Annotated in this window: 48 protein-coding genes; 23 read left to right on the forward strand and 25 right to left on the reverse strand. The window is 65.2% G+C overall.

The features are described from left to right. From C2U58_RS01720 to C2U58_RS19980, 3 genes are all read left to right on the forward strand, one after another. Positions 1-1,384: ATP-binding protein (locus tag C2U58_RS01720; RefSeq protein ID WP_102944317.1), on the forward strand; the 1,384-nt coding region annotated here is incomplete at its 5' end. 111 nt (positions 1,385-1,495) lie between these two features. Beyond that, entirely contained in the window at positions 1,496-2,866 is a 1,371-nt protein-coding gene (locus C2U58_RS01725) for an alpha/beta fold hydrolase (RefSeq protein ID WP_253256614.1), read from the forward strand. Between the two features lie 429 nt (positions 2,867-3,295). Beyond that, complete coding sequence (locus C2U58_RS19980) at positions 3,296-4,390, forward strand: hypothetical protein (protein WP_172448044.1); 1,095 nt, start codon at positions 3,296-3,298, stop codon at positions 4,388-4,390. A gap of 107 nt (positions 4,391-4,497) precedes the next feature. Here C2U58_RS19980 and C2U58_RS01735 read toward each other — a convergent pair. The 4 genes from C2U58_RS01735 to C2U58_RS01750 form a co-directional block, all read right to left on the reverse strand. Beyond that, the coding region (locus C2U58_RS01735; protein WP_216362369.1) for an autotransporter-associated beta strand repeat-containing protein at positions 4,498-8,271 on the reverse strand (3,774 nt) is incomplete at its 5' end. Between the two features lie 1,995 nt (positions 8,272-10,266). Further along, the gene (locus C2U58_RS01740; RefSeq protein WP_102944282.1) at positions 10,267-10,653 is read right to left on the reverse strand and encodes a type II toxin-antitoxin system VapC family toxin; all 387 of its coding nucleotides are present in this window, start codon (positions 10,651-10,653) and stop codon (positions 10,267-10,269) included. Further along, the gene (locus tag C2U58_RS01745) at positions 10,650-10,895 is read right to left on the reverse strand and encodes a type II toxin-antitoxin system prevent-host-death family antitoxin (RefSeq protein WP_102944283.1); all 246 of its coding nucleotides are present in this window, start codon (positions 10,893-10,895) and stop codon (positions 10,650-10,652) included. The genes C2U58_RS01740 and C2U58_RS01745 overlap by 4 nt, the downstream gene beginning before the upstream one ends. A gap of 85 nt (positions 10,896-10,980) precedes the next feature. Beyond that, entirely contained in the window at positions 10,981-11,622 is a 642-nt protein-coding gene (locus tag C2U58_RS01750) for an MOSC domain-containing protein (protein ID WP_102944284.1), read from the reverse strand. A 239-nt stretch (positions 11,623-11,861) separates the two neighbouring features. On the opposite strand from C2U58_RS01750, the gene C2U58_RS01755 reads away from it, so the two are divergent. Next, positions 11,862-12,806, forward strand: a complete 945-nt coding sequence (locus C2U58_RS01755) for a polysaccharide deacetylase family protein (RefSeq protein WP_253256615.1) — start codon at positions 11,862-11,864, stop codon at positions 12,804-12,806. 20 nt (positions 12,807-12,826) lie between these two features. Here the strand turns inward: C2U58_RS01755 and C2U58_RS01760 are convergent, their stop codons facing one another. Beyond that, positions 12,827-13,285, reverse strand: a complete 459-nt coding sequence (locus tag C2U58_RS01760; protein ID WP_102944285.1) for a DUF4265 domain-containing protein — start codon at positions 13,283-13,285, stop codon at positions 12,827-12,829. 263 nt (positions 13,286-13,548) lie between these two features. Between C2U58_RS01760 and C2U58_RS19770 the strand changes: the two genes are divergently transcribed. Continuing rightward, a complete protein-coding gene (locus tag C2U58_RS19770; protein ID WP_146033382.1) occupies positions 13,549-13,773 on the forward strand; it encodes a hypothetical protein in 225 nt (74 codons plus the stop codon). 537 nt (positions 13,774-14,310) lie between these two features. On the opposite strand, the gene C2U58_RS01765 is transcribed toward C2U58_RS19770, so the two are convergent. Then, positions 14,311-15,708 carry a serine hydrolase domain-containing protein gene (locus C2U58_RS01765; RefSeq protein ID WP_102944286.1) on the reverse strand — a complete coding sequence of 466 codons (1,398 nt, stop codon included), beginning with the start codon at positions 15,706-15,708 and terminating at the stop codon, positions 14,311-14,313. 387 nt (positions 15,709-16,095) lie between these two features. Here C2U58_RS01765 and C2U58_RS01770 point away from each other — a divergent pair, with 387 nt between their 5' ends. Both C2U58_RS01770 and C2U58_RS01775 read left to right on the forward strand, forming a co-directional pair. After that, a complete protein-coding gene (locus C2U58_RS01770; protein WP_172448045.1) occupies positions 16,096-19,137 on the forward strand; it encodes a sensor histidine kinase in 3,042 nt (1,013 codons plus the stop codon). A gap of 75 nt (positions 19,138-19,212) precedes the next feature. After that, positions 19,213-19,836, forward strand: a complete 624-nt coding sequence (locus C2U58_RS01775; RefSeq protein WP_102944288.1) for a response regulator transcription factor — start codon at positions 19,213-19,215, stop codon at positions 19,834-19,836. A gap of 3 nt (positions 19,837-19,839) precedes the next feature. On the opposite strand, the gene C2U58_RS01780 is transcribed toward C2U58_RS01775, so the two are convergent. Then, positions 19,840-20,373, reverse strand: a complete 534-nt coding sequence (locus C2U58_RS01780; RefSeq protein WP_102944289.1) for an HD domain-containing protein — start codon at positions 20,371-20,373, stop codon at positions 19,840-19,842. A 161-nt stretch (positions 20,374-20,534) separates the two neighbouring features. On the opposite strand from C2U58_RS01780, the gene C2U58_RS01785 reads away from it, so the two are divergent. Both C2U58_RS01785 and C2U58_RS01790 read left to right on the forward strand, forming a co-directional pair. Next, on the forward strand, positions 20,535-21,359 hold the full coding sequence (locus C2U58_RS01785) for an alpha/beta hydrolase (RefSeq protein WP_102944290.1): 825 nt from the start codon (positions 20,535-20,537) through the stop codon (positions 21,357-21,359). A 30-nt stretch (positions 21,360-21,389) separates the two neighbouring features. After that, a complete protein-coding gene (locus C2U58_RS01790) occupies positions 21,390-22,310 on the forward strand; it encodes an alpha/beta hydrolase (protein ID WP_102944291.1) in 921 nt (306 codons plus the stop codon). 27 nt (positions 22,311-22,337) lie between these two features. Here C2U58_RS01790 and C2U58_RS01795 read toward each other — a convergent pair whose 3' ends face one another. Then, positions 22,338-23,252, reverse strand: a complete 915-nt coding sequence (locus C2U58_RS01795) for a LysR family transcriptional regulator (protein ID WP_102944292.1) — start codon at positions 23,250-23,252, stop codon at positions 22,338-22,340. A 104-nt stretch (positions 23,253-23,356) separates the two neighbouring features. On the opposite strand from C2U58_RS01795, the gene C2U58_RS01800 reads away from it, so the two are divergent. Further along, the gene (locus C2U58_RS01800) at positions 23,357-24,106 is read left to right on the forward strand and encodes an SDR family oxidoreductase (protein ID WP_102944293.1); all 750 of its coding nucleotides are present in this window, start codon (positions 23,357-23,359) and stop codon (positions 24,104-24,106) included. A 26-nt stretch (positions 24,107-24,132) separates the two neighbouring features. After that, entirely contained in the window at positions 24,133-25,062 is a 930-nt protein-coding gene (locus C2U58_RS01805; RefSeq protein ID WP_102944294.1) for an alpha/beta hydrolase, read from the forward strand. 7 nt (positions 25,063-25,069) lie between these two features. On the opposite strand, the gene C2U58_RS01810 is transcribed toward C2U58_RS01805, so the two are convergent. Then, the gene (locus tag C2U58_RS01810; RefSeq protein ID WP_102944295.1) at positions 25,070-25,954 is read right to left on the reverse strand and encodes an AraC family transcriptional regulator; all 885 of its coding nucleotides are present in this window, start codon (positions 25,952-25,954) and stop codon (positions 25,070-25,072) included. Between the two features lie 83 nt (positions 25,955-26,037). On the opposite strand from C2U58_RS01810, the gene C2U58_RS01815 reads away from it, so the two are divergent. After that, positions 26,038-26,574: a carboxymuconolactone decarboxylase family protein gene (locus C2U58_RS01815; RefSeq protein WP_102944296.1), complete on the forward strand. Its 537-nt coding sequence runs from the start codon at positions 26,038-26,040 to the stop codon at positions 26,572-26,574. Positions 26,575-26,632: 58 nt separating this feature from the next. After that, positions 26,633-26,884, forward strand: a complete 252-nt coding sequence (locus tag C2U58_RS01820; RefSeq protein WP_102944297.1) for a hypothetical protein — start codon at positions 26,633-26,635, stop codon at positions 26,882-26,884. Here the strand turns inward: C2U58_RS01820 and C2U58_RS01825 are convergent. The 3 genes from C2U58_RS01825 to C2U58_RS01835 all read right to left on the reverse strand — a co-directional run bounded on the left by C2U58_RS01825 (position 26,879) and on the right by C2U58_RS01835 (position 29,064). Beyond that, a complete protein-coding gene (locus C2U58_RS01825; protein WP_102944298.1) occupies positions 26,879-27,433 on the reverse strand; it encodes a demethoxyubiquinone hydroxylase family protein in 555 nt (184 codons plus the stop codon). The genes C2U58_RS01820 and C2U58_RS01825 overlap by 6 nt on opposite strands. Positions 27,434-27,499: 66 nt before the next feature. Beyond that, positions 27,500-28,765, reverse strand: coding sequence for a HipA domain-containing protein (locus C2U58_RS01830; protein ID WP_172448046.1), 1,266 nt, complete (start codon positions 28,763-28,765; stop codon positions 27,500-27,502). A 14-nt stretch (positions 28,766-28,779) separates the two neighbouring features. Continuing rightward, positions 28,780-29,064 (reverse strand): helix-turn-helix transcriptional regulator, encoded by a 285-nt coding sequence (locus C2U58_RS01835; protein ID WP_172448047.1) that lies wholly within the window; start codon positions 29,062-29,064, stop codon positions 28,780-28,782. A gap of 458 nt (positions 29,065-29,522) precedes the next feature. Between C2U58_RS01835 and C2U58_RS01840 the strand changes: the two genes are divergently transcribed. Further along, on the forward strand, positions 29,523-30,095 hold the full coding sequence (locus C2U58_RS01840) for an Ax21 family protein (RefSeq protein WP_172448050.1): 573 nt from the start codon (positions 29,523-29,525) through the stop codon (positions 30,093-30,095). A 443-nt stretch (positions 30,096-30,538) separates the two neighbouring features. Here C2U58_RS01840 and C2U58_RS01845 read toward each other — a convergent pair whose 3' ends face one another. The 5 genes from C2U58_RS01845 to C2U58_RS01865 all read right to left on the reverse strand — a co-directional run bounded on the left by C2U58_RS01845 (position 30,539) and on the right by C2U58_RS01865 (position 33,664). After that, positions 30,539-31,564: an NAD(P)H-dependent glycerol-3-phosphate dehydrogenase gene (locus tag C2U58_RS01845; protein WP_102944302.1), complete on the reverse strand. Its 1,026-nt coding sequence runs from the start codon at positions 31,562-31,564 to the stop codon at positions 30,539-30,541. 20 nt (positions 31,565-31,584) lie between these two features. Then, on the reverse strand, positions 31,585-32,103 hold the full coding sequence (gene secB, locus C2U58_RS01850; RefSeq protein ID WP_070208285.1) for a protein-export chaperone SecB: 519 nt from the start codon (positions 32,101-32,103) through the stop codon (positions 31,585-31,587). A 105-nt stretch (positions 32,104-32,208) separates the two neighbouring features. Next, on the reverse strand, positions 32,209-32,646 hold the full coding sequence (locus C2U58_RS01855) for a rhodanese-like domain-containing protein (RefSeq protein WP_102944303.1): 438 nt from the start codon (positions 32,644-32,646) through the stop codon (positions 32,209-32,211). A 79-nt stretch (positions 32,647-32,725) separates the two neighbouring features. After that, complete coding sequence (locus C2U58_RS01860) at positions 32,726-33,163, reverse strand: hypothetical protein (RefSeq protein WP_102944304.1); 438 nt, start codon at positions 33,161-33,163, stop codon at positions 32,726-32,728. 30 nt (positions 33,164-33,193) lie between these two features. Then, positions 33,194-33,664, reverse strand: coding sequence for a YiiD C-terminal domain-containing protein (locus C2U58_RS01865; protein ID WP_102944305.1), 471 nt, complete (start codon positions 33,662-33,664; stop codon positions 33,194-33,196). 43 nt (positions 33,665-33,707) lie between these two features. Between C2U58_RS01865 and C2U58_RS01870 the strand changes: the two genes are divergently transcribed. The 3 genes from C2U58_RS01870 to C2U58_RS01880 all read left to right on the forward strand — a co-directional run bounded on the left by C2U58_RS01870 (position 33,708) and on the right by C2U58_RS01880 (position 36,881). Beyond that, entirely contained in the window at positions 33,708-34,484 is a 777-nt protein-coding gene (locus tag C2U58_RS01870; RefSeq protein WP_102944306.1) for a uroporphyrinogen-III synthase, read from the forward strand. A 108-nt stretch (positions 34,485-34,592) separates the two neighbouring features. After that, complete coding sequence (locus tag C2U58_RS01875) at positions 34,593-35,564, forward strand: uroporphyrinogen-III C-methyltransferase (protein ID WP_102944307.1); 972 nt, start codon at positions 34,593-34,595, stop codon at positions 35,562-35,564. Between the two features lie 3 nt (positions 35,565-35,567). Then, positions 35,568-36,881, forward strand: a complete 1,314-nt coding sequence (locus tag C2U58_RS01880) for a heme biosynthesis HemY N-terminal domain-containing protein (RefSeq protein ID WP_102944308.1) — start codon at positions 35,568-35,570, stop codon at positions 36,879-36,881. A gap of 89 nt (positions 36,882-36,970) precedes the next feature. On the opposite strand, the gene C2U58_RS01885 is transcribed toward C2U58_RS01880, so the two are convergent. Then, positions 36,971-38,266 (reverse strand): acetyl-CoA C-acetyltransferase, encoded by a 1,296-nt coding sequence (locus C2U58_RS01885; protein ID WP_102944309.1) that lies wholly within the window; start codon positions 38,264-38,266, stop codon positions 36,971-36,973. Between the two features lie 92 nt (positions 38,267-38,358). On the opposite strand from C2U58_RS01885, the gene C2U58_RS01890 reads away from it, so the two are divergent. Continuing rightward, entirely contained in the window at positions 38,359-39,246 is an 888-nt protein-coding gene (locus C2U58_RS01890; protein WP_102944310.1) for a hypothetical protein, read from the forward strand. An 84-nt stretch (positions 39,247-39,330) separates the two neighbouring features. Here C2U58_RS01890 and C2U58_RS01895 read toward each other — a convergent pair whose 3' ends face one another. The 4 genes from C2U58_RS01895 to C2U58_RS01910 form a co-directional block, all read right to left on the reverse strand. Then, positions 39,331-39,969, reverse strand: a complete 639-nt coding sequence (locus tag C2U58_RS01895; RefSeq protein WP_102944320.1) for a superoxide dismutase family protein — start codon at positions 39,967-39,969, stop codon at positions 39,331-39,333. Positions 39,970-40,022: 53 nt separating this feature from the next. Next, entirely contained in the window at positions 40,023-40,592 is a 570-nt protein-coding gene (locus tag C2U58_RS01900) for a superoxide dismutase family protein (protein WP_102944311.1), read from the reverse strand. A 93-nt stretch (positions 40,593-40,685) separates the two neighbouring features. Further along, positions 40,686-42,128 carry a nitrogen regulation protein NR(I) gene (gene ntrC, locus C2U58_RS01905; RefSeq protein ID WP_102944312.1) on the reverse strand — a complete coding sequence of 481 codons (1,443 nt, stop codon included), beginning with the start codon at positions 42,126-42,128 and terminating at the stop codon, positions 40,686-40,688. Next, complete coding sequence (locus C2U58_RS01910; RefSeq protein ID WP_102944313.1) at positions 42,118-43,179, reverse strand: ATP-binding protein; 1,062 nt, start codon at positions 43,177-43,179, stop codon at positions 42,118-42,120. The genes ntrC and C2U58_RS01910 overlap by 11 nt, the downstream gene beginning before the upstream one ends. Before the next feature lie 385 nt (positions 43,180-43,564). Between C2U58_RS01910 and C2U58_RS01915 the strand changes: the two genes are divergently transcribed. Continuing rightward, a complete protein-coding gene (locus C2U58_RS01915; RefSeq protein WP_065195982.1) occupies positions 43,565-45,391 on the forward strand; it encodes an ATP-binding protein in 1,827 nt (608 codons plus the stop codon). Between the two features lie 164 nt (positions 45,392-45,555). Here the strand turns inward: C2U58_RS01915 and chrA are convergent, their stop codons facing one another. From chrA to arsH, 3 genes are read right to left on the reverse strand one after another with little or no spacing between them, the layout of a single operon-like run. Next, positions 45,556-46,758: a chromate efflux transporter gene (gene chrA / locus C2U58_RS01920; protein WP_102944314.1), complete on the reverse strand. Its 1,203-nt coding sequence runs from the start codon at positions 46,756-46,758 to the stop codon at positions 45,556-45,558. A gap of 54 nt (positions 46,759-46,812) precedes the next feature. Then, a complete protein-coding gene (gene arsC / locus C2U58_RS01925; RefSeq protein WP_099472786.1) occupies positions 46,813-47,232 on the reverse strand; it encodes an arsenate reductase (glutaredoxin) in 420 nt (139 codons plus the stop codon). After that, on the reverse strand, positions 47,229-47,969 hold the full coding sequence (gene arsH, locus C2U58_RS01930; protein ID WP_099472787.1) for an arsenical resistance protein ArsH: 741 nt from the start codon (positions 47,967-47,969) through the stop codon (positions 47,229-47,231). Before arsH ends, arsC begins: the two co-directional genes overlap by 4 nt. A 40-nt stretch (positions 47,970-48,009) precedes the next feature. On the opposite strand from arsH, the gene C2U58_RS01935 reads away from it, so the two are divergent. From C2U58_RS01935 to C2U58_RS01950, 4 genes are all read left to right on the forward strand, one after another. Continuing rightward, a complete protein-coding gene (locus tag C2U58_RS01935) occupies positions 48,010-48,324 on the forward strand; it encodes a metalloregulator ArsR/SmtB family transcription factor (RefSeq protein WP_099472789.1) in 315 nt (104 codons plus the stop codon). A gap of 23 nt (positions 48,325-48,347) precedes the next feature. Continuing rightward, complete coding sequence (locus tag C2U58_RS01940) at positions 48,348-48,839, forward strand: arsenate reductase ArsC (RefSeq protein ID WP_102944315.1); 492 nt, start codon at positions 48,348-48,350, stop codon at positions 48,837-48,839. Between the two features lie 20 nt (positions 48,840-48,859). Next, on the forward strand, positions 48,860-49,918 hold the full coding sequence (gene arsB, locus C2U58_RS01945; RefSeq protein WP_102944316.1) for an ACR3 family arsenite efflux transporter: 1,059 nt from the start codon (positions 48,860-48,862) through the stop codon (positions 49,916-49,918). 3 nt (positions 49,919-49,921) lie between these two features. Further along, a partial coding sequence (locus C2U58_RS01950; protein WP_172448048.1) for an FAD-dependent oxidoreductase occupies positions 49,922-50,426 on the forward strand: 505 nt, incomplete at its 3' end.

A 50,426-nucleotide genomic window follows, 5' to 3' on the forward strand; every position in this document is an offset into this window, starting at 1 on the left:
AAGTGTCCGTGAAAACGGGGGTGAACCCTTCTGGACATTCTCGTACTCCCCCATCCGCGTGGCCGATGGCACCGTCGGGGGCATCCTGTGGGTGGTCAGTGACCAGACCGAGTTCGTTTCCGAGCGCAACGAGCATTCGCGCCAAGTCGAGGCCATCAGCGAGGAGGCACGGCAGGCGCATGCCGAGCTGGTCCGGGCGCGCGAGCAGTTGCGCCAATCGCAGAAGCTGGAAGCGATCGGCCAGTTGACCGGTGGCGTGGCCCACGACTTCAACAACCTGCTGCAGGTCATCAGCGGCTCGGTGGACATGCTGCGCTATGGCATTCCCCGCGACGAGCGGCAGCGCCGGCATATCGAGGCCATCGGCGCGGCAGCTGATCGCGCGACCAGCCTGGTGTCTCACCTGCTTTCCTTCTCGCGCAGGCAGACGTTGTCACCGCAGGTGTTCGAGCTGGGCAACGGTGTGGAAGGATTGGGCGATATCATCCGCACTCTGCTCGGCGGCCGGGTCGGGCTGGAGCTTGAGCTTCCCGACGAGCCGCTGCATGTGCTGCTGGACAAGACACAGCTGGACACCGCGCTGATCAACCTCGCGGTCAATGCGCGCGACGCGATCCCGGAGCACGGCACGGTACGCGTCTGCGTGCGCCGGGTTGAGGCAATGCCCTCGGTGCGCTTTGCGCCGCCATTGAAAGGGGCGTTCGCTGCCGTGTCGGTCAGCGATGACGGCTGCGGCATCGAAGAAGCGGTGATGAGTCAGGTATTCGATCCGTTCTTCACCACCAAGGGCGTGGGCGAAGGGACCGGACTGGGGCTGAGCCAGGTGTTCGGCTTCGTCAAGCAGTCCGAGGGCGAGGTGGATGTGACCAGCACCGTGGGCAAGGGCAGCACGTTCGTGCTCTACCTGCCGCTGACCAACCAGGCGCTGGCTGTTGACGATGCTTCAGGCGCGCAGTCGCTGCAGGACGCGCGGGGATTGAACGTGCTGGTGGTAGAGGACAACGTGGACGTTGCCGAGTTCGCGGTATCGGCGCTGCGGGAATTGGGCTGTGGCGTATGCCTGGCGCGCAATGGCGACGATGCGCTGGTGGAGCTGGAGAAGAACCATGCGCGCTACCACGTGGTGTTCTCTGATGTGGTGATGCCCGGCATCAGCGGGCTGGAGCTGGCAAAAACACTGCGCGGACTCTACCCGGATCTGCATGTGGTGTTGACCAGTGGGTACAGCGAGCTGCTTGCGCGGGAAACCGACCATGGGTTCGCGCTACTGCGGAAGCCTTATACGTTGGGGGATCTGGCAGCGGCGATCAGACCGCCTGCGAGAGCAGCACACCTGGCCTTGAATGGCGAGCCGACGGACGAGGTGTGGCGCACGTTGTCCTGACCCTTGGGACGCACAGCGCAAAGAGCGGCAACGTCGGGGATTACTTCCGGCAGTAGCTTCGTTCCTGCTCTCCCCTCAGTGTTGGTACTCATTCAAGCCAGGGGAAGGCCGATGTATCGCAAGGCGCTGTGGACGTTGTTGCTTGCCGCCTCACCCTTGATCTCTCACGCATCGGCGCCGGAGGCACAAGCCTGCGAGGATGACGCAGCGCCTGCCCTGCGTGGCTCCCAATGCTTCACCGTGAACGTACCACTGCGCCACGCGGAACCCTCGGGTGAAAAGCTCTCGCTGTTCGTGCGGCGCATACCGGCAACCTCCGGGCACGCCAAGCGTGGCGAGGTCTGGCTGCTCTCCGGCGGCCCGGGCGAATCAGGGGCGTCGCTGTACCCCACGATCCAGATTTACCAGCGTGCGTTTCCCGGTTTCGATCTGGTCATCCCCGATCACCGGGGCACGGGTCGGTCGTCGCGGATCTGCCCCGTCCAGGAATCGCCCGATAGCCCTGACGGCACTGGGCTGGCGGGGGCGGAATGGGGCCCCTGCATCGGTGAGATGTACGCCAATCTGCAGCGCACCTCGGCCTTTTCCATTACCGAGGCTGCGCAGGACCTGGGCGAGTTGATGTCAGGTGCGGATCGAAACGGTGACGTGCTGCTTTACGGGGTGTCTTACGGCACCCAGTTGGCGCTGCGGGCACTCCAGGTCAACACGTTGCAGGTGGATGGCCTGATCCTCGATGGGTTGGTGCCTCTTGAAACCACCGAGACATGGGACCTCAGCCGACGCACGGCCCTGGTCGACCAGGTGGGTCGACAGAGCATGGATGAGCAAGGCCTCGAGCGATATCGGAAGTTGTTGACGGTGAAGGATGCGGCTTGGCAGAACGTCGTGCCGGGCGGTGATCTACGCCGCTACTTTGGCGCCCTGCTGAGCTTCCCGATCCTGCGCGATCGTATTCCCCGGATCGTGCAGGATCTTTCGGACGGCGACGCTCGATCGCTGGTCGCGTCTACCGAAGACTGGAACCTTGCGCTCGGGAAGCTCGGGCAGAGTGGCAACGATCAACCAGCCTTGCCGCTGGTGATGCTTATCGCCGCCTCAGAGAACAATGCTCGTCCGGAGCTGACCCTTTCCATGGTCGAGGAAGAGGCAAAGGGCGCGTTGTTCGTAAGTCCCATTCCCGGCCTGCTCGTTAGCGGCGGCGTTCCGCGTTATCCGCGCGATGCGTGGTTTGGTAAGAGCCCCGAAGCCCTGCCGCGTACGCTGATTCTGCAGGGCACGCTTGATCCCAACACGTCGTATGACGGTGCGGTGGAGCATGCTGCCACACTCGGCAAGTCGGGGGCAGTCACCTTCCACACGGTGGAACGAGGCGCGCATCTCCTTCCTCTGGTAGCGCCGCACTGCTTCGTTGCCGCGGTCGGCGCGTTCGTGGATGGCGGTGTGGTGGCCGAGCGCTGTGCGGAGCCGCCGACGCTGTGATGGAGATTTCCTGGTGTAAGCCATCTCGCCTTGGTGGGGCGCTGTGCAGACGGAACGGTGATCCGCTCCGACGTCAACGGGAAGCGGGGCAAGATCCTTGACGTGGGACCAGCGAATCTGCGGCATACGGCGCAGCACTGGGCACCCGGCGCGAAACAGCATCCGATCGGCAACGGCCCGGATGAGGAGATGCCGCACGGGCGGGTGGCGTTACCTGCTTGAGGGCAACGGGGGTCACGCGGGGTTCAAGGTCGACGTGATCGCCGCTGCAAGTTGCCAGCCGCGCGGGGGGCGTGGCAACCCGTTTGCGACCAAGCCCCAGAAGCCGCCGATGAATCACCTGGATCGTCGACGAGATAGCGCTGAGTGGTCGCCCATGGTGTCCGTCGTTGTATCTTGCTTACCTTTGCCCTCCGAATGGACTCGCTGATGCTCTCACTCCGCCTCGTTCTTCACGGCCGACTGCCCTACCGCCTTGGCCTGCTAGCCGCCCTGCTGCCAGGCTTCGCTGCCCCGGCCATTGCCAACGGCCCTGCTGAGGGGCTGGAAATGCATCGCATGGGCGCCGGCACGTTGGGGCCGGATGGCTGGACAACGGCGATGTCCACGAACGGCGGCTACTCGGTTCGACTGCCGTGCCTGTTCAATGACTTCACCTTCCGGTCCAGAACGGAGAGCCTTACGCAGGCCGACATGCTCGGCTGCGGGCACGACGGAATGAAGTTCATGGCCATGCGTGGGCAGGACCGCGACGCCGCAACAGGACAAGTGAATTTCGAGCGGCCTATCCCGGGCGCGACCTCTACCCGCTTCACTTATCGAGGGCTGCCCGGGATCGCCCACGACATTCAGACCGCGACCTCCTGCGCAGCCAGCCAGAGCGTCCGCACAAAGGCGGGCACCGTTCTGCTTTCCGTTGAGACCTCCGCGTCGAAATGCGAGGCAATGAAACAGGCGGCCGCCACCTTCTTCGCCTCGCTGGAGCCGGATGCACACCCAGTGGTCGCCGTGCCGCTTGCGGACTTGCCCGTCCTGCCGGAGTGCCCCTTGGCCGCAGCGCTTTCGAAAGACCAGCTGATTGCGGCTTTCAATGCGCTGCCGCGTGACGCCGAGGAGCCGATGCCGGCTGACACGTGCCTTCCCGCGACATCCACCCGCTCAGTGTTCGCGCGCGAGGGTGTCTGCATGATCGGAACAACGCGCATGAACGTGGCGAGTCTCTCGACGCTGGCCACGACTGGCGAACCCGTTGCCACATCGTTCATGGGATCGTACGCGGAAGCCACGCATTCGGCGTTGAAGGCGGTGCTCGAAGAACGCTATCCTAGGCAGCCGCTTGAAGCGTATGGGCCACACGCTTCTCTCACCTGGGACGTGACCACGGTGGTTGCCCAGCCAGATGGCCCACTGGTGATTCTCTCGAAGCCTTCGGAAGGCTCGAACGGGCCAGGGTTTTCCATGGTCCGCCAGTACCGGGCAGAGCACACGAAACTGGTCAATCGTAATCTCAACGATTGCCGGTAGCCTCTTGCCTTCGACCCAGTAGATGAAAAAGGCCGCGCACCCCAGGGGGCTGCGCGGCCTCGGTTGCATGCAGCAGCGGGAAGGCTCGGCCCTCCCGCTGCCTGCCATCACAGCGCGATGCGGATACCCGCGTTGACGCTGTTGTTCTCCACGCCCGACCCCTGCTCGGTGCTGACGCCACCGTACAGGTAGCTCGACGCTCCCAGGCGCACGGTGCCCTGCAGCTTGGCCCGACCGAAGCCCTTGCCCGCGTCGGCGGCGGACAGGTCCACCTGCTCACCAGCCAGCACGGTTGTCACCGTGGCCTGGCGAACCTGGCCGTGGTTGATACCCGCCTGCACACCGAACTGCCAGGTCGCACGCGCCGCCAGCGGATCGTTCACCAGCGAGCCGACCGACAGGCCGAGCGTGGCGCGGCTGCCTTCGGATTTGAGGCGTGCAACGTCCAGCGCCGCCAGCGAGTCACCGCCTTCGCGGTAGGCATTGCGCTCAACCTTCTGCCAATTGCCGCGCAGCGAGGGCTGCCAGCTCAGGCCTGCCGCCGTGAAGGGCAGGCTGACGCCGGCACTGGCCATCCGGGTAGTACCCGAGGCCTTGCCGGACAGTGCACCACCGGCGCTGAGGGCGTCCGGACGCTGGCTTTCCCAACGATCGGCCGAGTAGGACAGCATGCCGTCCAGTACGACCGCACCTGCCTTGGCAGCGCCATAGGCAAAGAACGCGTTGCTGTCGATCGTGTTGTCCAGCGGGCTGCGCTCCAGTTCCGACGTCGTGCGGCCCAGGCCGGCGCCCCACGCCACGTTGGAGGAGCGGTACACGTCGATACCGGCGGTGGCACGACGCTGGCGGGCGTCGAAGCGGTCGGCGCTGGCATCGGCGTCAACCGACAGATCGCCGTAGCCGATGTTGGCCCACAGCAGCTGTTCGATACGCGTGCTGGATGCATCCACCAGCACACCCTGGCCCAGTCGACCGGTCACATCGTCGGCCAGTGCGGTCGCATTGGACTGCGCCAGCGCGGCCAGCTTGGCGTGGTTCTCGCCGGTCAGGGCGGTCACCAGCACCGGCAGTTCCGCCGCGTCCTGCTGCCACACCGCGCGCAGCAGATCGGTCTGTTCCGCGGTGGTGGTGCCGGCGTCGCTGGCTTCCACCAGGGCATCCAGTGCAGCCGCAGTGGCAAGGCCATTTCCGTTGACCTTGCCCACCAGGTCAGCGCTGTAGGCCGTCGGTGTCACGTACAGGTCGATGTCGAAACCGGTGGTGTAGTACACCTGGAAGCGCGTGCTGGCGGCCAGGCCCTCGGTCGGCTGCAGGAGCCTGTCGAACGTACCGGTCACTCCGCCTTCGCCGCTCACGATGCGGAACATGTCGCCGACCTTCGGGGTGAAGGTGTTGCTCGCATTGCCACTGATGCCGCGCAGCAGCGGCTGCAGGGTGCCGTTGGCAACGAAGCGACCGGCCGCGCCGGACACCACCAGGCGCGAATAGTTGCCGGCCCCGGCGCCGGTGCCGTATCCGTCGATATCGATCTGCAGCGTGGCGGCGTCGGTCAGCGTGACAGTACCCGTCACTGCCAGCGTGCCCGGCGAGTTACCCGGGGCCAGCGTGCCGTCGACGCGCATGTTGCCGGCGATGGCGCCGGTGCCACGCACCGTGCCGGCACGTTCCACCTGCACGTCGCTCAGCAGCACGCCATTGGCACTGAGGGTGCCCTCGTTGACGCAGGTGCCATTGGCCAGGATCGCGGTGCCTGCCATGTTGAGGCGACCCGCACCACTCTTGATGAAGCAGCCGGTGCTTCGCGAGCCGTCCAGCATGCCGGTCAGCTGCGTCGTGGTGCCCGAGGCCACATCCAGGGTGGCCTCGCCCGTCACAAGCAGCGACTGCGACAGCTGGGTGTCGACCGTCGTGCGCAGGGTCGCATCATCGATCGCCACGGCGCCGGAGCCCAGGCCACCAGCATGCGCCAGCACGACCGTGCCGCCACTGATCAACGTGCCGCCTGCGTGGGTGTTTGCCGCGCCAAGCACCAGGGTGCCTTGGCCGTCCGCCACCAGGGTGCCGCCGCCGCTGATCGGGCCGGTGACCGCCAGGGTGCTGCCTTCAGCGCTGCGCAGCGCGCCCACGCTGTCCAGCACCATCGAGCGGCCGGTGGTCATCGACGAGGTTGCCTGCAGCGTGCCGCCGTTGAAGGTCAGGCCGCCCGTTGCATCGCCGAGGTTGCCGTCGCTGCTGACGTTGAGCACGCCGCCATTGAGCGTGGTGCCGCCGGTGTAGGTGTTCTGGCCCGACAGGGTCAGCTCGCCTTCGTTGACGGTGGTGCCACCGCTGTGGCTGACCGTTCCGGTCAACGCCAGGCCGCCTTCGCCGTTCTTGATCAGGCCGCCGTTACCGGAAACATCACCGCTGTTGGTCAGCGTGGTGTTGGTGTCGGTGCTGAAGGTGCCATTGCCCGCAAGGACCACGTCGCGATCGCTGTTGACGTCACCGGTGGTGTGCAGCTCGCCGCCGTTGAAGGTCAGGCCACCCGCTGCATCGCCAAGGTTGCCGTCGCTGCTGACGTTGAGCACGCCGCCGTTGAGCGTGGTGCCACCGGTGTAGGTGTTCTGGCCCGACAGGGTCAGCTCGCCTTCGTTGACGGTGGTGCCACCGCTGTGGCTGACCGTACCGGTCAACGCCAGGCCGCCTTCGCCGTTCTTGATCAGGCCGCCGTTACCGGAAACATCACCGCTGTTGGTCAGCGTGGTGTTGGTGTCGGTGCTGAAGGTGCCATTGCCCGCAAGGACCACGTCGCGATCGCTGTTGACGTCACCGGTGGTGTGCAGCTCGCCGCCGTTGAAGGTCAGGCCACCCGCTGCATCGCCAAGGTTGCCGTCGCTGCTGACGTTGAGCACGCCGCCGTTGAGCGTGGTGCCACCGGTGTAGGTGTTCTGGCCCGACAGGGTCAGCTCGCCTTCGTTGACGGTGGTGCCACCGCTGTGGCTCACCGTACCGGTCAGGTCCAGGCCGCCTTCGCCGTTCTTGATCAGGCCGCCAGTGCCGGACACGTCGCCGCTGTTGGTCAGCGTGGTGTTGGTGTCGGTGGTGAAAGTGCCATTGCCGGCAAGGACCACGTCGCGGTCGCTGTTGACGTCGCCGGTGGTGTGCAGCTCGCCGCCGTTGAAAGTCAGGCCACCCGCTGCATCGCCAAGGTTGCCGTCGCTGCTCACGTTGAGCACGCCGCCGTTGAGCATGGTGCCGCCGGTGTAGGTGTTCTGGCCCGACAGGGTCAGCTCGCCTTCGTTTACGGTGGTGCCGCCGCTGTGGCTCACCGTACCGGTCAGGTCCAGGCCGCCTTCGCCGTTCTTGATCAGGCCACCATTGCCGGACACGTCGCCGCTGTTGGTCAGGGTGGTGTTGGTGTCGGTGGTGAAGGTGCCATTGCCGGCAAGGACAACGTCGCGGTCGCTGTTGACGTCGCCGGTGGTGTGCAGGGTGCCGCCGTTGAAGGTCAGGCCGCCTGCGGCATCGCCGAGGTTGCCGTCGCTGCTGACGTTGAGCACGCCGCCATTGAGCGTGGTGCCGCCGGTGTAGGTGTTCTGGCCCGACAGGGTCAGCTCGCCTTCGTTGACGGTGGTGCCACCGCTGTGGCTGACCGTTCCGGTCAACGCCAGGCCGCCTTCGCCGTTCTTGATCAGGCCGCCGTTGCCGGACACATCACCACTGTTGGTCAGCGTGGTGTTGGTGTCGGTAGTGAAGGTGCCATTGCCGGCAAGGACCACGTCGCGATCGCTGTTGACGTCGCCGGTAGTGTGCAGGGTGCCGCCGTTGAAGGTCAGGCCGCCTGCGGCATCGCCCAGGTTGCCGTCACTGCTGACGTTGAGCACGCCGCCGTTGAGCGTNNNACCGGTCAGCTCCAGGCCGCCTTCGCCGTTCTTGATCAGGCCGCCATTGCCGGACACGTCGCCGCTGTTGGTCAGCGTGGTGTTGGTGTCGGTGGTGAAGGTGCCATTGCCGGCAAGGACCACGTCGCGATCGCTGTTGACGTCGCCGGTGGTGTGCAGGGTGCCTTCATCAAGCGTGAGCTTGCCTGCGGCGTCGCCCAGGTTCTCGTCACTGCTTACCTGCAGGACGGCATTGTTGCTGACCGAGGTACCGCCAGCGTAGGTGTTCGTGCCCGACAGCACCTGCGTGCCGCCGTTGATGGCCACGTCGCCCTGCCCGCCGATGGTGCCTTCGAACTCGTCGTTGGCATCGGTGATGGACAGCGTGTTGTTGCCCAGCGCCACATCGCCCTTGCCGTCCAGCGAGGTGATGTTGACGACCGGAGTGGCCTGGGTCACGTCCAGCGTACCGTCGATCACCAGCTTCTTCGACTTGTCGATGGAACCATTGCCGGCCAGTGCCAGCGTGGTGTTCTCGTCGACCTCGGTGGTACCGGTGTAGCCGTTGGTGTTGGTCAGCGTGACCGAGCCGCCGTTGCCACTGTTCTTGACGATCAGCGAGCCCGGAACGCCGGCAGTGGAGTCCTCGATCTTGCCGGTGAACGTCGAGTCGTGGCCGTTCTGATCAATGGTGCCGGGCTTGTCGTCGATCTTGAAGTCGACATCCACGTTGGTGTCCTTGTCGACCACCAGCGTACCGCCCTCGAACGACGCCTCGTCTTCGTTGCCCAGCTCATCGGTGCCTTTGGGGCCATCGATGATGATCGGGCCGGTCGGAGTCGTCGGCGTGGTCGGCGTGGTCGGCGCGCCGCTGCCCGGGTTGGGCGCGACCGGACCGAAGGGCACGCCCTTGTCGAAGGTCAGGCCCGGTGCCTGGTCCACGAACAGCACGGGGCTCAGCTGCGTGTCCTTCAGATTCAATGACATGAATCCCAAGCGGTACGTGCCGGCCGTGCTGACCTGGTACGTTGCAACCTGCCAGCCGGTCGCACCATAACTGCCGGTGGAGTAGCTGCCCGTGCCGAGGTTGGTGGCGCCCAGCAGCGCGTACTGCGCGTTCTGGTTGTTCACCGTCGCGAACACCGAGGCATCGCCGAGGTTGATCAGCGAGGTCAGCGAGGCATCGTTGAACGGCTCGTAGTCGGTCGAGACGTACTGCCACGCCATGCTGAAGAAGTCACCCGCAGCGAGGGTGAGGTCCTGGTACAGCCACGAAGCATTCGTGGGATTCCCGGCCATCGTGCTTTCCACCAGCGAACTGCTTGCAGCGTTCAGCCCAAGTGCGGCTGCAGCCGTGGCGAACGTGTCCGAACCGTTACCCGCCTGCAACGAGGCCATGTTGTTGCCGAACGGCGTCACCGTCCAGATATGGCTGCCGTTGTTGGACTTGAAATCGGTCATGCCGGTGACCACCGCAGCGCCGACACCGTTGCCGCTATAGCTCGTAGAGCCTTGGGTGCCGGTCTTGGAGTACGTCCAGCCGCTCAACGTGCCGTCTTCAAACCCGACGTTGGTGATGTCCACCGCCGCCATCGCGGAGGGACCGTACAGTGCCAGAGCGGTCATCAGGCTCAGCGCCGCCAGAGGGCCGGTGGTCAGCCGGTTGGTCGTGCGACGGGTGCGGCCACCTGCGGCCATCCCGAATTCCGAGGTCACAACCCACTGACCCACGGCTTTGCTCCATACCACCTTGAATACTTTGTTCAACTTCTGATCCCCTGATGACGCACTGGTTAAGAAAACATGAAAGTGTGCTGTGCATCACATAAGCGGCAGAGGGGGACCGATCTTTAGCTTTTTCTGCAGATGGCGAGAGTCGAGCGTGAATGGTTAAGAAAAACAGTAGGTTGTAAACCTCGGCGCATGAAAAAGGGCCGCACAAAGCGGCCCTGTCACATTTTGCTGTCCGCCCTCAGCCCGCTTGGGCTTTCGGTGAGGATCCCAAAGGTGGCGTCAGACGCGACGCACTGGCCCGGGGTACTCAGCCACATGCGCATCGGCGGTCAGCAACGTGATGCCCTCAACCGTCGCCTGGGCGACCAGCAGTCGGTCAAAGGGATCCTTGTGGATGGGCGGTAGGCCATCGATGGCTACCGCGTGTTCGCTGAGTATCGCCAGTTCGCTGTATCCGTTGTCCAACAGACTACGACGCAACACGCGGGGATCGACCTTGAAGTCATCCCGACCCAAACCACGCTTTATCACGATTTCCCATAGGCTGGCGACGCTGAAGAACAGCTCGTTCTCAGGTTGGCTCATCAGCGCATGGGCATCGGGTGGTAAGCGGTCAGCGCCTTGCGCAGCCCACAGGAGTAGATGGGTATCAAGGAGGAGCTTCATTGGCCGTCCTCGAACAGTGTGGCAATTGCAGCATCACCCATCCGGTCGAAATCATCGGGCACGCTGATCTGCCCTGCCATGAAGCCAAACCGTTTGATCTCGAGAGAGGATGGGCTGTCGAGCGCAATCACCTTGACCATCGGTTTGCCGGCCTTTGCAATAACGAACGACTCCCCTCTCGCAGCCTGCTCGACCAGGCGGGAAAGCTGGGTCTTGGCGTCGTGGATGTTGTAGGTATGCACCGCGGCCCTCGTTCGGACTTAGTTTACTTAGCTTAGTCCGTTCTAGCGGCCATTTCAACCTGCGGATGCTTAGGCTTTAACGAATTTAGAGAAGGCGATGCATGACCAGCTTCAACCACGAAGGCGTGAGTGGCAGGTGTCTTGCCTGTTCCAAAAGGTCCTGATCGAGCACTTTGTCGAACAGCAGGTTGTTGAGACGGCTCATTGACCACTGCGGGCACGGCCTTTCAATGACCGTCATCTCATCTCCAACGTGAAGCGTTCCCGCGCCCAGCACTCTGTAGTACCAGCCCGTTCGTCCAGAGCTCTGCATCCGTCGCGCCATGCCGGGTTCGTTGAACCGGTCATTGAGCTTCCAGCAGGGTTGTCTGCCTTGCGAGATCTGGAGTGTCACCGTCCCGACTCGTATCACGTCTCCAATATTGACCTCGCTCTCGGTCCAACCAGAGGACGAGAAGTTTTCACCAAAGGCACCCGGGCTTTCGAGCAGCTCGTGCCGGACGTGCTCCTTCCAGTAGGGATAGTGATCAAGAGGGTAGTGGTGGATCGCCTTGTCCGGGCCACCGTGGACACGAAGATCACCTTGCTGGTCGACGTCGATTCCCAGCGTGGTCACCCGGATTCTGCCCGCGATGGGTTGCTTGTTGATCGCGCTCACACTGCCTGGCCGGGAGTATGGGACCGCTTTGCCGGCCAGCACCTGGGACAGCAGAATTCCGCCACTCACGGCTGCACCTCATCGCAGAAGAAGTTTTCCGGCCGAGGCCGCGAGCTTGATGTTAGGACCGCCAACTAGCTGCGGCAAGCGCGTTGTTGTGACTTTACACAGGATCGGGCCGCCCCCATTCGGGGGATGCGGCACGCATAAGGGCCAGGACCAATCCGAGCGCGGGGGCTCGGCTCTATACTCCGCGATCATCGCAATGGGGGCAGAACGTGCGTAATGGATTACTCCGATGTGTTGGCTTGGCGCTTCTCTGCATCGCGGGCCTCGCCCGGGCCGCCGAGCCGGACCGCCGCATCGCATTCACCATCGATGACCTCCCGTGGCAGCGCCTCGGTGAACGCGCCGAGCCGGAGCTTGATGCCCAGCACGCCCGACTGATCGCCGCCCTCAAGCGCACCGACATGCCCGTGGTGGGCTTCGTCAATGAAGGCAAACTGGAGGTCGATGGGCAGGTGCAGCCTGCACGGGTGCAGATGCTTCGCGACTGGCTCGACGCCGGCTTCGAGCTGGGCAACCACACCTACAGCCATGTCTCCATGCATGCGGTGCCGCTGGAGGAATACGAGCGGGACATCCTGCGCGGGGAAGTGATCCTCCGCCCGCTGCTTGCTGAGTACGGGCAGACGCTGCGTTGGTTCCGGCACCCGTACCTGCAGGCCGGGCGATCGCCGGAGGCGCGCGCCGAGCTGGCCGCGTTCCTGCAGCAGCACAACTATCGCATCGCCCCGGTTACCGTCGACAACGCGGAGTGGATCTGGGCGTTCGCGTATGACCAGGTACGCGATACCGAGACGGACCCCGCAGAGCGTGAAGCGCGGCTGCGCCAACTGCGCCGTGGCTATGTCCCCTACATGCTCAACAAGCTGGACTACTACGAGCAGCGCTCCCAGCAGCTGCTGGGCAGGCTGCCGGCGCAGGTATGGCTGATGCATGCCAACGCGCTCAATGCGGATACCGTTGAAGAACTGGTTGCCGCTACGCGCCGCCGGGGATACCACTTCATCACTCTTGAGACTGCGATGGAGGATCCTGCCTACCTGCGCCCCGAGGGTTACAACGGCGGTGCGGGGATCAGTTGGGTCCAGCGATGGGCGATGGCTGAGAAGATGCCCAAGACGTTCTACCAGGGTGAGCCTGTGGTACCTGGCTGGGTGATGAAGCTTGCTGGGCAGGAGTCGGAGTGAAGCTCTTCCGCAAGGAACTCTTAGCCCTCCGGATAGATCCCGTTGTAGCTCGGGTCCGCGTGCTCCCATTGCACCTCGTGGCGGATGAGGTACGCGCACACAGCCTGCAGGTCCACCGTGGCGGGAATGTTCACGGACAGATAGCAGGCGTTGGCGCCCTCATAGCTGCAACCCAGTAATACGAGGCCTTGGACGACGGCGTCGGACGCGTTACCCGAGGCTACGGGCGGTTCACATATGATGCGAATGGTGCGGTTGCCAGACTTCACAGCCACGGATCCAAAGGTCGGCATCCCCTCTGTATCGCTGAAGGGCGCGAGCACGATGTCTTCCCAGGAAACGTCGTAAGCGTAGAAGGGGGAGTTGGCCAGCTGATAGCGATCTTCGCCAATCGGAACAGCCCACAGGGTTTCGACGTCGGCACCGCCTTCGCCGTCGGGCACGCGGAAGAGAACCTTAGCTGTCGGGCTGCCGTTCAAGTGCGTATTCTCCAGATGATGTGCCGCCTGGCATCGGCCATGAATGATCTCGATGGCGCGAGGCGTGTAGAGCCATTGGGAGTTTCAAGCCTCACATCGACTAGCCTCAACGACATCAGTTCGCTCTCCGAATCATGCGTGTCTACCCTTTGCCTCGAAGGGTAGCTATGGATATGATCCTCCGCTACACGGATCGGCCGAGTCAACAGCAGAGTTGACGACAAGCTGAGCTAGGCTTTAGTCACGGAAAGAAGGATCTACCAATGAGTTCAGTTTCTCGGCCGAGATCGACGCCCATCCTCGTGGTACTTGCCGCGTTTGCAGTCGCCAATGCAATCGATTTCATTTTCTACGGCCAGCATATCTACAACCTTGCGGCTTTGATCGGCATCTCAGTAGCCGCCGTCGGCGTTGCTAAAGACCATACGACCGCTCTCAACTGTGGCGCAGTATTGGCTATCGCAGGGATTGCTGCAAAGTACGTCTGACGCTGGGGTGAGGCACGCGCGGTCGAACCCGGGATCCACCTTCCCAAGCCATCCAAGCACGCCTGCAGAGCTGCCTTCTCGCAATGGTGCTAGAGCTTCTTGATGGATTCCACGTAGATCACATCTTCCGAGCAGCGAGGGACGCCATGGACATACTGACCGTCGAAGGTGCCTTCGATCAGTTTCGGATCCTTGTCGAAGCACTGGGATTTGATGTGCGCCACGAGAGTTCACCGACAAGCTCGACTACCTCCGTGGTAGTGGGGAGCGCGCAACTACGCCTTGTGTGGGATAGCAAGGAGGAATTCCTGCTCCTCCAGATAAGTCATGGTCCTCCTGATCGGCCGCAGCTTGCTTGGCTTGAGTTGTTCCGTACAAAGGTAGCTGGCGATTTGTTTCGAGAGTCTGATCTACCCGAAGTCAGCTTCGTGTCCTCCGTCGAGTATGGACTGGAGCTTATGCTTCCAACGAAGTCCAGTGAGAGCGCCTGACTGCTCCCGTGCGTACTTGGCACTACAACCAAGGGGATACAGGTGCCTATCTTGATACTGGCGGCGGCGGAGACATATGCCAATGGAGATTGATAAGCAGTCGATCGCAGACGGGGGGATCTCGGTTGCTCAAACAAGCCATCGTCAAGCCATTTGATGGGTAGATGGAAAGGGCGGCGCTGGTTCCTGCGGCGCCTCCGCCATGGCCCCAATGCGGAAACTCTTCGGGTCCAGAAGAGATGAATCCATACCCGTACCATTCCGTCTGTTGCTTGATTGCTTCGCTCAACATGGGTAGCGGGATCAAGATGCCCGTCTTTAGGGCGGCCACGAAGCGAATCTGGTCTTCGACAGTGGAGACTCCACCCCCGGCTGGAGAGCCCCGCCATGGAAGCTGGCTTGCACTGCGTACCAGCCTTCCATCTTCGCCTTGGGTGTAACCTTCTGCGGCACCGGACATGTGCTCAATCTCCGGGAAGCTCGTGGCGAGCATGCCCGCGGGACGGAAGATATGCTGTTCCACGTATGAGTAGTAGCTTTGTCCGCTGACTTTCTCTATCAGTGCGCCAAGCAGCACGAAGCCGTAGTTTGAGTACTCGAATGCGGATCCTGGCGGAAAGGATGGCGCGCGATTGCCATTTAGCTTGATGAGATCATCAATGGACCGGACCCAAGCGCGATTGTTTCCTTCTTCCGGTTGGAGGACGCCAATGTCGCCGGTCCCGCCCTGGTGCGAGAGCAACTGTCGGACGGTCACCTTGGCCATCTGCTTGTTCGGATACTCGGTCAAGTACTTCCCGATGGGATCGTCGAAATGCAACTTTCCGGCGTGAATCATCTGCAGTACCGCCACTGCCGTGAACATCTTGCCTTGAGACGCGAAAAGGAATGGGGTGTCGAGTTCCGCAGGCACGCTCTTTTCGCGATCCGCCAGACCGAATGCCTTGCCGTACAGCCGCTTTCCATTTTGCTCAATCACAAGCGCGCCGGAAAATCGGTCCGCTTTCGCAAGGTGCGTAGCGAACGAATCAAGCGCCTTCAGCGCCTCGTCATCTGGCAATCGCTGAGGCTCCTGCTTGATCTCGGGACCCACTGCATCGTCCGATTTTCCTGACATGATCGTTATCCGACGGTACGCGGGAAAATTGCGCTCCCGCGCCATTGCTACAAAGATCGTCGGCTCATCGCGTTCGACCTTCACCACGTCAAGTCCGCCGGTTTCCTCGCGGGCGTCAATGAGGTAATCCAGGTTGTGACTCGGGTCGGCGAAATAACGCTGATTGAAGGCTTGGATCCTGGCCTTGTCGTTACTGTTGAATGCTAATAGCCAGTCGTCGAAGGTGGCTTCTGCAGAAGGTTTGGCAGCGGCCGCTGACGCCACGAGAACCAGCGCCACGGCGAGCTGCGTGCGGAGGACTGTATTTCTCGTTTTCAGTGCTGCCATGCGTCTTCCTTTACGCTTCCGTTGGGTATTGTTGGATGGGCGACTGGGAAAATGTCGACCCACCTGTCCCGATCATATCTTTCCTTGCCGTTAACCTGCCGGCGCTGGGGCATCTACCCGCCGCCAGGCGGTACGCGTTCCTTCGGCGAAGTGTCATGCGTCATCCGCGCCGATCAATGCTATCGGCGGTCGTCTGGGGACCGACCCTACCCTCGTCCGACAATCCATGCTTCCTCGAGGACTCTCGCGCCATTGGGCTTTTGCGCCATGGCATACTCCGCCGATCGCGCACCCCCACCCACTGGTTCCGCCACCATGCCCTGGCTTCCGGTTCGTCCTGCATCCCCGCACGTCACGAACCGGCCCCTGCATGGCGCCGTTGGGGCGTTGCTCTGCCTGCTCCTGTTCCTGGCCACACTCCCAGCCCAAGCTCTCTCCCCGGATCGCGCCCTTTCCCAGCTCCGCCACGACCGCTGGACCGCCGAAGAAGGCGCGCCCGCACAGATCTTCTCCATCGCACAGACCCCCGATGGCCTGCTCTGGATCGGCTCCCGCCAAGGCCTGTTCCGCTTCGACGGGGTGCGCTTCGAACGCATCACCCAGGCCGGTGGCAAGGCGCTGATCGATGACGATGTGCTCAGCCTGTTGGCCGAGCCCGATGGCTCGGTATGGGTGGGCTACTTCAGCGGCGGCATGAGCCGGCTCGGTGGCCCCCACCCCAGCCAGTACGAGTACCAGCGCGATGATGTGCCGCTGGGCTCGGTGATGGCCTTCGCGCGCGATGCCGGCAAGCGGCTCTGGGCGATCACGCCGGCGGCGCTGGTCTGGCTGGACCCGGACAACGATACCTGGAAGACCGGGGAGGCGATGGGCTTCAACCCGGCGTGGCAGCCAGAGCGGATGTTCGCTGATCGCGAGGGCGGGCTGTGGATCGGCTACACGCATGGCGACACGTTCGGCATCGCTTACCTGGCACCGCACGCTGCGCGGTTCGCGCCCTACCCCAAGGCGGTACAGATTCCCTACTTCGACCAGGCCGCCGACGGCACGGTCTGGGCGGTGGACTACTGGGGGGCACGACCGCTGGCCCATGCCAACCCGGACCCGCGCCATGACCGTGCCACTCTCAGCTGGCTGGACCCTGGCTTCAAGGGCGGCGGCCTGCGCTTCGACCGCGATGGCGGCATGTGGCTCAGCACCGAGGGCGGCATTGCACGCGTGCGTGAGGCGAGCTCGCTGCGTGCGCCCGGCCCCGGCGTGACGCTGCCCAAGCCGGAGTACTTCGGGCCGGCGCAGGGGCTTACCTCGGAAGTGGTGTGGACGCTGTTCGAGGATCGCGAAGGCAACGTCTGGGCGGGCACGGCCAATGGACTGGACCGCTTCCGCGACAACGCGCTGGCGGCGATCGCACTGCCGCGCCGCGACCAGTCGTTCGTGATGGCGCCGGGCGACGGTGGCCGCATGCTGGTCGGCAATGCGGACCGCGGCCCGATGTGGGTGACGCCAGACCCGGCCGCGCCGAACGGTGGCCAAGTGCAGGAGCTGGGCGGGCCGACGATGGGACGCGTGAGCGCGCTGCATCGCGATGCCAGCGGCACCCTGTGGATGGGCAGCGCTACGGGCTGGATAGCGAAGGTGACCGCCACCGGCCTGGAGCGCGTACCGCTGCCCCCCGAGCTGGCCGGCGACAGCGTGGTGACCATGATCGCCAGCGACCGCGCCGGTGGGCTGTGGGTGAGCCGCCTGCATGGCGGGTTGCTGCGGTTCTTCAATGGCAAATGGGAAGCGCAGAACGCGAAGTACGGCATGCAGGAAGGCTCCACGCCACGTGCCTTGGCTGAAGATTCGCAAGGGCGGATCTGGAGCGACGCGGGCCAGACCATCCGCATGTTCGAGAACGGCCGAAAGCAGGACTTTAACCAAGGCGGCCCGGAGATCGGTCGCATCTCGGCGTTGCAGTATTACGGCGACACCCTGTGGATAGGCGGCGCGCGCGGCGTTTCGATGCGCGCCAACGAAACCTTCCACCGGCTGCTCGGCCGCGATGGCGAAACCTTCGAGAAGACCAACGGCATCGTGCTGCTGCCCGATGGCGAGCTGTGGCTGGGTGGTCGCAACGGTTTGACCCGCGTACCGGCTGCGGAAGTGCTTATGTGGCGCAAGGACCCTTCGCATGCAGTAGCGTTCGAGCGCTTCGGCGTGCTTGATGGGCTGCGTGGCAGCTCTGAACAGAGCGGCAGCTTGCCGTCGATCCTGGCCGATGCACAGGGCCGCATCTGGTTCGCCACCAACCGGGCCGTGCACTGGATCGACCCGCGCCACATCGCGCGCAATCCTTCCACGGCGCCGTTGCCGCCCACGCTGCTGGGCCTACAGGTGGATGACAAGCCGGTACCCCTCTCACCCTACCTGCGCCTGCCCGCCGGCAGCCGCGACCTGCGCGTGGACTACACCGCGCCTGCGTTGCGCGTGCCGGAGCGGGTGCGCTTCCGCTATCGGCTGGATGGGGTGGACGAGGAATGGCGCGAAGCAGGTACCCGCCGCCAGGCACTCTACAGCCGGTTGGAACCTGGCAGCTACCGGTTCCGGGTGATTGCCAGCGACGACACCGGCGCGTGGTCGAAGCAGCAGGCCTCCTTCAACGTGACCGTGCTGCCCGCGTTCTGGCAGACCGCGTGGTTCGCGCTGGCGATGCTGGCACTGGGCGCCGTGCTGGTGTGGCTGTTCGTGCGCTGGCGGGTGGCAGTGGCGCGCCAGCGCATGCAGCGGGTGTATCGGGCGCGGGTGGGCGAGCGCGAGCGCATTGCGCGCGACCTGCACGACACGCTGCTGCAGTCGGTGCAGGCGCTGATGCTGCGCATCGAGTCTTCGCGACGTCGGCTGGCATCCGGGGACACGGCGGCCGCCGAAACCGGATTGGCGAAGGCGCTGGAAGAAGCGGAGTCCGGGCTGGTGGAAGGGCGCGACCGCATACGCGAACTGCGTCGCGATGAGGCCACTGGCGATGACCTGGAGGCGGCAGTGAACACGCTGCCCGCGCTGCTGGAACTGCCGCCCACGGTGGCCTTCAAGCTGGAAGTACACGGCCGCCCGCGTCGCTGGCGCCAGCCTGAACTGGGCGAGGTGTACCGCATCGTGCGCGAGGCGTTCGCCAACGCCTGCCGCCACGCCAGCGCCACCCACATCACCGTGCGCATTACCTACGGGCTGCTGCGCACCACGGTCGAGATCGACGACGACGGCTGCGGCATCCAGGACGAGGTGCTGGCCAAGGGCGGCGCGGACGGCCACTGGGGCCTGCCCGGCATGCGCGAGCGCGCTGCGCTGTGCGGCGGCACGCTGGACGTGCAGGCGCTGCCCGGCGGCGGTACCCGGGTGCGGCTGCAGCTGCCGCGGTGGCGGGCCGGTGGTGGCCGGCGCGATGACTGAGCGGCGGGCTTCGGAAACTACGCTTGCGTTGCGGCGCGTCTGGCGGCACGGTGCACTCCTGACCCGGACCCGCCCATGACCATCCGCATCCTCACCGTCGACGACCATCCGCTGATCCGCCAGGGCATCGCTTCGATGCTGGAGGTGGAGACGGACATGGCCGTGGTCGGCGAGGCCTCCGATGCCAATGAGGGGCTCGAACAGTTCCGGCGCCTGCTGCCGGACGTGGCGCTGGTGGACCTGCAGATGCCGGGCGTTGGCGGGATCGAGATGACCCGCCGCCTGCGCGCGGAGTTTCCCGGCGCGCGGGTGGTGATCCTCACCACCTACCGCGGCGATGCGAATGCGCGCGAGGCGCTGGCGGCCGGTGCCTGCGGTTACCTGCTGAAGAGCTCGCTGCGCGGCGAGCTGATCGACGCGGTGCGCCGGGTGGCACAGGGCAAGCGCTGCCTGTCGGCGGAGATCTCCGAAGAGATCGCGCAGCACCTGGGTGAGGAAGCGCTGACGGCGCGCGAACTATCCATCCTTTCGGCGCTGGCGCAGGGCTGGGAGAACAAGCGCATTGCCAACACGCTGGGCATTTCCGCCGAGACTGTGAAGTCGCACCTGGCGCGCATCTTCGAGAAGATCGGTGCGCGCAACCGCACCGAGGCGATCCACATCGCGCTGCGTCGTGGGCTGGTGCGGCTGGAAGAGTAGTCGCTAGCGTTTCAGCATCGGCAGCGGCCGCAGCGGATGGCGCAGGCCGTGCTTCAACGAGAACTGCACCAGCCGCAGGTGGAAGCCCAGGCGCGGGAAGCGCCGCACGATACGGGTGAAGTCGTCCGGGTGCAGGTCGAAGCGCAATGCGCCCAGTGAAACGTCTATCCAGTCCGCGCGGCGGAAGGTTTCGATGCGCCGGTCCTGGTCGCGCGGCATGCGCGAGAGGCGGTGGTGCTCGCGGATCATCGCCAGTACCACGTCGATCAGCTCGGGGCGCTCGCGCTCCTCAAGGTACTGCCGGGCCAGTGCTTCGGAAGGCTCAAGGTAGTCGAAGGTGCCGGCGGTCCAGATGCCGAGGTCGTGAAACGCCACCGCCACCGAGAGCACGTACAGGTCTTCCAGCGAGCCCGGCAGCATGCACCAGTGGAAGTTGGCCACGCGGTAGGTGTGGTTGCGGTACGGGTGGTAGTCCCGCCCCAGCACGCCGGCATGGCATTCCAGAATCTCATCCAGTACCGCAAGACGGTCGAGCATGAGCGGGCTCCCTGTGCAGGCCACGGTCCAAGCATAGGCGTGGCCGCGCCGCCGCCACTGCCCCCGGATGGGGGACGACCCGCGCGCCCGAACGACAGATGCTGGTGCCACGCCTGCATGTGAGGCTGCGTAGACCGCCCACTTCCCCGCCGAGACAGCCCATGAGCCTGTTCACCACCCAAGACGGCACCACCCTCTACTACAAGGACTGGGGCAGTGGCCCTGTGGTGTCCTTCAGCCATGGCTGGCCACTCAACGCGGATGCCTGGGAAGCGCAGATGTTCTTCCTTGCCAGCAACGGCTATCGCTGCATCGCGCACGACCGGCGCGGCCACGGGCGCTCCAGCCAGCCGTGGGACGGCAACGACATGGACACCTACGCCGACGACCTGGCGCAGCTGTTCGAACACCTGGACGTGCGCGATGTGACCATGGTCGGGCACTCCACCGGCGGCGGCGAAGTGGCCCGCTACATCGGCCGCCATGGCACCCAGCGCGTAGCCAAGGCGGTGCTGATGGGCGCGGTGCCGCCGATCATGCTCAAGACCGCCGACAACCCCGAAGGACTGCCGATCGAGGTGTTCGACGGCTTCCGTGCGGCTTACCTTGCCGACCGTGCGCAGTTCTTCCTGGACGTGGCCACCGGCCCGTTCTTCGGCTTCAACCGGCCCGGCGCGAAGGTCTCTGAAGGCCTGATCCGCTCGTGGTGGAACCAGGGCATGCAGTCCGGCCACAAGAATGCCTACGACTGCATCAAGGCATTTTCGGAAACCGACTTCACCGACGACCTGGGCCGCTTCGACGTGCCCACGCTGATCATCCACGGCGACGACGACCAGATCGTGCCGATCAAAGCGGCTGCATTGCGCTCGGCGAAGTTGATCAAGGGCGCGCAGCTGAAGATCTACCCGGGCGGCGGCCACAGCCTGGGCGACACCGCGAAAGACCAGCTCAACCAGGACCTGCTGGCGTTCCTGCAGAGCTGACACCCCTCCCCCACGTTTCGAGGATCGGCCATGAACACTGTTCCCCCTGCAGCTTTGCATGCGGTGCCCTCCGAGCCGCGCGGGTCGGCGCCGTCGCGCACCGAGGAATTCATCAGCGGCGGCGAGCGCCAGCTGTTCATCCGCAGCTGGCGGCCGAGCGGCCCGGTGCGTGCGGTGCTGGCGATCGTTCCCGGGTTCAACTCGCACAGTGGGCATTACCAGTGGGCGGCCGCGCAGTTCACGGCGATGGGGCTGGCGGTGTATGCGGTGGACCTGCGTGGGCGTGGCAAGTCCACCGGACCGCGCTTTCATGTGGAGCACTTCGACGACTATCTGGCGGACGTGCAGTCGCTGCTGGACGTGGCGCGTGCGCGCGAGCCGGGGTTGCCGGTGTTCCTGCTCGGGCACAGCGCGGGCGGGGTGATCGCTTCGGCGTACACGCTGGGGCACCAGGACGAACTGGCCGGGCTGATCTGCGAAAGCTACGCCTTCCAGGTGCCCGCGCCGGATGCGGTGCTGTCGCTGGTGCGCTGGCTGAGCGGCCCGTTCCCCACCCTGCGCGTGTTGAAGCTGCCGAACAAGGAGTTCTCGCGCATCCCCGAAGTGGTGACCGCGCTCAATGCGGATCCTTTGATCGCCAACGAGAAGCAGACCGCGCTGACCGTGGCGCAGATGCTGGTCGGCATCGACCGGCTGAAGCGCGGATTCCCCACCCTGCGGCTGCCGGTGTTGATCGCGCATGGCACCGCCGACAAGGTCACCGTGCCGGCGGGCAGCCAGGTGTTCGAGGACAACGCGGGGTCGGCAGACAAGACGCTGCTGCTGTACAAGGACCACGCGCATGACCTGTTGAACGACGTGGGGCGCGAGGGCGTGGTGCGCGACTTCAAGCAGTGGATCGAGCGACACCTGCCTGCAAGTGCCGCGGTTGAAGAAGAGCGCAGCGCATGAGCATTGCGTTCGCGGGGCATCGCCGTGTCAGCTGATCGCGATTCCCTTCACCAGCCGTGCGGCGAGCCGCTCCTGCTTCAACTGCGCCAGCCACCAGTCCAGCGCCTTGCCCTGGTGGTCGCCGCGCCAGGCCACGTACAGCAGGTTCGGTTCGCGCGGGTTGGCCACGCGCTTTTCGACCAGCTCGCCGCGTGCCAGCAGGCCGGCGGCGCGCTCGCGCGGCAGCCAGCCCACGCCCAGCCCAGCGCATTGCGCGCGGACCTTGGCGTACATGCTGGGCACCGCCAGTGAGGGTTGCCCGCCGAGTACGCCGTAGCCACGCACCTCCAGCTTGCGCGAGGTGTCGGCCACCACCACCGCGCGGTGCTGTTGCAGGGTCGCCGCATCCAGCGGTTCTTCCACCTTGGCCAGGGGGTGATGCGGGGCCACTGCAAACACCCACTCCATCACCCCCAGCTCGAACCAGCGCAGGCCGGGGATCACCGGCGGCTCGTTGGTGGCCCCCACCACCAGGTCGGCTCGGCCATCGCGCAGCGCGTCCCAGGTGCCGGTGAGCACTTCGTGGGTGATGCGCAGGGTGACCCCGGAGTCGAGTGCGTCGAAGTACTGGATCACCGGCAGCAGGGTGTCGAACTCCAGGATCTCGTCGGTGACGATCCACAGCCGGTCTTCCCAGCCACCCGCCACCTGCTTCACGCGGCGGGTGAGGCGGGAGACGTCCAGCATCAGCCGGGCCGCTTCCTGGGCCAGCAGCTGGCCGGCCGGGGTGAGCTGCAGCCGGTAGCGGCGGCGGTCGAACAACAGGGCATCGAAGCGCGCCTCCAGCTGCCGGGCGGCATGCGAGACCGTGGAGGGCGCCTTGCCCAGTCGGGCGGCCGCGCGCGAGAGGCTGCCGGTCTCGCGGATGGCGTCGAGCAGGGCCAGTTCGTCGGCAGACAACATGTTCGATCCTTTCGAACGAGTTCGTCGCGATTGTGGCACGGAAACAGGGAAACGCTCGAGCAGTATGGGCTCACGGCACAACGCCACCATCGAAGGAGATCAGCATGAACCGTTTCAACAACAAAACCGTCCTCGTCACCGGCGGCAGCAGCGGCATCGGTCTGGCCGCCGCCCACGCCTTCATCGCCGAGGGCGCCCGGGTGGTCATCACCGGCCGTGATGCGGCCGCCCTGGAGCAGGCCCGGGCCGCACTCGGTGCCAACACCATCGCAGTGGTCAACGACGCCGGCGACCTCGCCGCCGCGCGCGCCCTGGCCGCCACGCTGGCCGAGCAGCAGGTGCGGCTGGACGCGGTGTTCCTCAACGCCGGTGCGGCGAAGTTCGCCGCCTACCCCGACGTGGACGAAGCACTGTGGGACCTGACCTTCAACACCAACATCAAGGGCCCGTACTTCCAGTTGCAGGCACTGCTGCCACTGCTCAACAGCGGCGCCTCGGTGTTGATCAACGGCTCGATCAATGCGCGCATCGGCATGCCGAACAGCTCGGTGTATGCAGCGAGCAAGGCGGCCGTGATCTCGCTGGCCAAGACGCTCTCTGCCGAACTGCTGCCGCGCGGCGTGCGCGTGAACGTACTCAGCCCGGGCCCGGTGAGCACGCCGATCTACGGAAAGCTCGGCCTGGACAAGGCCGCGCTGGACGCCACCGCCGCACAGATCCAGAGCCAGATTCCGCTGGGCCGCTTCGGCACGCCGGAAGAGATCGCCGCCACCGTGCTGCATCTGTCCTCACCCGAGTCGGCCTACATCGTCGGCACCGAAATCATCGCCGACGGCGGCATGAGCCAACTGTAACCCTGTCTATTCTCCCGGAGACTGTCATGAACCTGCTTTCCCGTTCGTTCCGCCGCGCGGCCAGCGCCCTGCTGGTGCTGCTGGCCGTGCAGGGCACTGCACACGCCGCTGGCGCCGGCGCCATCCAGAGCCACAGCGCCGAGGTCAACGGCGTGACCCTGCATTACCTGCAGGCTGGCGAGGGCGACACCTCGCCGGTGGTACTGCTGCACGGCTACGCCGAAACCAGCCACATGTGGCGCCCGTTGATGCCGAAACTGGCGGGCAACCACGTGGTGATCGCACCGGACCTGCGCGGCGCCGGCCAGTCGTCCAAGCCAGACGGTGGCTACGACAAGAAGACGCTCGCGCAGGACATCCACGCGCTGGTGAAGTCGCTGGGCTACCCGAAGGTGAAGATCGTCGGCCACGACATCGGGCTGATGGTGGCGTATGCGTACGCGGCGCAGTATCCCGATGAAGTGGACAGCATCGTGCTGATGGACGCGTTCCTGCCCGGCGTGGGCGACTGGACCCATGTGTGGCTGCTGCGCGATCTGTGGCACTTCCACTTCTACGGCGAGACGCCGCTGAAGCTGGTGGACGGCCGCGAGCGCACCTACTTCGAGCACTTCTGGAATGACTTCGCGGCCGACCGCAATCACTCGGTGCCCGAGGCGGATCGCCAGTTCTATGCGAGCGAATACGCGCGCCCGGGTGGCATGCGTGCAGGGTTCGAATACTTCAAGGCGTTCGAGCAGGATGCCAAGGACTTTGCAGGGTTTGCGAAGACGCCGCTGCACATGCCGATGCTGGTGCTCTCCGGCGAGAAGGCCGGTGGCCAGTTCCTGATTGACCAGGCCAAGATGGTGGATACCAATGTGGAAGGCGTGCTGGTGAAAGGCTCCGGCCACTGGCTGATGGAAGAAGCGCCGGACCAGACCATGCCTGCGCTGGTGGCGTTCCTCAACAAGTAAGGCGCGCTCAACCCGCTTCGCCGCGCGTGTTCAACCATTCGCGCGGCGAGGCACCGGTGCGGCGGCGGAAGGCGCGCGAGAACGTCGGTGCATCGGCGAAGCCCAGCTCCAGTGCCACCTGCTTCACCGGGCGACCAGCGCGCAGCAATGACGTGGCCACGTTCAGCTTCCAGTCCAGCGAGTACGCCGCCGGCGTGGTGCCGGTGGCGGTCTTGAACGCGGCCGCGAACGCACTGCGCGACATGCCGGCCAGCGCGGCCATGCGCTCCAGCGTCCACTCTGCATCGGGCGCGGCGTGCACTGCCATCAACGCCTTGGCCAGGCGCGGATCGGACAGGCCCAGCATCATGCCGGGTGAGACCTGCGCCTGGTCGGGGTGATCGATGATCCAGCGCAGAACCTGGATCAGCACCACTTCGAACAAGCGGTTGGCGAGCAGGCGCGAACCGCAGCGTGTGCGGTCGGATTCGGCGAACAGCAGGTCGAGCGTGGCCTGCAATCCATCGATGGCCCGCAACGGCAGCAGGATCACATCGGGCAGCGACTGCACGATCGGGTTGCGCAGGCCGCCGTCGAAGTCGAGCGTGGCGCAGGTGAAGTCCGAGCCGTCCACCGGTGGGTTGATGAACTCGTGGTGCACCGCGCGCGGGAATAGCAGCAGGGTGGGTTCGCACAGGTGGGTACGCGCCAGCTGCTTGCCGTCGCGGTACAGCAGGTCCATTTCGCCCCGGCGCAGCACGTGCAGGAAGCCGCGCCCGGGCTGCGCGTCGAAGGTCTGGTGGCCGCACAGCGGACCGGCGTGGAACAGGGTGGCGTCGACCCGGAAGCGCTCCAGCACCGGGCTGAGCCGGTCAATCGACGTAATGGACGAATTGACATCTATCAGCGACATACAGACACCAAACGTCCCGAACGGGTTCCTATTATGCCCATCAACCGGCCACACCGCGCCGGCACTCAACAGGAATCCAAGCCATGTCCCGTATCCCCCTTGTCACCCCCCAGGACACCACCGGCGAACGCCAGGCCCTGCTCGGTCAGATCCATTCCGCCTTCGGTGCCACCCCGAACATGTTCCGCGCCGTGGCCAATTCCACCGCCGCGCTGAAGAGCATGTGGGGCTCGTTCGGCGCCCTCGGCGGCGGCGTCATCCCGGCCACGCTGGGCGAAAAGATCGCCGTGGCCATCGCCAACCGCAATGCCTGCGAGTACTGCCTGGCCGCGCACACCGCACTGGGCCGCAAGGCTGGCGCCAGCAGCCAGGAAATGAGCGCCGCGCAGGGCGGCGATTCGGACGATCCGAAGACGGCAGCCGCACTGCACTTCGCGCTGCGCGTGGTGGAAGGCCGCGGCCAGATCGACGACAGCGACGTGGCGCAGCTGCGCAGCGTGGGCTTCAACGACGAAGAGATCGTGGAGATCCTGGCCCACATTGCGTTGAACCTGTTCACCAACTACGTCAACGTGGCGTTCGCGGTGCCGGTGGACTTCCCGGGCGTGAAGTTGCGTTGAAGGAAGTACAACGGGCTGGCCGGTGTTTCCGGCCAGCAACCTTGAGGAGACTGCGGCAATGAACTCTACTTACGTTCCCATCGATTGCGAATTCCACGACGTGCTTGAGGCAACGGCGACCACTGGCCGCCGTGTTGCGATTGAGTACCTGGACACTTCCGGCCAGCTGCAGACCGTGCAGGCGCGCATCAGCGACCTGCAGGCGCACAACGGTGAGGAACACATGCTGCTGGATGACGGCAGCCGGATCCGGCTGGACGCCATCGTGAGTGTTGATGGCGTTGCGATGCCATCCAGTTGCGGCTTATAGCCGCATGCCCATCCAGATGACGGCTTCCGTGGAGTTCGTCACGATGGGATCAAGCAGCCTTGCCCAGAAAGAGCGAGTCTGGCCATGGGCCAGTGACTGGTCATGATGCTGCTGCTCTTCTGCAACGATGGATGCGATGGCGATGACAGCGTCAGGGTCGTTGCCGCGCAGTACCTCAAGCTGATGCTCCAGGTGGCGCAGCACCACGCTCTCGACGGCTGTAGTAGTTGCTGAAATCGCCGCGCTGCCGAACAGGCCGGTGACGAGGCCTAGGACCAGCCCGCCTGCTCCGCACAGGTGATAGCTTCGACAGCGCGGGCGACCACGTCGCTCCAGCTCAGCGCGGAAGATCGCGCGGTGCCGCTGTTCGTGCGAACGAAACTCGCAAAGCTCGGCCACCATATGAGGCGCAGTCACCCGTGCCAGGAGGATCTGCCCGGTGTAGATGTTTACCGCACCATGCTCACCCGCGTGGTTGACCTTGATGATGCGGTTGCCGAGATCGGTGGCTGGGGGCTTTTCGGTGGCGTCCTGATGCGTCCAGTCCATTCCTTGGTTCTCTGACTTATCGGCACCATCTTCGGCGCACTCGTGGTGGTACGTACAGTACTCTGATTACAGCAATCTCTCGACGTCTCTCATGCCGATATCACCGGCCCTGCGGAAAGCCGTAGCAACGGCGTCGCAATCTGCAGTGGAGACCTGCAGTTCTTCGAACACGGCGCGCCAGGTACGAACAACTCCCACGATGAGCTCGATCAGTGAAGCCGCGCGGGGTTGGGTGAGTCCGAAGTCGCCGCAACCTGCAAGGGCATTGCCGAGTGTTGCTCTGCGACCTTGGGGCCCTACCCCCAAGTGAAGGTTACGCTCGGTACCAGCCTGTGGCTTGGGCACAACGTCATAAAGCGGACTGAGGTTCCAGGCGCCGTCATCGTGTACGAACGCGTGGTTTCGCAGGTGATCGTCGTCGTTGGTCACCAGAATGTTGAATACCATGCGGGAGAACAGTTCCTCTCGCTGTGCAGTCACCCGTCCGTCGGCCGCCCATTGCTCGATCGTGCGCACGATCTGTGCGTAACTTGAGTCGGGCGAGTCATGTTCGGTCAGTCCCAGCATGGTCAACGCACTGACGGTATGCCGCCGGCTCATTCCGCCACCCGCAGGGACGCGGTCAAAACGCTCGATGAGCATCACCTGCCGACCGTCAGCCAAGGTCTGAAGGTTCGTAGCCGGTGTCGAGAGACCTGCACGCCGCGCCAGTTCCAGTGTGGCTCGCTCGACGCTGGGTACGTTGAAGCGATCCCTGATGGACGGAAACTTTGCGATCCACTCGCGTCCACCGTCAACGACAGTGGCCTTTGGGCGCGCACCGCCGAGCGACGGCGCGCCCATGAAGTAATGCTCCAGGTGCCTCGGAACCGGCAGCCCCTCTTCCACACGTCCTGCAGCGTCGACCAGGTACTGCAGATCGATTGCCGATGGCAGGCCGCCGTCATGGGGTTCGCTGTCCAGCGCCGACCGCACGTCCAGCGCACCGACCCGGTTGCTGCCCGCTTCCAGCATGTACCGCGATTCGGGCAAGCCGTTGGCGGGCGCGCCCAGCCGGTTCTCGATCACCCGACGGCCCCAGTCGTCCGGTGTGGCGTCCCGCAGCGCGCCGAACATGGCCAAGCCGTTTATCGGAACCTGCAGGTCCGCCGCTTGATCCAACGGCAGTGAAACCGGATCAACGGCGATCGCTCCAGGATTTCGCCGGAGGGGATAGCGCCTGCCGTAGGCGAACTGCGATGCCCGCAGATCGATCCCCTGTTCGGTCAACGTCAGGAGCCCGGCCGGCACAGCATCCGTTTCACCGGGAAGGTGCACAAAGACATAGGGCATGGGTTGGGCTCGGGTCAGAAGTCCAGATCGGAAGGGTCGTGGCGAACCGGATGCTTGGTCTGGGTCCGCTCCAGGATCGCGTCCGAGACGGGGTCCTGAAGCTGATCGAGTTTGTGCAGCAGGCCAAGCCGGTCCATGACTGCCAGCCATGTACCCAGCGAGATGCTGACGTTGCCCTTCTCCAGGCGATTCATGGTGGCTGGGCTTATCCGGGCACGCTCCGCCAGGCTCTCCTGCGACCATCCGCGCGCCTTGCGGGCGTTCTTCACCAGCCCTGCAAGATGCTTTGCAGAGTTCATGGTGGTAGACGTCGCGTAGTCGGCGGAGCTCCGGCGCATATCAGTCATAAATGATAGGAATTGCGGTAAATCCTATCATCTATGACAGATCTCTCACCTTCACATCTTCCCATGGAAGATGGCGGCTCCAACATCTCCAGCCGCGGGCAATCTGGGATGTCGAGTCTGCCATATCCATCATAAAAGATAGAAAATGCGACATTTCCTATCATTAATGATGACTTCTGAGATAAGTCGGCACTGGCACGGCGAGAAGTTACCGACGGGCGAACCTCGCTGACCCGCCATCACCAGCTAGTTCCCTGAACGCGCACCTTATTCATGTACCGGTCAGTTCAATATTCAGGGTCGATTAGGTCGGCTAACGGATAATTTACACCTGTCGACCGCCCTTCTCTCTCCCCTCCCCCAGAGCGGGCGGCCGGCAAAACCAAAATAAAAAAGGTGTGTTCCCGATGATGAAGTCTTCCCTGCTTGCCCTGGGCCTGGTCGCTGCACTGCCGTTCGCTGCTTCGGCCGCCGATGGCCTGTCTTACAACTACGTTGAAGGCGGCTACGTGAACACTGACGCCAAGGGTGGCGACGCTGATGGTTGGGCCGCGAAGGGCTCGGTTGCCATTGCGCCGAACTTCCACGTCTTTGGCGATTACAACTCGCAGGAAACCAAGCGCGGCAACGCCGATGTTGACCAGTGGCGCGTGGGCGTCGGCTACAACTACGGCATCGCGCCGACCACCGACCTGGTGGCTCGCGTCGCGTACCAGAAGTTCGACCCGAAGCACGGCCTGGACTTCAACGGCTATGCCACCGAAGTCGGCGTGCGCACTGCGTTCACCCCGATGATCGAAGGCTACGCGCTGGCCGGCTACGAAGATTTCAGCAAGAAGCACGGCATCAACCCGGACGGCGAGTTCTACGGCCGTGTCGGCGCCCAGGCCAAGTTCAACCAGAACTGGGGCCTGAGCGGCGAAGTGAAGCTGGCCAAGGCCGGCGACCGCGAGTGGTTCGTGGGCCCGCGCTTCACCTGGTAATGCAACAGAACAACGGTACGTTGTTGGATGGCGTGTGACCTCTCTCCCACGCGTCATGAAGCCCGGCCCTCCGCCGGGCTTCGCTTTTTTGGGAAGGCGGTTTTGGTGCTACGAGCAGCCGGGCAGAGCCCGGCTCTACCGGCTGGGGTTCGAAGCGGCTAGGTGGCGCTCGGCTCTTCGCTTGGCCAGATGCTTGCGGACATCTTCCAAGGATGTGGCTTGGGTTGGTTCAGCCTCGAGCGCGCGCGCCGCTGGAAGCACGCAATCGCGCAACCAAGCTTCGATTGCCTGGTCATGTGTTGATTGTTGGCGGTTCGAGAAGTCATTCATTGCGCCACATTGTGCGTGGTCAGCCAGCGCGCGGCATTGCAAGTAGTTGCACCGAGATCGGGTTGTGATTGCGCTTCAAAAAAAAACCCGGCTTTCGCCGGGTTTTTCTTTGCTCACTTGAACAGCGTATCCGGATACTCCGGCTTCTGCTCTCGCGCCAGCAGCGCGCGCAGGCCTTCTTCCGGGGTCTGTTCGCCGTGCAGTACGGCGCGGACCCGGTCCGAGATCGGCAGGTCGATGCCGTGGCGGCGGGCCTGGCGCATGACTTCGTCGGCGGTCTGCACCGATTCCACCACCTGGCCAATCTCACGTACGGCGTCCTGCAGGCTCTGGCCACGTCCCAGCGCGAGGCCGAGACGACGGTTGCGCGAGAGGTCGCCGGTGCAGGTCAGCACCAGATCGCCCAGGCCAGCCAGGCCCATCAGGGTTTCTGGCTTGGCGCCAATCGCGGCCGCCAGGCGCAGCATTTCATTCAACCCGCGGGTGATCAGGCCGGCACGGGCGTTGAGGCCCAGCTGCATGCCATCGGCCACGCCGGTCGCCACGGCCAGCACGTTCTTCATGGCGCCACCGAGCTCGGCACCGACCATGTCGTCGCCGGTGTAGGCGCGGAAGGCGGGGCCGTGCATGGCTTCGGCCACCTGCTGGGCGAACTCGGCGTCATCACCGTGCACGGTGATGGCGGTCGGCAGGCCCTGGGTGACTTCCTTGGCGAACGACGGGCCGGTTACTACCGCCAGCGGCACGTCCGGTCCGAGGACCTCGCGCGCGACTTCGTGCAGGAAACGGCCGGAGCCGGGCTCGAAGCCCTTGGTCGCCCACGCCACGCCGGCGTTGGCCGGACGCAGCGGCGCCAGCGCGCGCACGGTTTCACCGAAGGCGTGCGAGGGCACCACCACCAGGATCCACGTGGCGCCTTCGACGGCCGCAGCCAGGTCGGTGGTGGCACGCAGCGATTCCGGCAGGGGAATGCCCGGCAGGTAACGGGTGTTCTCGTGGCGCTGGTCGATGGCGTCCACCATCGCCGCGTCGCGCCCCCACAGCACGGTCTGTTTCCCGTGCCGCGCCAGCAGGCTCGCCAGGGCGGTGCCCCAGGAGCCTGCGCCGAGAACGGCGATCTTGTCTGCGGTGTCGTTCATCGGTACCACTGCAGCGCCGATCAGGCGTTGCCGGCCGGCTCGGAATCGGCGAGCGAGGTTTCGCCCTGTTCCTGGCGCTGGCGCAGGGTTTCGGCGTACAGGCCTTCAAAGTTGATCGGCTGCAGGAAGAACGGCGGGAAGCCGCCAGCCTGGATCAGCTCGCTCACCAGCGAACGCACGTACGGGAACAGGATGTTCGGGCACTGGGTGCCGAGCAGCACGTCGATGGACTGCGGGTCCAGGCCGACCAGGCCGAACACGCCAGCCTGCTGCACTTCGGCCACATAGGCGGTCTTGTCGCCGGCCTTGCAGGTCAGGGTCACGGCCAGCACCACTTCGAAGGCGCTCTCACCCAGGCGCTGCACGCGCTGGTTGAGGTTGAGCTGCAGCTCCGGCTGGACGGCTTCGTTGAACACGCCCGGGGCGTTCGGCGACTCGAAGGAAACGTCCTTGACGTAGATCTTCTCGACGGTGAACGCGGGGCCGGTGGCGGCGTCGGCCGGCGCGACAGCGCCGTTGGTGATGGTGTCTTCGGACATTTCCTGATGCTCCAAAAAATAAATGCAGTAGTAATGGATTGTTACATGCCCTGCGATGGGGGCGTGTGCGGGCGCGCACAAGGCGTGCCGGCCAAATCCGTCAAATTAGTTGCGGCCCTTGACCAGCGGCAGCTCGGCCTGCTGCCAGGCAGGCAGGCCGCCATCGAGCACGTGGACCTGCTCGAAACCGGCTTTCTTCAGCGCCTTGGCGGCGGTTTCCGAGGCGGTACCGGTGCGGCACACCAGCACCACCGGCTTCTGCTTCGCGTTGACCACCAGCTTGTGCTCCGGCCCGAACTGGGCAGGCTGCACGTTGCGGCTGCCGGCAATGTGGCCCTTTTCGAAATCGGTGCCCGCAGACAGGTCGACCACGACCGCGCCGCCGGCATTCATCAGCTGGGTCAGTTCAGCCGGTTTGATCGACTTGTAGCCGCGCATGAGGCGACGCACCTCGGTGACGAGGATGGCTACGGTCAGGCCCACGAAGGCCATCGACAACATCGGGTTTCGGCCGGCAAAGGCCAGCAGCTCTTCGTAATTCACTCAGATCACGGGTCGATAAGCGGGCGCCGATTGTCGCACATGCGGGCGAACCGGCGCCCTGCGGGGCCCCGACAGGGGCTCAGCGGTCCTGCCAGAGGTCCGGAAGGCCGTTGGCCTGCAGCCAGCGCTTGTCCTCGGCGTCCCAGCGCCAGATCTCGCGGACCCGGGCGGTGCGCTCGGACTGGGTATTGAGGTTGATGACCCGGACTTCGGCGTTGCGGCCGATGGTGCCGTCCGGCAGCGGGACGTTCTCGCCGGCACGATAGCTGGAGATCTTCACCTGTTCGAAGCGGCTAAGCTCCAGGTCGGTGAGCGGGTGCTCCTTGGCCTTTTCCGGGTCCAGGTAGGGCAGCGCGTCTTCCACGGTGCCCCAGCGCATGGTGGAGTCGTACTTGATCTGGGTCTCTTCCAGCTGCTTGCGCTGGCCCTTGGTGATCTTCTTCGGGTCGGCGGCCAGCACGGACATGCTGGTCAGCGACAGCAGGCTCAACAGCAGGATCTGGAAGGTACGACGCATGCGAATTCCCCAATCGGCAAGGCGCCCATCCTACCGCCTTGCGAAGGCAACGAAACGTCCGCTCAGTTCAGCTGCCGGTTTTCCGGCTTCGCCGGGCTGGCGGGCCACCACCTCGATGCGGGCCTTGCCGCGCTGGGCGAAGGTGGCCAGGAACGCCTCCCAGTCGGCCTCGTCGGCGGCCTGGGCCTGGGCTGTCAGGTCCTCGTAGACCGGGGCCAGATAGCGCACGTGGCTGTCGGCCACGTACACATCGGCGTCGAACCCGGCCAGGCGCAGGCGCAGGGTGACCAGCGCCCAGCCGCTCAGGGTGAGGGCCGAGGACAGGCTGCCGCCGAAGGCGTTGCCCTTGTCGTTGACGTTGGCGGCCAGCGGCGCGCGCAGGGAGAGCACGCCTTCTGAATAGCCATCCACGCGGATCTGCATGGCCGCGACCGGCGGCATGCGCTCCAGGACCTGCTGCAGGGCGGCCAGGTGCGCGGTGGGGGAATCGGATTCGGACATCGGTACGGCGACGTTACGGCGAAGGCCTCGCATAATGCCCGCAATGAAGCGCCCCGCACATGTGCCGGAATGGACCCTGCTCTCGCTGCGCCCGCGCGGCCAGCACGCGGCGCTGCGCCGCGCTGCGGCACCGCTGGGCGCGCAGGTGCTGGGGCTGTCGCCCTGGGCCCTGGTGGCGCAGCGCGATGACGCCACCCGTGCCGCGTTGGCCCAGGCGCTGGGCGCCGACCGGGTCGTGTTCAGCAGCCCGGCCGCCGTGCACGCGGCGGCGCGGCTGGTGCCGCTGGATGCGCCGCACCCCGGCACCTGGCTTGCGGTGGGCGCAGGCACTGCTGCGGCGCTGCGCGCGCACGGCGCTACCGATGTACAGGCACCGCAGCGGATGGACAGCGAGGGCCTACTCGACCTGCCTGCCCTGGTCCAGCTGCAGGGCCTGCGCGCGGTGCTGGTGACCGCCCCGGGCGGGCGCGGGATCATCGCGCAGACCCTGCAGGACCGTGGCGCCCAGCTGCAGCGGGTGGACGTCTACCGCCGTCAGCCGCTGCGCCTGCCACCCCGCCAGTTGCAGCGCCTGCGTCGCCAACCCTGCCCGTGGGTGCTGGCGCTCAGCAGTGCCGAAGCCTTGGGCCTGTTGCTGGAGCAGCTTCCGGAAGACCTGCTGGCGCGCCTGCGCAGCCAGCAGGTAGTGGCCGCCAGCCCACGCCTGGCGGCGCTCGCGCAGGAGGCCGGCTTCGCCCGGGTGCGCCTGGCCGACGGCCCGGTGCCGGCCCAGCTGGCGGCCGCCGCACACGCTGCGATCACCACCGGCGCAGATTGCTGAACAGGGGTCGGTTCCGGCCTTGCAGGTCCCTTGGGCGGCGAGCGATGCTGTACGCCTGAGCGCCCGCCAGCTCGTGAATGCACCGGCGCGGGCGACAAGGAAGACTGCATGAACGAAGACGCTCCGCCCCCGACCCATTCACCACTGCGCTGGATCCTGCCGATTGCCGCAGCAGCGGTAATCGTGGGCGGCGCCGCCTGGGGCTGGACCCAGTGGCAGGCCCAGCAGGCGCGCAGCGCCCAGCGCGAGGCCGAGGCCAACGTGCTGGTGCAAGGCCTGGCCGGCAGCGTGGAGGCCCTGCGCCGCGACCAGCGTTCCACCTCGCAGCGGGTCCAGGACGCCGCCGCCACCAACCGCGTGCTGCGCGATGAAATGCTGGGCCTGAGCCAGCGCAACGCGCTGCTGGAAGAAAACCTGGCGCGGCTGGCCGACAGCACCCGCCACAACGCGCAGACGCTGCAGCTGGAGGAGGCCGAGCTGCTGCTCAGCCAGGCCGGCCAGCGGCTGGCCTTCGCCGACGACGTGGACGGCGCACGCCGCCTGTACGCATTGGCATCGGCCGCGCTGGACGAAGTGCAGGGCACGGAATTCCTCAACCTGCGCCAGGCGCTGATGCAGGAGCGCAATGCAGTGGATGCGCTGGGCCCGGGCCCGCGCGCGGAGATCAACCAGCGCCTGACCCGCTTCGCGCAGGCCGTGGGCGCGCTGCCCGAAGAGATCGTGCCGGCCGCCGGCAGCGCAACCGCGCCGTGGTGGCACCAGGTGCTGGCACCGTTCGTGACCATTACACCCACCGCCGCGCAGGGCCCACTCACCGGTGCAGAACGCGCTGCCGCGTGGGACTCGCTGCAGCTGGAACTTACCCTGGCCCGCGCGGCGGTGGAACGCGGCAATCAGTCGGAATTTGAACAGTCGCTGGACCGCGTGGCGCTGTGGATGCCGCGCCTGTGGCCGGATTCACCCGGCCTGCGCGAGCGACGTGTTGAACTGCAGCAGTTGCGCGCCCAAGTGCTACGCCCGCCGCTGCCCGAACTGGGCAGCACCCTGCAGCAACTGCGCTCCATGCGCGATGGGAGTTGATAGATGAAGCCGATTTATTCCGTGGTGGTGCTGCTTCTGGCCGTGGTGCTGGGCGTGGTGGCCGCGCAATGGCTGGGTACCGAATCGCTGCGCCAGTACGGCGAGGTGATCTACCGCGCCGGCGGCAATGACTACCGCTCCACCGTGCCGCAGGTGGCACTGATGGCGCTGGTGGCCCTGCTGGTGCTGTGGCTGCTGTGGAGCCTGGTGGCCTCGCCGTTCCGGGCGTGGGGCCGCTACCGTCGCAAGCAGGGCCGCGCACGCCTGATCGAAGGCCTGCAGGCGCATGAGTACGGCCACTGGCAGCGCGCTGAAAAACTGCTGGCTACTGCTGCCGAAGACGACGAAGTGACTGCGGTGGCGTACACCACGGCGGTGCGCAGTGCAGAAGCACGCGGTGACCAGGCGGCGGTGGACCAGTACCTGCAGCGCCTGTCCACCTCCGATGCCACGGCCTACGCGCTGATGCAGGCCGAACGCCTGCTGCGGCAGGAACGCCCGGTGGATGCGATCAACGCGCTGGACGCCCCGGGCATCCAGCCGCTGCCGCCGCGCGGCTTGTGGCTGCGCACCGAAGCGTTGGCGCGTGCGGATCGCGCGCATGAGGCCTATGGCCAGCTCGGCGCGCTGCGCAAGCAGAAGGTGCTGCCGGACGATGCGGTTTCGGAACTGGAAGTGCGCCTGGCCGCGCAGTCGCTGCTGGAAGCGGGCGACGTGAATGCGCTGGCCGCGCAGTGGGAAGCGACCCCGAAGGCGCTGCGCAGCGACCCGGACGTGGTCTCCGCCTACGCCCTGCGCGCCGTGGCGCTGGACTGGGACGAACCGGCCCTGCTCAACCTCGAGCAGGCGCTGGATTCGCGCTGGGACGAATCGCTGGTGACCCTGTACGGGCAGATGCCGGTGGAGAAACTGGCGACGCGCCAGGCCAACCTGCAGCGCTGGTTGGGCCAGCAGCCGTCGAGCCCAGCGTTGCTGCTGGCGCTGGGCCGCATTGCAGTACGCCAGGGCGACCACGTTCAAGCCGAGGATTACCTGCACCGCGCGATCGCCGCCGGTGCCGGCCCGGATGCGTGGGAAGCGCTAGGTGAGGTGTTTACCGCGCGCGGTGAGCCGGCGTTGGCCGCACAGTGTTATGGCAATGCGTTGCGCCAGCAGCGTGGCGAGGAACGCGTGGTGTTGGTTCGGACGACGGCGCCGTTGGCGACGGTGGTCCCGGAGCGCGCAACCGTTGAAGAGCAGTCGTTGATGAGCGAACCGGCGCCAGTACTGGACCATCCGGTCGACCGCGACGCATTCGGAAACCCACGAATCCCGTAACCGGTGGTGCCGGCCACCGGCCGGCCCCCCGCACACTCAAAAAAAATGGCCACCCTCCAGTGGCCATTTTCATTTCAAATTCGTTTGACTCAACGCTCGACGATCGCCACCACGCCCATACCGCCGGCGGTGCAGATCGACACCAGCGCGCGACCACCGCCGCGTTCGGCCAGCTGCTTGGCAGCCGTGGCAATCACACGCGCACCGGTAGCCGCAAACGGGTGGCCGGTGGCCAGCGACGAACCCACCAGGTTGATCTTGGCCGGGTCGATCCTGCCCAGCGGCGCGTCCAGGCCCAGGCGGTTGCGGCAGTAGTCCTCGCTTTCCCACGCACGCAGCGTGCACAGCACCTGGGCGGCGAACGCTTCGTGGATTTCGTAGATGTCGAAATCCTGCAGGGTCAGGCCGTTGCGCTTGAGCATTTCCGGCACAGCGACAGTCGGCGCCATCAGCAGGCCTTCGCCATGCACGAAGTCCACCGCCGCGACCTGCGAATCACGCAGGTAGGCCAGCGGCTCGTGGCCGTGCGCACGCGCCCATTCCTCGCTGGCCAGCAGCACCGCCGAGGCGCCGTCGGTGAGCGGGGTGGAGTTGGCGGCGGTCAGCGTGCCACGGCCGGAAACCTTGTCGAACGCCGGCTTCAGCGTGGCCAGCTTCTCCAGCGAGGTGTCCGGGCGCAGGATGTTGTCGCGCTCCACGCCGCGGAACGGGGCGATCAGGTCGTTGAAGAAGCCGCGCTCATAGGCGGCGGCCAGCTTCTTGTGCGAGGACACCGCCCACTCGTCCTGCGAGTCGCGCGAGATGTTCCATTCCTTGGCCATGTCTTCGCAATGGTCACCCATGCTCTTGCCGGTGCGCGGCTCGGCCACGCCCGGGAATTCCGGCTTGAGCTCGGAAAGCTTGAAGCCGCTCAGGATCGCCTTGATCTTGTCGCCGGTGGTCTTGGCGCGGTTGGCGGCCAGCAGGCGCGCACGCAGCTTCTTGCCGTACACGATCGGCACGTCGGAGGTGGTGTCCGAGCCGCCGCCGATGCCCGATTCGATCTGGCCCAGCGCGATCTTGTTGGCCACGTTGATGATGGTGTCCAGCGAGGTACCGCAGGCGCGCTGCATGGTGATGCCCGGGGTGAGCGGGGACAGGCCCGACGACAGCGTGGCTTCGCGGCCCAGGTTCCAGTCGCTGGAATGCTTGATCACCGCGCCCATGGCCACTTCGCCCAGCTGCTGGCCGTGCAGGCCGAAGCGTTCGACCAGTGCACCCAGCGTGCGCACCGACATGCCCAGGTTGCCAACATCCGAATAGGCGGTGTTCTGGCGGCAGAACGGGATACGGACGCCACCAAGGATGGCGACGGGACGAGCGTTGGGCATGGAGATACCTGGCATGGGAAGGGTGTCTGCAACATGGCCTGCACGAAGGAGCAGGCATAATGGGGGCAAGTGTAGCTGCCGCCCTGTGATGGGCCAACTGTGATCCCATGAGCAAACCCGACCCCGGCATGAATGCCCTTGGCGTACTGGCATTGGAACTGGCCGGAGGAGACGCCCCACGCAACGCCGCCCTGGGCTCTGAACAGGCCGGTGAACTGGCCGACCGCGTTGGCCGCGACCTGGCCAAGCTGGTTCCCGGCGTAAGCGGGCTGGACTTCGTGTTCGCCGGCGCCCATTTCGACCCGGCCGAGGTGCTGCGGCCGGGCTGGCCGATCCACCGCCGCCTGGAAGAGCTGCAGATGCGTGCGCCCGGCCGCAATGAAGGCCCGCGCCTGCTGGCGTTCGGGGCTGGCGCCGACGGTGAAGTGCCGCTGCCGTTCCAGGCCGATGCCAGCCTTACCGGCGGCGGCCTGCGGGTGGTGCCGTTCCTGCTGACCGGCACCGAAGTGGCCCAGACCTCCGCCGTGGCGGGCGCGCTGGAAGACGTGCTGCTGGCCCAGGGCATGGCCCAGGCCGACACTGCGCTGCTGGCGCAGAACGCGTTTGGCGCGCAGATCGAGCACGCGCGCTATTTCACGGTGAACGACCTGGCCGCAATGATGTCGATGCAGTACGACAACCAGGGCCTGGCCGCGCTGTGGCCGCTGATCGAAACGGCGCTGATGGCCCCACAGTCGGAACAATGGCTGGATGAATCGCCAGAACCGCTGCTTCGATACGCTGACGGCGAAGTGCGTATGGCACTGTTCGACCCGGCGGGTTGGTGCGCGTTCTACAACCACGACAAGGGCAACTGCGAGCGCCTGCAGGGCATTTATGACCAGTACCTGATGCGCCAGCGTCAGATGGCCGCGGTGCTGGAAGCCCACGGGCTGCCGGTCCTCTTCGTGCATTGCGAAGCCGGGCAGGACGCGCGGGCATTGTTGACACGATAAAAAAAACGCCGGCAATGCCGGCGTTTTTCGTTTGCATCAACCACCCGGTAGAGCCACGCCCTGCGTGGCTGAACCGCCGATCGATTACGGCGCGGCCTTGATCACCGCACACGCCAGACGCGCACCGGCATTACCGGTCGGCTGGGTCTTGTAATCGTCCGGGTCGGCATGGACGATCAGGCCACGGCCGATGATGTCGAAGTCATTGCCTTCGCCAATGTTGACGTTGGTGGAGACGTCGGCATCGACCACGGCACTACCCTGCGCGTCCGCCTTGATGTTCGGAATGTCGCCACCGTGGTGCGGGGTGGTGGCCACGTTGCCGTGGTCTTCCTTGGACGGGTTGAAGTGGCCGCCGGCGCTGTCGCCGTTCGGCGCGCTGCAGTCGCCCTTCTCATGGATGTGGAAGCCGTGCTCGCTGTTCGGCTTCAGGCCGCTGATGTCGCCCTTCACGTGGACCTTGCCGTCAACGACGCTGAAGGTGACGTTGCCCTTGACGTTGTTGCCCTGGGTCGGCGCCAGTTCGGCCATCGCGGTGTGATTGGCGTGCGCTTCGCTGGTCATCGCCGGCGGTGCGTCCTTGGCAGCAGCGGCCGCATCGGCGGCCGGTGCGGTGTCGGTGGCCGGGGTCGGTTCCGGGGTGGTGGTCTCGGCCGGCTTGTTGCAGGCGGTCAGGCCCACGGCGGCAACGGCGGCGAACAACGCGGTATGGATCAGACGCATGTGGATCTCCTTGCGGGTAACGAACGGAAAAGCGACGTAGCCAGGCAACGCGCTCAGCGCGTAGCCCGGATCACGCCGCAGGCAATACGGGCGCCGGCATTGCCGGCGGGCTGGCTGCGGTAATCGTCGGCGTTGGCATGTACGACCAGCGCGCGGCCGACGATATCGGTGGCGGCACCGCCACCGAGGGTCACCGCGGGCAGGCGCACGTCGACGCTCACCCTACCCTGCGCATCAGCACGCAGGTTGTCCATGTCGCCGGCGTGATGCGCACCGGCGCTGTTGCGGCCATGCGGCTGGTTGGCCGGATTGAAATGCGGACCCGCGCTGCTGGCGTCGACGGCACTGCAGTCGCCCCGCTCGTGCACGTGGAACGCGGCCGTCTGCAGCGGCTGCAACCCACCGATGGTGCCGGTGATATGCACGCCACGCGCGTCCGGCACCAGCACCAGGCGACCACTGACGATGCTGGCCGACGCCGGTGCCAGGTTGGCTTCAGCCTGCTTGGCCACGCTCACGACCGGCACCACCGGCGCCGGCGCGGTGCGCTGCTCGGGCGCGGTACGGCAGGCGGCAAGCGCGAGCAGTGACGGCAACAACAGGGCGAGTTGGGAACGACGCATCGGATAACTCCTTGATAGGCAAACTAACGTCTGGCTCGTCCACGCATCATGAAAGACGCCGCGACGCGGCGCTTACATCGCATGAACAGGCATTCAGCTACCGCGCCGTCGACCGGCGCCGAGCTTGCGGGTGAGCGTGTTGCGGCCCATGCCCAGACGCGCGGCGGCTTCGGCTCGACGCCCGTGGGTGATCTGCAGGGCGGCTTCCAGCAACGCCTGGTCCACCCGCTCGCGCACCTGCGCGTGCAGTCCTTCGGCACCTTCGGCCAGGCGCTGCCGGGCCCAGGCCGAGAGCAGGCTTTCCCATTGGCCGGGGTCGCCGTGCGCGCGGCTGCGCGGCGCCTGGCCGCGATGCAGCGCACTGTCCACGTCGGCCACGCCGATGGTGTCGGACGCGGCCAGCGCCGCCATGCGCCAGCACACGTTTTCCAGCTCGCGCACGTTGCCCGGCCAGTCATGCTCGCGCAGCGCCTGCAGGGCGGCAGCGGTGAGGCGCTTGGGCGGCGTGTCCAGCTTGTGCGCGGCGGCGGCCAGGAAGGTATCGGCCAGCTGCACGATGTCTTCGCGGCGCTCGCGCAGTGGCGGCAGGCGCAGCCGCACCACATCGAGCCGATGCAGCAGGTCGGCGCGGAACCGCCCCTGCGCCACCAGCGACTCCAGGTCCTGGTGGGTGGCGGCGATGACCCGCACATCCACCCGGATCAGTTCGCGGCCGCCGACGCGGAAGAACTCGCCCTCGGCCAGCACGCGCAGCAGGCGGGTCTGGAGCGGCAACGGCATGTCGCCGATTTCGTCCAGGAACAGCGTGCCGCCATCGGCCTGCTCGAACCGCCCGACGTGGCGGCGCTGCGCCCCGGTGAACGCACCGGCCTCGTGGCCGAACAGTTCGCTTTCCAGCAGTTCGGAAGGAATGGCGGCGGTGTTGAGCGCCACGAACGGGCCCTGCGCACGCGGCGACTCGTGATGCAGCGCGTGCGCCACCAGTTCCTTGCCGGTGCCGGTTTCGCCGTTGATCAGCACCGACAGCGGCGCCTGCGCCAGCCGACCGATGGCGCGGAACAGGGCACGCATGGCCGGGGTGTCGCCGACCAGCTGCGGGCGCTGGTCGGGGGTGGCTTCCACGGCGGGGGCGCTGCGTTCGGCCACGGCGATGTCCGGCGCCGGCAGCACGCGCTGGGCCAGCGCCACCGCGTCGTCCAGATCGAACGGCTTGGACAGGAATTCCTGCGCACCGCCGCGGAACGCGCCGGCAGTGCTGGCCACGTCGGTATAGGCCGACATCACGATCACCGGCAGCTGCGGATGCGCGGCCTTGAGCTTGTCCAGCAGCACCAGGCCGTCGTCGCCGGGCATGCGCACGTCGGTGAACAGCAGGTCCGGCGGCGGCTGGCTGGCCAGCATCTCCAGCGCGGCGGCGGCGCCGTCGAATCCTTCCACCGCGTACCCGGCATCGCGCAGGGCGGTGCTCAGGACGAAGCGCACGGCACGGTCGTCGTCGACGACCCAGACGCGCTGGGCCTGGCTGTCAGCCGCCATGCGCGGTCTCCTCGTTTGCGGGAGTGCCCTGCCCGATCGGCAGCTGCACGGTGAATACGGTATGGCCCGGGCGCGAACGGTAGGTCAGCGTGCCCCGGTGTTCGCGTGCGACCTGCTGGGCCAGCGCCAGGCCGAGTCCGGTGCCTTCGGCACGGCCACTGACCAGCGGCAGGAACAGGTGTTCGGCCAGCGCTTCGGGTACGCCACGGCCGTCGTCGGCGATCTCGAGCCGCAGCGCCATGGCCTGAAGCTGGTCGCCGATGCGGACACCGTGTTCCACCCGGGTGCGCAACGTGACGGTTCCGGCACCGGCCTGGATCGCATTGCGCACCAGGTTCCACACCGCCTGGGTGAGGCGATCGGCGTCGCCGTCGAATTCGGGAATGCTGGGGTCGTAGTCGCGCTGCAGCCGGACCGCCCAGCCGCCTTCGCTTTCGGCCAGGCGCAGCACGCGCTCCAGCGAGGCGTGGATGTTGAGCGGCGCATGCGGCGCGGCCGGGGCCGGCGACAGCAGCTGTTCGAGCAGCCCGTTCAGGCGTTCGATCTCCGAGCCGATCAGCTCGATCAGTTCGCGCTCTTCGGGGTCGCGCTGGGTGCTGCGCCGGGCCAGCAGCTGGGCCGCGCCCTTCAGGCCGGCCAGCGGGTTGCGCAGCTCGTGGGCCAGGCCCTTGAGCGCGGCGCTGAGCGCGCTGGGCAGGGCCTGGGTAGGGTCCAGCCCGGGGAATTCGTCCACCGGGTGCGCTTCCAGCAGCCAGCCGTCGTCGTCGTGGCGGCTGACCCAGCCTTCGGCGAATCGCGGCGCCTCGCCCGGCAGCGCCAGAGCCAGTCGGTGCAGGCGCAGGGTGTCGCGTTCGCCACGTGCGAGGAAGTGGGCCAGGGCTTCGCCCTGCACCTCCAGCGAGGCCAGCGGCTGGCCCAGCAGGCGGCGGACGCTTACGCCCAGCCAGCGGGCGAACGCGGGATTGCAGCCGGTGACGCGGCCTTCGGCATCGGCCCAGGCCACCGGGGTGCCAAGGACATCAAGGGACGGGGACGGTGCTGCAGCGGTCATTGCACCAATGTAGTGCAAAACGGGGGGCAGGTGCTTGGGGCCGCGTGCCGCTGATGATGGACGCTTTGGCAAAGTCAGTGCTGTAGGCACCAACTATGGCGAATCGCGTGAGTACGAACTATGCCGAACTGTAGTTTCAGGGCAGGTTCCCAGATTCGACAGTTCAGGGAACTGCGGAACCAGATGAGAGCGTACGCCTGTTTGGCCAGCCAGGAACGCATTCGTGAGAATGAAGCGTTACGAGTAGCGGGCCATCTTAGGTGCCGAAGGCTAGCGCCCTTGCTCTGGCCCTCAGATTGCCTCGGTTGCCGCTTCCGCAGCCTCGAGGCACTATCCAGTGGCGGCCGGCTTGGCTGCATGGAAGGCGCTCAGGGGGAGCGAAGATATGCGCTTGGAAGCAATCAGCATTACCAACTTTCGTTGCTATGGGGATGAGATCCGGGTCGAACTGGACGATTTGACTACTTTTGTCGGCCGGAACGACATCGGCAAGTCAGCGATTCTGGAAGCGCTGGAAATATTCTTCAACGCAGACGTGGTGGCCATGGAGCAGGGAGATGCTCATGTTCACAGCGTAGACAAGACCGTTTCGATCACGTGTGAGTTCTCGGAGCTTCCGCCAACACTGACGTTAGACGCGGGGGCAGATACCACGTTGGCTGATGAGTATCTTTTGACCTTGGACGGCCGGCTGAAAATTCGTAAAACCTACGACTGCACCAGCAAGAAGCCATCCGCGGAAGTGCTGGTGCTTGCGTTTCACCCCACTGCGGCCAATTACGACAACCTGCTGGAATTGAAGGAGAAGGAGCTCCAGAAGAGGGTGAAAGATCTTGGCTTGGCGGTTGCATTGAAGGGCAACCCTGGCATGCGCCGCGCACTTTGGGCGGCCGCTGGCGACCTCAAGCTTCAAGAGGTCGCGATCGCGGTCGGCAAGTCCAAGGAGGACGTCAAACGTATCTGGGACCAGATTGAGCCTCACTTGCCGATGTTCGCTCTCTTCCAAAGTGATCGGAGCAGTCGGGACTCGGACAGCGAGGTCCAAAGCCCGATGAAGGCAGCCGTCGCTGCTGCCATTGCAGAGGTCCAAGATGACATTGCTCGAATCCAAACAAAGGTTCGCGAGAAGGCCGAAGAGATTGCGAAGAACACGCACAGAGCTTTGACCACGATCGATCCCAACCTTGCCAGCGAACTTACACCAGAGTTCAGCCCTCCCACCGCCGCCAAGTGGCAGGGACTGTTTTCGCTCGGCTTGAGCACCGACGATGGCATACCGTTGAATAAGCGAGGCAGCGGCGTCAGGCGGCTTGTGCTGGTGAGCTTCTTCAAAGCCGAAGCGGAGCGACGGCTCAAAACCAGCACCAAGCGCAGCATCATCTACGCGATCGAGGAGCCAGAGACTGCTCAGCACCCCAGCAACCAACGGATTCTCATCGACTCCTTCAAGGTGTTGTCAGAAGACCCCGGCTGTCAGGTCATATTGACCACTCACAGTCCCGGATTTGCCTCGGCGCTACCCCAGCAGAGCATTCGTTACATCTCTCGCCACTCCGACACGAAAAAGCCGCAGGTTGAGTCGGGGGTCGACGTGTTCGGTAAGGTGGCTGAAGCATTGGGCGTAACGCCTGACAGCCGGGTCCAGGTACTAGTGTGCGTCGAAGGTCCAACCGATGTACTAGCCTTGAAAGCCCTTTCCAAAGCGCTCCACGAGGTCGACTCCAACCTGCCAAATCTTTCATCCGATGAGCGACTGGCATTTGTTGTCCTGGGCGGTGGAACGCTGGAGCACTGGGTCAATCACCACTACCTGCGGGGCCTAGGCAAGCAGGAGGTGCACATCTACGACGGCGATGTCCCGGCATATGCCCTAAGCGCGCAGCAGGTCAATGACCGTGGGGACGGGTCATGGGCTGTCGTCACAACCAAGCATGAGATTGAGAGCTACTTGCACAAGGACGCAATTGCGCTCGCGTTCGGATTTGAGATTGAAGTCACTGATCACCCCATGGCGGGCAAAGCTGTTCCAAAGGTCTTCGGGGAGGCTTTTGTCGCCCACGCCGGCGTAGGCAGTCCGCTTAAAGACTCCAACGCCAAGAGAAAGTTGGCTCAGCATGCGTTCCCTTGCATGACAGCAGCCATGTTGGAAGAGCGTGATCCCGATGGCGAAGTTCGTGGTTGGATGCGTCGGCTAGGCGAGATGTTGGCTTAAATGCCCCTTTGGGTCGGAAACTGGCCTTCGTTACCACCGGTAAGAGTCCGTAGATCCAGCATTGGACATCTGCTCCCCAAGCCTAAGCTTTGGGCAAATGCCCCCTTCCGGCCACAAGCGGACCAGGTTGCGCTGCCGAAACGCTCCTGACCGTCCTGGCGGCGCTATTCCGTCACCGCCCAACCCGCTACGGCAGTCAGCAACACGACCAGGACCGGCGGAGCACGCGCAACGACCAGTAGCCCAAACGCAGCCAGTGCCATCGCGACATCCCACCGGTCATGGATCGCGCTTGTCCACACCGGGTCATACAACGCCGCCAGCAGGATGCCGACCACCCCGGCATTGACGCCTGCAATCGAAGCTTGGAGATCCTTGCGGTGGCGCAGGGACTCCCAGAACGGCAGCACCCCCACGAGCACAAGAAGGGCTGGCAGGAAAATGACCACCAACAGCGCAAGGCCGCCTGCCCAGCCACCCAGCGGCCCCTCGGCCATAGCCCCCAGATACGCTGCAAAGGAGAAGAGAGGGCCCGGCATTGCCTGCGCCGCACCGTAGCCGGCCAGGAGATCCGCCGTGCTCACGGTGCCGCTCTGGACGACCGCGGTCTGCAGCAGCGGCAGCACGACATGGCCGCCGCCGAAGACCAAGGCGCCAGCGCGGTACACACCCTCCATCAGCGCGGCCAAGGGGGAGCCGCTAGCCACCGCCCACAAGGGCAGCAGAACAAGCGGCAGGACCAGTAGCACTAGTGCCACCGCGCCGGTTCTTCGCGAGACGGAATAGCCGCAGTCTGATTGGCCGGACGCCGGTTCGATATTCAGTATCCAGCGACCGAGCAGTCCGCTGGCGATGATCACCACGATCTGGCCGGCGATCGAGGGCATGGACAAGGTCAACACAGCCGCAAAGACCGCCATCGCTGCCCGTAAACGATCCGGGCACAGGGATCTGGCCATTCCCCATACTGCTTGGGCCACCACAGCAACTGCCACGATCTTCAGGCCATGCAGCCAGCCGGATTCAATGATGGCCTGGTATTTGGCAACGCCCGAAGCGAAGAGGATCATCAGCACGGCCGACGGCAGCGTAAAGCCGGCCCAAGCGGCCAACAGGCCAGGCCAGCCGGCGCGACGCAAGCCCAGCGCCATGCCTACCTGGCTGCTGGCCGGGCCTGGCAGTAACTGACACAGGGCCACCAGATCGGAGTAGCTACAGTCCGTCAGCCAACGGCGGCGTTCGACGAACTCGAGACGGAAGTAGCTCAGGTGGGCGATTGGACCGCCAAACGACGTCAGCCCCAGTCGCAGGAACACCAGGAAGACGCGCCATGCGCTGTCGCTTGTCGTGGGATTCAGCGCCGACATGGGGCATGACCTCCTGTGGTTCTCAGCGGTGGCAAGCCAAGCCTGGCAATGGGATCACGGCGTCGAGCTTCCCGGGTGCCCGGTCACCAACTCTCCATCTTCCTTTCGGAACGGTCCGGGCAGCGGCGGCAGGATCTCCAGTACCACTTCCGAAGGCCGACACAGACGAGTACCCCTATCGGTCTGTACGAAAGGACGATTGATGAGTATCGGGTGCGCCAGCATCGCATCAAGCAGCGCTTCCTCGCTCAGTGCTGCGTCGCCTAGCCCGAGTTCGTCATACGGCGTTCCCTTCTGCCGGATGGCATCGCGCACGCTCAATCCCGCCGCCGCAATGAGATCGACCAGGCGCGCACGGCTGGGTGGGTTGGCCAGGTAGTCGATCACTTCCGGCTCGATCCCGGCAAAGCGGATCAGCGCTAGGGCATTGCGCGAGGTGCCGCACTTTGGGTTGTGATAGATGACAGCGTTCACGCACTTTCCTTCTGGTTCAAAACGGTCTCCACCACGCCTGCGGCAGCGGCCAGCGCCGCTGCCTCGACGGCCCCCTTGCGCTCGCTGTAGCGGTCCACCAGGTAGTCACTACGCCCGCGCACCAGCAGGGTGAACTTGACCAGTTCCTCCATCACGTCCACCACGCGATCGTAGTACGCCGAAGGCTTCATTCGACCGTCGTCATCGAACTCCTGCCAGGCTTTGGCCACCGAGGACTGGTTGGGAATTGTCACCATCCGCATCCACCGGCCGAGCACGCGCAGCGCGTTGACCACGTTGAACGACTGGGAACCGCCGCAGACCTGCATCACGGCCAACGTACGGCCCTGGGTGGGGCGAACGCTGCCCTCTTCGAGCGGCAGCCAGTCGATCTGGTTCTTGAATACCGCCGTAAGGGTGCCGTGGCGTTCCGGGCTGACCCACACATGTCCTTCCGACCACAGCGAGGCCTGGCGCAGCTCCTGCACCTTTGGGTGGCTGGCTGGCACCGAGTCAAGCATCGGCAGCTCATGTGGATCGAACAGGCGGGCTTCCGCCCCAAGCTGCTCCAGCAGCCGCTGCGCCTCCAGCGCCAGCTTGCGACTGAACGACTGCGGCCGCAGCGACCCGTACAGGATCAGGATGCGTGGCCGGTGTGGCTGCGCGGCCGGATCATTGAGCTTGGCGGCCGTGGGAATGTCCATGGCACCCGGGACCACGTTGGGGATCTGCTGCACGGGGGTTGTCCTGTCATTTCGCTTCCATTATTCTAGAATCATGGAACATAAGAACGCAACCCACGCCTTGGCAGCCCTGGGTCATGCCACCCGCCTGTCGATCTTCCGTCTTCTGGTTCAGGCGGGCAGCGCCGGCAAGCTGGCCGGCGACATTGCCCAAGCCCTCTCTTTGCCTGGCGCCACGCTCTCCTTCCACCTGAAGGAACTGCTGGCTGCGGGACTGATCAGCGCCGAGCAACGTGGCCGGACCATCTGCTACCGGGCCGAGTTCGTGGCGATGAACGCGCTGGTGGCCTACCTCACCGAAAACTGCTGTGCCGACGAACAGGCCTGTGAACGCCCCGCAGGCTGCTGACCCCTTACCCAGAGATCGCCAAAATGACCCGTCGTGTTCTGTTCCTTTGTACCGGCAATTCCGCGCGCAGCGTGTTGGCCGAATCAACCCTGAAAAAGTGGGGCGAAGGCCGCTATCAGTCCTTCAGTGCAGGCAGCCAGCCAGCCGGTCGGGTCAATCCGTTCGCCATTGCCCAATTGCAGCGCGAGGGCTTCCCGGTGGAGGGCCTGCGCAGCAAGTCCTGGGACGAATTTGCTGAAGCGGATGCTGCTGCCATGGATCTTATCGTCACCGTGTGCGACAGCGCGGCCGCCGAGGCGTGCCCGGTTGTGTTTGGCGATTTCGTGCGCGTGCACTGGGGCCTGTTCGACCCGGCCGGTGTGGAAGGCTCGGATGCACAGAAGGCTGAAGCGTTCGACAGGGCGCATCAGATCATCAAAGCCCGCCTGAAGGCTTTCCTGGAGATTCCTGACGGGACATGGGATGACCGTGAAGCCCTCCAGGCCCAGCTTGAACCGATTGCGCAGATCAACTGACCATCCTCCCGGAAGCCCCCATGACCACTGACACCTCCCGCCTGTCGTTTCTGGACCGGTACCTGACGCTGTGGATCTTCGCCGCCATGGCGCTCGGCGTCGGCCTGGGCGCGATGCTCGAAGGCGTGCCCAGCGCGTTGAACAGCCTTTCCGTAGGGTCGACCAACATCCCAATCGCCATTGGCCTGATCCTGATGATGTACCCGCCGCTGGCCAAGGTGAAGTACGAGGAACTGCCCACCGTCTTTGCCGACAAGCGCGTGCTGATGCTCTCGCTGCTGCAGAACTGGATCGTGGGCCCGTTCCTGATGTTCGGCCTGGCGGTGCTGTTCCTGCGCGACTACCCCGAGTACATGACCGGCCTGATCCTGATCGGCCTGGCGCGCTGCATCGCCATGGTGCTGGTGTGGAACCAGCTCGCCCGCGGCGACGGCCAGTACGTGGCCGGCCTGGTGGCATTCAACTCGATCTTCCAGATTGCGCTGTTCAGCGTCTACGCGTGGTTCTTTCTTTCGTGGTTGCCGCCGGTGTTCGGACTGCAGGGCAGCGTCATCGATGTCAGCGTCTGGACCATCGCAGAGGCGGTTCTGATCTACCTGGGCATCCCGTTCCTGGCCGGTTTCCTCACCAGTCGATGGCTGAAGGCGCGCAAGAGCGTGCAGTGGTATGAAGAGAAGTTCCTGCCTGCCATCAGCCCGATAACGCTCGCCGCACTACTGTTCACCATCGTGGCGATGTTCAGCCTGAAAGGCGGTGACGTACTGCGGATTCCCATGGACGCGGTGCGCATCGCGATCCCGCTGACGTTGTACTTCATCATCCAGTTCGTCATCAGCTTCTTCATGGGCAAGCTGATCGCCAAGGATTATCCACGCACCACTGCGATCGCGTTCACCGCGGCAGGCAACAACTTCGAACTGGCCATCGCGGTAGCCATCGCGGCCTTCGGCCTGGCCTCGCCGGTCGCCTTCGCCGCCGTCATCGGCCCGCTGGTGGAAGTGCCGGTACTGATCCTGCTGGTCCATGTCGCCCTGCGGCTGGGCAAGCGCTACTTTCCTGCCGACGCACGGAGCCGCTGAGCCATGAGCATCACCCGACACATTCCATTGCTGATCCTTGGTTCCGGCCCGGCCGGCTGGACCGCCGCCGTCTACGCCGCCCGCGCCAACCTGAAGCCGGTCGTCATCACCGGCCTGCAGCAGGGTGGCCAGCTGATGACCACCACCGAGGTGGACAACTGGCCGGGCGACGCCCATGGCCTGATGGGCCCGGACCTGATGGCGCGCATGCAGGCTCACGCCGAGCGCTTCGAGACCGAAGTCATCTTCGACCACATCCACACGGCCGACCTGTCCCAGCGCCCGTTCCGGCTGATCGGCGACAGTCACGAATACACCTGTGACGCCCTGATCATCGCTACCGGCGCCACCGCCAAGTACCTGGGCATCCCGACCGAAGAGGCGTTCAAGGGCCGCGGCGTGTCCGCCTGCGCCACCTGCGACGGGTTCTTCTACCGTGACCAGGATGTGGTCGTAGTCGGCGGTGGCAACACTGCGGTGGAAGAGGCCCTGTACCTGTCCAACATCG

Source organism: Stenotrophomonas sp. VV52, from assembly GCF_002893095.1.
GTDB classification, from domain to species: Bacteria; Pseudomonadota; Gammaproteobacteria; order Xanthomonadales; family Xanthomonadaceae; genus Stenotrophomonas; species Stenotrophomonas aracearum.

What these genes read in the sequence shown, in the direction of transcription:
- C2U58_RS01725 (WP_253256614.1), top strand. Translation starts at nt 1,496, where the DNA reads ATGTATCGCAAGGCGCTGTGGACGTTGTTGCTTGCCGCCTCACCCTTG.
- C2U58_RS19980 (WP_172448044.1), top strand. Translation starts at nt 3,296, where the DNA reads ATGCTCTCACTCCGCCTCGTTCTTCACGGCCGACTGCCCTACCGCCTT.
- C2U58_RS01740 (WP_102944282.1), bottom strand. Translation starts at nt 10,653, where the DNA reads ATGAAGCTCCTCCTTGATACCCATCTACTCCTGTGGGCTGCGCAAGGC.
- C2U58_RS19770 (WP_146033382.1), top strand. Translation starts at nt 13,549, where the DNA reads ATGAGTTCAGTTTCTCGGCCGAGATCGACGCCCATCCTCGTGGTACTT.
- C2U58_RS01765 (WP_102944286.1), bottom strand. Translation starts at nt 15,708, where the DNA reads ATGGCAGCACTGAAAACGAGAAATACAGTCCTCCGCACGCAGCTCGCC.
- C2U58_RS01775 (WP_102944288.1), top strand. Translation starts at nt 19,213, where the DNA reads ATGACCATCCGCATCCTCACCGTCGACGACCATCCGCTGATCCGCCAG.
- C2U58_RS01780 (WP_102944289.1), bottom strand. Translation starts at nt 20,373, where the DNA reads ATGCTCGACCGTCTTGCGGTACTGGATGAGATTCTGGAATGCCATGCC.
- C2U58_RS01785 (WP_102944290.1), top strand. Translation starts at nt 20,535, where the DNA reads ATGAGCCTGTTCACCACCCAAGACGGCACCACCCTCTACTACAAGGAC.
- C2U58_RS01790 (WP_102944291.1), top strand. Translation starts at nt 21,390, where the DNA reads ATGAACACTGTTCCCCCTGCAGCTTTGCATGCGGTGCCCTCCGAGCCG.
- C2U58_RS01795 (WP_102944292.1), bottom strand. Translation starts at nt 23,252, where the DNA reads ATGTTGTCTGCCGACGAACTGGCCCTGCTCGACGCCATCCGCGAGACC.
- C2U58_RS01800 (WP_102944293.1), top strand. Translation starts at nt 23,357, where the DNA reads ATGAACCGTTTCAACAACAAAACCGTCCTCGTCACCGGCGGCAGCAGC.
- C2U58_RS01805 (WP_102944294.1), top strand. Translation starts at nt 24,133, where the DNA reads ATGAACCTGCTTTCCCGTTCGTTCCGCCGCGCGGCCAGCGCCCTGCTG.
- C2U58_RS01810 (WP_102944295.1), bottom strand. Translation starts at nt 25,954, where the DNA reads ATGTCGCTGATAGATGTCAATTCGTCCATTACGTCGATTGACCGGCTC.
- C2U58_RS01815 (WP_102944296.1), top strand. Translation starts at nt 26,038, where the DNA reads ATGTCCCGTATCCCCCTTGTCACCCCCCAGGACACCACCGGCGAACGC.
- C2U58_RS01820 (WP_102944297.1), top strand. Translation starts at nt 26,633, where the DNA reads ATGAACTCTACTTACGTTCCCATCGATTGCGAATTCCACGACGTGCTT.
- C2U58_RS01825 (WP_102944298.1), bottom strand. Translation starts at nt 27,433, where the DNA reads ATGGACTGGACGCATCAGGACGCCACCGAAAAGCCCCCAGCCACCGAT.
- C2U58_RS01830 (WP_172448046.1), bottom strand. Translation starts at nt 28,765, where the DNA reads ATGCCCTATGTCTTTGTGCACCTTCCCGGTGAAACGGATGCTGTGCCG.
- C2U58_RS01835 (WP_172448047.1), bottom strand. Translation starts at nt 29,064, where the DNA reads ATGAACTCTGCAAAGCATCTTGCAGGGCTGGTGAAGAACGCCCGCAAG.
- C2U58_RS01840 (WP_172448050.1), top strand. Translation starts at nt 29,523, where the DNA reads ATGAAGTCTTCCCTGCTTGCCCTGGGCCTGGTCGCTGCACTGCCGTTC.
- C2U58_RS01845 (WP_102944302.1), bottom strand. Translation starts at nt 31,564, where the DNA reads ATGAACGACACCGCAGACAAGATCGCCGTTCTCGGCGCAGGCTCCTGG.
- secB (WP_070208285.1), bottom strand. Translation starts at nt 32,103, where the DNA reads ATGTCCGAAGACACCATCACCAACGGCGCTGTCGCGCCGGCCGACGCC.
- C2U58_RS01860 (WP_102944304.1), bottom strand. Translation starts at nt 33,163, where the DNA reads ATGCGTCGTACCTTCCAGATCCTGCTGTTGAGCCTGCTGTCGCTGACC.
- C2U58_RS01865 (WP_102944305.1), bottom strand. Translation starts at nt 33,664, where the DNA reads ATGTCCGAATCCGATTCCCCCACCGCGCACCTGGCCGCCCTGCAGCAG.
- C2U58_RS01870 (WP_102944306.1), top strand. Translation starts at nt 33,708, where the DNA reads ATGAAGCGCCCCGCACATGTGCCGGAATGGACCCTGCTCTCGCTGCGC.
- C2U58_RS01875 (WP_102944307.1), top strand. Translation starts at nt 34,593, where the DNA reads ATGAACGAAGACGCTCCGCCCCCGACCCATTCACCACTGCGCTGGATC.
- C2U58_RS01880 (WP_102944308.1), top strand. Translation starts at nt 35,568, where the DNA reads ATGAAGCCGATTTATTCCGTGGTGGTGCTGCTTCTGGCCGTGGTGCTG.
- C2U58_RS01885 (WP_102944309.1), bottom strand. Translation starts at nt 38,266, where the DNA reads ATGCCAGGTATCTCCATGCCCAACGCTCGTCCCGTCGCCATCCTTGGT.
- C2U58_RS01890 (WP_102944310.1), top strand. Translation starts at nt 38,359, where the DNA reads ATGAGCAAACCCGACCCCGGCATGAATGCCCTTGGCGTACTGGCATTG.
- C2U58_RS01895 (WP_102944320.1), bottom strand. Translation starts at nt 39,969, where the DNA reads ATGCGTCTGATCCATACCGCGTTGTTCGCCGCCGTTGCCGCCGTGGGC.
- C2U58_RS01900 (WP_102944311.1), bottom strand. Translation starts at nt 40,592, where the DNA reads ATGCGTCGTTCCCAACTCGCCCTGTTGTTGCCGTCACTGCTCGCGCTT.
- ntrC (WP_102944312.1), bottom strand. Translation starts at nt 42,128, where the DNA reads ATGGCGGCTGACAGCCAGGCCCAGCGCGTCTGGGTCGTCGACGACGAC.
- C2U58_RS01910 (WP_102944313.1), bottom strand. Translation starts at nt 43,179, where the DNA reads ATGACCGCTGCAGCACCGTCCCCGTCCCTTGATGTCCTTGGCACCCCG.
- C2U58_RS01915 (WP_065195982.1), top strand. Translation starts at nt 43,565, where the DNA reads ATGCGCTTGGAAGCAATCAGCATTACCAACTTTCGTTGCTATGGGGAT.
- chrA (WP_102944314.1), bottom strand. Translation starts at nt 46,758, where the DNA reads ATGTCGGCGCTGAATCCCACGACAAGCGACAGCGCATGGCGCGTCTTC.
- C2U58_RS01935 (WP_099472789.1), top strand. Translation starts at nt 48,010, where the DNA reads ATGGAACATAAGAACGCAACCCACGCCTTGGCAGCCCTGGGTCATGCC.
- C2U58_RS01940 (WP_102944315.1), top strand. Translation starts at nt 48,348, where the DNA reads ATGACCCGTCGTGTTCTGTTCCTTTGTACCGGCAATTCCGCGCGCAGC.
- arsB (WP_102944316.1), top strand. Translation starts at nt 48,860, where the DNA reads ATGACCACTGACACCTCCCGCCTGTCGTTTCTGGACCGGTACCTGACG.